Source organism: Shewanella sp. Sh95, from assembly GCF_001308045.1.
Classification (GTDB): domain Bacteria; phylum Pseudomonadota; class Gammaproteobacteria; order Enterobacterales; family Shewanellaceae; genus Shewanella; species Shewanella xiamenensis.
The window spans coordinates 1-54,990 of sequence record NZ_LGYY01000168.1; the positions used below are offsets into that span (position 1 = coordinate 1).

The 54,990-nt window shown below is 47.7% G+C and carries 51 protein-coding genes; 26 read left to right on the forward strand and 25 right to left on the reverse strand.

The features are described from left to right. Positions 1-65: 65 nt before the first annotated feature. A complete protein-coding gene (locus AEA42_RS12220; RefSeq protein WP_231640387.1) occupies positions 66-1,208 on the reverse strand; it encodes a restriction endonuclease in 1,143 nt (380 codons plus the stop codon). A 297-nt stretch (positions 1,209-1,505) separates the two neighbouring features. Continuing rightward, entirely contained in the window at positions 1,506-2,621 is a 1,116-nt protein-coding gene (locus tag AEA42_RS12225; RefSeq protein WP_055647867.1) for a Fic family protein, read from the reverse strand. A gap of 304 nt (positions 2,622-2,925) precedes the next feature. Between AEA42_RS12225 and AEA42_RS22670 the strand changes: the two genes are divergently transcribed. After that, positions 2,926-3,774, forward strand: a complete 849-nt coding sequence (locus AEA42_RS22670) for a sulfotransferase family protein (protein WP_055647868.1) — start codon at positions 2,926-2,928, stop codon at positions 3,772-3,774. A 22-nt stretch (positions 3,775-3,796) separates the two neighbouring features. Here the strand turns inward: AEA42_RS22670 and AEA42_RS12235 are convergent, their stop codons facing one another. The 4 genes from AEA42_RS12235 to AEA42_RS12250 form a co-directional block, all read right to left on the reverse strand. After that, a complete protein-coding gene (locus AEA42_RS12235; protein ID WP_055647869.1) occupies positions 3,797-5,221 on the reverse strand; it encodes an MFS transporter in 1,425 nt (474 codons plus the stop codon). 107 nt (positions 5,222-5,328) lie between these two features. Further along, entirely contained in the window at positions 5,329-6,393 is a 1,065-nt protein-coding gene (locus AEA42_RS12240) for an aminoglycoside phosphotransferase family protein (protein WP_055647870.1), read from the reverse strand. Next, on the reverse strand, positions 6,377-7,258 hold the full coding sequence (locus AEA42_RS12245) for an NTP transferase domain-containing protein (RefSeq protein ID WP_055647871.1): 882 nt from the start codon (positions 7,256-7,258) through the stop codon (positions 6,377-6,379). Before AEA42_RS12245 ends, AEA42_RS12240 begins: the two co-directional genes overlap by 17 nt. Before the next feature lie 157 nt (positions 7,259-7,415). Further along, entirely contained in the window at positions 7,416-8,912 is a 1,497-nt protein-coding gene (locus AEA42_RS12250; protein WP_055647872.1) for a hypothetical protein, read from the reverse strand. A gap of 374 nt (positions 8,913-9,286) precedes the next feature. Here AEA42_RS12250 and gmk point away from each other — a divergent pair, with 374 nt between their 5' ends. From gmk to AEA42_RS12295, 9 genes are all read left to right on the forward strand, one after another. Beyond that, positions 9,287-9,910 carry a guanylate kinase gene (gene gmk / locus AEA42_RS12255; protein WP_037426419.1) on the forward strand — a complete coding sequence of 208 codons (624 nt, stop codon included), beginning with the start codon at positions 9,287-9,289 and terminating at the stop codon, positions 9,908-9,910. Between the two features lie 58 nt (positions 9,911-9,968). Next, positions 9,969-10,247 (forward strand): DNA-directed RNA polymerase subunit omega, encoded by a 279-nt coding sequence (gene rpoZ / locus AEA42_RS12260; protein ID WP_007651394.1) that lies wholly within the window; start codon positions 9,969-9,971, stop codon positions 10,245-10,247. Between the two features lie 43 nt (positions 10,248-10,290). Next, positions 10,291-12,393, forward strand: coding sequence for a bifunctional GTP diphosphokinase/guanosine-3',5'-bis pyrophosphate 3'-pyrophosphohydrolase (spoT, locus tag AEA42_RS12265; RefSeq protein WP_037413695.1), 2,103 nt, complete (start codon positions 10,291-10,293; stop codon positions 12,391-12,393). Between the two features lie 22 nt (positions 12,394-12,415). After that, positions 12,416-12,799, forward strand: coding sequence for a RidA family protein (locus tag AEA42_RS12270; RefSeq protein WP_011070722.1), 384 nt, complete (start codon positions 12,416-12,418; stop codon positions 12,797-12,799). Between the two features lie 232 nt (positions 12,800-13,031). Next, positions 13,032-14,696, forward strand: a complete 1,665-nt coding sequence (locus AEA42_RS12275) for an AMP-binding protein (RefSeq protein WP_055647873.1) — start codon at positions 13,032-13,034, stop codon at positions 14,694-14,696. A gap of 158 nt (positions 14,697-14,854) precedes the next feature. Beyond that, a complete protein-coding gene (locus tag AEA42_RS12280) occupies positions 14,855-15,805 on the forward strand; it encodes a calcium/sodium antiporter (RefSeq protein ID WP_055647874.1) in 951 nt (316 codons plus the stop codon). Between the two features lie 183 nt (positions 15,806-15,988). Then, positions 15,989-16,693, forward strand: a complete 705-nt coding sequence (locus AEA42_RS12285) for a hypothetical protein (RefSeq protein WP_055647875.1) — start codon at positions 15,989-15,991, stop codon at positions 16,691-16,693. 84 nt (positions 16,694-16,777) lie between these two features. Beyond that, positions 16,778-17,857, forward strand: a complete 1,080-nt coding sequence (locus AEA42_RS12290; protein WP_055647896.1) for a sensor histidine kinase — start codon at positions 16,778-16,780, stop codon at positions 17,855-17,857. Beyond that, positions 17,857-18,453: a response regulator transcription factor gene (locus tag AEA42_RS12295; RefSeq protein WP_055647876.1), complete on the forward strand. Its 597-nt coding sequence runs from the start codon at positions 17,857-17,859 to the stop codon at positions 18,451-18,453. The genes AEA42_RS12290 and AEA42_RS12295 overlap by 1 nt, the downstream gene beginning before the upstream one ends. A 5-nt stretch (positions 18,454-18,458) precedes the next feature. On the opposite strand, the gene AEA42_RS12300 is transcribed toward AEA42_RS12295, so the two are convergent. After that, complete coding sequence (locus tag AEA42_RS12300) at positions 18,459-19,574, reverse strand: DUF1963 domain-containing protein (protein ID WP_055647877.1); 1,116 nt, start codon at positions 19,572-19,574, stop codon at positions 18,459-18,461. Between the two features lie 217 nt (positions 19,575-19,791). Between AEA42_RS12300 and AEA42_RS12305 the strand changes: the two genes are divergently transcribed. From AEA42_RS12305 to AEA42_RS12315, 3 genes are all read left to right on the forward strand, one after another. Beyond that, positions 19,792-21,318 (forward strand): YifB family Mg chelatase-like AAA ATPase, encoded by a 1,527-nt coding sequence (locus AEA42_RS12305; RefSeq protein WP_055647878.1) that lies wholly within the window; start codon positions 19,792-19,794, stop codon positions 21,316-21,318. Between the two features lie 100 nt (positions 21,319-21,418). Beyond that, positions 21,419-22,321, forward strand: coding sequence for an acyltransferase (locus AEA42_RS12310; protein ID WP_037413712.1), 903 nt, complete (start codon positions 21,419-21,421; stop codon positions 22,319-22,321). Positions 22,322-22,328: 7 nt separating this feature from the next. Continuing rightward, positions 22,329-23,270, forward strand: coding sequence for an acyltransferase (locus AEA42_RS12315; RefSeq protein ID WP_037431237.1), 942 nt, complete (start codon positions 22,329-22,331; stop codon positions 23,268-23,270). A 68-nt stretch (positions 23,271-23,338) separates the two neighbouring features. Here AEA42_RS12315 and AEA42_RS12320 read toward each other — a convergent pair whose 3' ends face one another. Further along, entirely contained in the window at positions 23,339-23,803 is a 465-nt protein-coding gene (locus tag AEA42_RS12320) for a DUF523 domain-containing protein (protein ID WP_055647879.1), read from the reverse strand. Positions 23,804-24,150: 347 nt separating this feature from the next. Between AEA42_RS12320 and AEA42_RS12325 the strand changes: the two genes are divergently transcribed. The 6 genes from AEA42_RS12325 (at position 24,151) to AEA42_RS12350 (ending at position 36,074) form a co-directional block, all read left to right on the forward strand. Continuing rightward, on the forward strand, positions 24,151-24,939 hold the full coding sequence (locus AEA42_RS12325) for a GntR family transcriptional regulator (RefSeq protein WP_055647880.1): 789 nt from the start codon (positions 24,151-24,153) through the stop codon (positions 24,937-24,939). Positions 24,940-25,003: 64 nt separating this feature from the next. Beyond that, entirely contained in the window at positions 25,004-25,882 is an 879-nt protein-coding gene (prpB, locus tag AEA42_RS12330; RefSeq protein WP_037431229.1) for a methylisocitrate lyase, read from the forward strand. 235 nt (positions 25,883-26,117) lie between these two features. Next, on the forward strand, positions 26,118-27,245 hold the full coding sequence (gene prpC, locus AEA42_RS12335) for a 2-methylcitrate synthase (protein WP_055647881.1): 1,128 nt from the start codon (positions 26,118-26,120) through the stop codon (positions 27,243-27,245). Between the two features lie 80 nt (positions 27,246-27,325). Further along, a complete protein-coding gene (acnD, locus tag AEA42_RS12340; protein ID WP_055647882.1) occupies positions 27,326-29,929 on the forward strand; it encodes a Fe/S-dependent 2-methylisocitrate dehydratase AcnD in 2,604 nt (867 codons plus the stop codon). A gap of 86 nt (positions 29,930-30,015) precedes the next feature. Beyond that, complete coding sequence (gene prpF / locus AEA42_RS12345) at positions 30,016-31,209, forward strand: 2-methylaconitate cis-trans isomerase PrpF (RefSeq protein WP_055647883.1); 1,194 nt, start codon at positions 30,016-30,018, stop codon at positions 31,207-31,209. A gap of 326 nt (positions 31,210-31,535) precedes the next feature. Further along, positions 31,536-36,074: an EAL domain-containing protein gene (locus tag AEA42_RS12350; protein WP_055647884.1), complete on the forward strand. Its 4,539-nt coding sequence runs from the start codon at positions 31,536-31,538 to the stop codon at positions 36,072-36,074. Positions 36,075-36,114: 40 nt separating this feature from the next. On the opposite strand, the gene AEA42_RS12355 is transcribed toward AEA42_RS12350, so the two are convergent. Both AEA42_RS12355 and AEA42_RS12360 read right to left on the reverse strand, forming a co-directional pair. After that, positions 36,115-37,206: a branched-chain amino acid aminotransferase gene (locus AEA42_RS12355; protein ID WP_037413731.1), complete on the reverse strand. Its 1,092-nt coding sequence runs from the start codon at positions 37,204-37,206 to the stop codon at positions 36,115-36,117. Between the two features lie 154 nt (positions 37,207-37,360). After that, positions 37,361-38,182, reverse strand: a complete 822-nt coding sequence (locus AEA42_RS12360) for a DUF1223 domain-containing protein (protein ID WP_055647885.1) — start codon at positions 38,180-38,182, stop codon at positions 37,361-37,363. A 71-nt stretch (positions 38,183-38,253) separates the two neighbouring features. Here AEA42_RS12360 and AEA42_RS12365 point away from each other — a divergent pair, with 71 nt between their 5' ends. Then, a complete protein-coding gene (locus AEA42_RS12365; RefSeq protein WP_055647897.1) occupies positions 38,254-38,520 on the forward strand; it encodes a Rho-binding antiterminator in 267 nt (88 codons plus the stop codon). A 17-nt stretch (positions 38,521-38,537) separates the two neighbouring features. Continuing rightward, a complete protein-coding gene (locus AEA42_RS12370) occupies positions 38,538-38,873 on the forward strand; it encodes a hypothetical protein (RefSeq protein WP_055647886.1) in 336 nt (111 codons plus the stop codon). Between the two features lie 136 nt (positions 38,874-39,009). On the opposite strand, the gene AEA42_RS12375 is transcribed toward AEA42_RS12370, so the two are convergent. Beyond that, the gene (locus AEA42_RS12375; RefSeq protein ID WP_055647887.1) at positions 39,010-39,366 is read right to left on the reverse strand and encodes a RidA family protein; all 357 of its coding nucleotides are present in this window, start codon (positions 39,364-39,366) and stop codon (positions 39,010-39,012) included. 56 nt (positions 39,367-39,422) lie between these two features. After that, a complete protein-coding gene (locus tag AEA42_RS12380) occupies positions 39,423-40,943 on the reverse strand; it encodes a Na+/H+ antiporter NhaC family protein (protein ID WP_055647888.1) in 1,521 nt (506 codons plus the stop codon). A 179-nt stretch (positions 40,944-41,122) separates the two neighbouring features. Here AEA42_RS12380 and AEA42_RS12385 point away from each other — a divergent pair, with 179 nt between their 5' ends. Continuing rightward, positions 41,123-41,344, forward strand: coding sequence for a cell division protein ZapB (locus tag AEA42_RS12385; protein ID WP_037413745.1), 222 nt, complete (start codon positions 41,123-41,125; stop codon positions 41,342-41,344). Here the strand turns inward: AEA42_RS12385 and AEA42_RS12390 are convergent. From AEA42_RS12390 to AEA42_RS12420, 7 genes are all read right to left on the reverse strand, one after another. After that, positions 41,341-41,553: a DUF1107 domain-containing protein gene (locus tag AEA42_RS12390; RefSeq protein WP_011070699.1), complete on the reverse strand. Its 213-nt coding sequence runs from the start codon at positions 41,551-41,553 to the stop codon at positions 41,341-41,343. The two genes, AEA42_RS12385 and AEA42_RS12390, sit on opposite strands and share 4 nt — an antisense overlap. Before the next feature lie 453 nt (positions 41,554-42,006). After that, a complete protein-coding gene (locus AEA42_RS12395; protein WP_037413747.1) occupies positions 42,007-42,615 on the reverse strand; it encodes a thiol:disulfide interchange protein DsbA/DsbL in 609 nt (202 codons plus the stop codon). A 128-nt stretch (positions 42,616-42,743) separates the two neighbouring features. Next, positions 42,744-43,781, reverse strand: coding sequence for a serine/threonine protein kinase (locus tag AEA42_RS12400; RefSeq protein WP_055647889.1), 1,038 nt, complete (start codon positions 43,779-43,781; stop codon positions 42,744-42,746). 29 nt (positions 43,782-43,810) lie between these two features. Further along, positions 43,811-44,104: a DUF3630 family protein gene (locus tag AEA42_RS12405; RefSeq protein WP_144375669.1), complete on the reverse strand. Its 294-nt coding sequence runs from the start codon at positions 44,102-44,104 to the stop codon at positions 43,811-43,813. 11 nt (positions 44,105-44,115) lie between these two features. Next, on the reverse strand, positions 44,116-45,570 hold the full coding sequence (locus AEA42_RS12410; protein WP_055647891.1) for a protein adenylyltransferase SelO: 1,455 nt from the start codon (positions 45,568-45,570) through the stop codon (positions 44,116-44,118). Positions 45,571-45,581: 11 nt separating this feature from the next. Then, positions 45,582-45,893, reverse strand: coding sequence for a hypothetical protein (locus AEA42_RS12415; protein ID WP_055647898.1), 312 nt, complete (start codon positions 45,891-45,893; stop codon positions 45,582-45,584). 228 nt (positions 45,894-46,121) lie between these two features. Continuing rightward, positions 46,122-46,940 (reverse strand): hypothetical protein, encoded by an 819-nt coding sequence (locus tag AEA42_RS12420; protein ID WP_055647892.1) that lies wholly within the window; start codon positions 46,938-46,940, stop codon positions 46,122-46,124. 253 nt (positions 46,941-47,193) lie between these two features. On the opposite strand from AEA42_RS12420, the gene AEA42_RS12425 reads away from it, so the two are divergent. The 4 genes from AEA42_RS12425 to AEA42_RS12440 all read left to right on the forward strand — a co-directional run bounded on the left by AEA42_RS12425 (position 47,194) and on the right by AEA42_RS12440 (position 49,764). Then, complete coding sequence (locus AEA42_RS12425) at positions 47,194-47,553, forward strand: DsrE family protein (protein WP_037413757.1); 360 nt, start codon at positions 47,194-47,196, stop codon at positions 47,551-47,553. A gap of 104 nt (positions 47,554-47,657) precedes the next feature. Next, the gene (locus AEA42_RS12430; protein ID WP_037413759.1) at positions 47,658-48,059 is read left to right on the forward strand and encodes a nitrous oxide-stimulated promoter family protein; all 402 of its coding nucleotides are present in this window, start codon (positions 47,658-47,660) and stop codon (positions 48,057-48,059) included. Positions 48,060-48,113: 54 nt separating this feature from the next. Then, positions 48,114-49,046 (forward strand): hypothetical protein, encoded by a 933-nt coding sequence (locus AEA42_RS12435; RefSeq protein WP_037413761.1) that lies wholly within the window; start codon positions 48,114-48,116, stop codon positions 49,044-49,046. A gap of 136 nt (positions 49,047-49,182) precedes the next feature. Beyond that, positions 49,183-49,764: a lipid-binding SYLF domain-containing protein gene (locus AEA42_RS12440; RefSeq protein WP_037413762.1), complete on the forward strand. Its 582-nt coding sequence runs from the start codon at positions 49,183-49,185 to the stop codon at positions 49,762-49,764. A gap of 72 nt (positions 49,765-49,836) precedes the next feature. On the opposite strand, the gene AEA42_RS12445 is transcribed toward AEA42_RS12440, so the two are convergent. The 6 genes from AEA42_RS12445 to AEA42_RS12470 all read right to left on the reverse strand — a co-directional run bounded on the left by AEA42_RS12445 (position 49,837) and on the right by AEA42_RS12470 (position 54,838). Further along, positions 49,837-50,394 (reverse strand): hypothetical protein, encoded by a 558-nt coding sequence (locus tag AEA42_RS12445; RefSeq protein WP_050991370.1) that lies wholly within the window; start codon positions 50,392-50,394, stop codon positions 49,837-49,839. 129 nt (positions 50,395-50,523) lie between these two features. Beyond that, entirely contained in the window at positions 50,524-51,561 is a 1,038-nt protein-coding gene (locus tag AEA42_RS12450; protein WP_037429246.1) for an acyltransferase, read from the reverse strand. A gap of 1 nt (position 51,562) precedes the next feature. Continuing rightward, complete coding sequence (locus AEA42_RS12455) at positions 51,563-52,960, reverse strand: hypothetical protein (RefSeq protein WP_055647893.1); 1,398 nt, start codon at positions 52,958-52,960, stop codon at positions 51,563-51,565. Positions 52,961-53,131: 171 nt separating this feature from the next. After that, the gene (locus tag AEA42_RS12460; protein ID WP_055647894.1) at positions 53,132-53,482 is read right to left on the reverse strand and encodes a YkvA family protein; all 351 of its coding nucleotides are present in this window, start codon (positions 53,480-53,482) and stop codon (positions 53,132-53,134) included. Positions 53,483-53,513: 31 nt separating this feature from the next. Next, positions 53,514-54,272 (reverse strand): AraC family transcriptional regulator, encoded by a 759-nt coding sequence (locus AEA42_RS12465; RefSeq protein ID WP_037413785.1) that lies wholly within the window; start codon positions 54,270-54,272, stop codon positions 53,514-53,516. Positions 54,273-54,289: 17 nt separating this feature from the next. Further along, positions 54,290-54,838: a YbhB/YbcL family Raf kinase inhibitor-like protein gene (locus tag AEA42_RS12470; protein WP_055647895.1), complete on the reverse strand. Its 549-nt coding sequence runs from the start codon at positions 54,836-54,838 to the stop codon at positions 54,290-54,292. Positions 54,839-54,990 lie beyond the last annotated feature (152 nt).

Sequence of the window (54,990 nt, forward strand, 5' to 3'; positions counted from 1 at the left end):
CGCTTTATCACGGATAAATTATCGACCGAAAAAGTGTTTAGATTTCAAGCAACCAGCGATTGTCTTTAAAGAAATGGTATTGGCTGCTTGATATTGGCGAGTGTCGCACTTCGCAGTTGAATTCGGGCATACACACCGAGCCAACCACGCTTTAAGCGAGCTACTGTACGAGCAATATGATTACCGCCCGTTGGCGTATTGAGTGACTCACATTTTGCCTGCCCTAGCACAATCAACTCCACTTTGGAGAATCCACTGCCCAACGTCACCTTACCGATAAAATCGGCACCACCGTCACCCGAGCCTTGAGTCACCCAGCCTTTTTGATAAATTCCAAGCTCCCTATCGATTACGCGCTCTGCAATAACCTCTGCAAGCGCCTCAAATCTATGCTTCTTGTTGGCATAGTAATCATAAATTTGATTTAAAATTTTATCGGACTCAGATCCCGGAATAGGCTTTTGATTTACCGTTTTCTCTAGACTCAGTTTGGAAACTCGGCGGCGTAATTTATTAAGGGAATTACTGCCTTCATTTAGCCATTGTCGCCAGCTTTTAGGGGCGGCATTATTGGTTATCGCAAGCGAAAAGCCTTTCTTACGGCGGCTATTTATCCAATCCCATTCGAATACTTCATGCTCCGCAGCAATGCAAAGCACAGTAAAATCAAAGGCATAATTTGTAAAAGTGCGAGCTAATTTATTGTCCCACTGAGTCACTAATTCGACACTATTGATGATCCCCAATCCATAAAATTGCGGATAGCCTTTAGCGACGCCATTAACTATCGCCCGCTTAAAAAACAAGATAGGTGGAGTTAATAATCTCTCGTCCACACTGTGTGAATGGGCTAAACGAAACGCTTCAAGTAGTGCTTTATTTCCTGGTGCTGTGGCAGGATCTTTACCAGGTTCTTTGTTGTCACCAAAGTAGCGAATATGGCCATTATCAACGTCATAAAAATCTTCCCAGGGGGTTTCTACTGATCCTTTTTTATTTGGGCTACTGGAAATCAGTATTGCCGGGCGCACAAGTTGACCCAAGCTCGTTTTGATTTTGGCGCAGGGATTGATTCCCTTTTCAAGTTGCAGGTTGTTGGCATCAATGGATTTGGTTAGAAAGTGGAAATTGAGGTGGCCATCTTCATACATGTTTTTACCACATGCTGGCTTTTTATATCTCAGTACATCACCAATCTGAATTTCCATTATTCGTCACCAATCCTTATCTAAGCAGCTTGGTGCAATATAACATACTGATATTTAATTAAAAGAAATGTGGATACCAATTGTGAGTATGCGCTTATTCAACTGCTAATTTGTAACCTCATTCAAGGCTCACACTGAAGTTGACGCGATACGAGGGCTTCATAGCGGAAAATGGTATCGATAAGCAGGCCCTCTGCGCCATGGATGGCGCGGTGGAGCCCTCATGGAAGAGTTTACGGCGTGCCTGCGGGCGATACCATTTTGTGGCCACTGTTGAGACTTAAAGCTAAGCACTCACTACTGCCCACTCGGCAATAAGTACCTCGTACTTCGGCCGCCGGCGTCAGCTTTCACTAAAAAGCCTTGCTCGACCATTTGCGCAAGGTGACGGGTGGCGGTGGCGCGACTCACCTTAGCGACTTTTTGGTACTGGCTACTATTCATCCCTAATTCAAAATCGCCATCTAACATCCGATTGAGCACTTTGGCTTGCTCTTGACTCAATAAGGATTGATCGACATTTTGCCAATACTGCGTTTTTAGCAGAGTCTTGTTCACATCAGCCATCGCATTGAGCAAACAATCATTGAGGGTTTCAAAAAACCATACTAACCAAGGAGTAATATCGACATCGCCCCTTTGGGTGGACTCTAAAATGTCATAGTAGGCTTGGCGACGGGCAAGAATACTGACCGACATAGCGTAAAAACGAATTGAGCGTTTTTCTGCTTGCGCCAAAGCTAAATCGGTCAATAAACGCGTGATGCGCCCATTACCATCATCAAGCGGATGCAGAGTCACAAACCAAAGGTGAGTTATCGCCGCGCGGATAAGCGGATCTAAACCCAGATCTTGCCTTGATGCATTAAACCATTCAATAAACTGTGAGAGTTCAGCGTCCAAAGTCGCTCGAGAGGGTGTCTCAAAATGTACCGTTGGTTTATCAATCCGGCCTGAGACAACCTGCATAGGCGTATCGCCACGTAGCACTCCACCAATAACGGGGTTTAACAGCGTATAACCCTGGGGAAATAACTGTTTATGCCAACCTAATATCCGCTCAAGGGTTAACTCTGTATCTAAATTTTTTAAGGCATCGAGCATAATGTCGGCCAAACCATCGGTTTGTGCCGTGGTCGGATACGGTTTGTCTTCGGACACACCGAGTTTTTTAGCCAAGGATGAGCGCACCGAAGCCGCATTGAGCTTTTCACCTTCAATGGCACTGGAGTGGATAATGTTAGCGAGTAAGGTGTCGAGTGCTGCCGCTGAGGTTAACTGGCTGTCGTCGTGACTTAGCATTTGCTTGCCGAGCAGTTGGCCCTGATTGAAATATACCTGACGCAGCAAGGCATCAATGCTGCTGGTATTCCAATGAAATTTAGGCCAATCGGCTTGCTGCCAAATCCACATATCCTACCCCATGAGTCAAATAACAAGCCTATTCTACTCACACAATGAGTCAATTAACAAACCTATTCGCCTCACAAAATGAGGCAAATAATACAAGTAATTGCCTCACCTTGCCCAACTGCTTCTAGCATAAAGGAATTTATCCTGTTGATTACCTCTACAACGCAATACCGACGCAACGCCAGCTTTGCGCTGCCAAAACCTGTGCACTGCGATATACTGCCAACGTTGATAAAACGCTAATGTTAAACCCCAATTTACCTACCCATCGCGACCACGCTGACAAGAATGCCGAGCCTAATCCATGCCTGATAACCCAACTATTGCCACCCTTCCCGATTCTCAAAGGCATAACCATAGTGAAGATGTGCAGCTCAATCAGCCACAGTGCGATTCGACTAAACCAAATGAAATCAGGCCAAGCTTACTCGCGCCGAATGCAACCAAGCCAAGTGCAACCAAGCCGAGTGCAATCGAGCCAAATGCGATTAAGCATGAGTCGGTTGTTGCCGAGCAAAAACAGAAGGTTATTTTTATCGGCTTGCCCCGCACGGGGACGACGAGCGTAAGCGTGGCGCTATTGGAGCAAGGCTTAAAAGTGGCACATATGGCGTTTACTAAAGCAGCCTTTATGCAGGCTGATGCGATTTCCGATGCGCCTTGTTTTAGTGATTTCAAGCAGTTGGATGAATTATTCCCCGAGGCCAAGTTTGTTTATCTTGACCGCGAGTTAGACTCTTGGGTGCCGTCGATGCAGATGTTACTCAGCCGAATGCTGCCACATTTGGATGCCAAAACTGGCCGATTCCACCCAATCATGAAGCGCAGCTTTCGCCATAGCTTTGGCGTAGGAATGGTAGAAAATCCGCAGGATGAACAACATCTTATCGATTGTTATCAGCGTCATAAAGCTGAGGTGGTTAACTACTTTGCGGGCAGACACGACTTACTCAGTATCGATGTGAGCCAACAAGGTGCCCTCGGTCAGCTATTGGCTTTTATGGGCCTAGCCGCTACCGAAAATCAGCAGAACTTTCCTATGCTCAATGTCGGCCGCAATGTGGCTAGTTGGGATGAATATAAACACCCGAATAAGATCAGCGCCAATGCCTCGGGGCCTGAAAAACGTAAGTTCTTTGATTATAAAATCTAGGTTCTAGGTTCTAGGTTCTAGGTTAATCATTATTTTTCCGACGCTTAACCACAGTTAGCCAGTCGAGACTCACGCCCGAAATCGCATTAAAACCGCGAATACGGAAGATAAGTTGCAGTAACTGCGGCCGAGGCCTGACTTTGGGTTCGACCGAGCGTGGAATAAACCACAGTGTCACAAATGCGCGCAGTATGGTCGATACTAAAAACACTACAAAAATCGGGCTACTGAGCCAAGCATTCCAGCCTGACCAGACTAAAAAATCCGCCGCATGGGAGGCTATCGTGCCACCGACCATTGCCCCCACAAATACGAATCCCGCACTGAGTGACGCTTGCAACGCTGCATAGGTAGCAAAGTCACTGCGAAAGGGACGAATATCATAAAGGTAATTGGCGGTACTTAAGGTAAAGCCGCTCCACGCCAGCCCAGAAAATGCCTGAATAAGGATAATATACAGATAGTTATCGGAAAACAGCCATAACAATGGCAAGCTTGGGATCATGCAGCTGGTAATAATCATCACCAAACGATTGCCGAATTGATCGCTAAATCGCCCCCAAAACTTTAGCGTCACAAATTGAGTCGCTATCGAGGCCACACTCGCGAGCACAAATTCGATGTAGCTAAAGTGCAGGTTTTCTAGCATATACACAGCGAAAAATGGCGCCGATATGGCGACCATCGCCTGCATACTGGCCACAAACAAGCTGTACTGGCGAAAGGTTTTATCCTTCCATGCGCCGCGAAAATTGCGAATGGTTTGGATAAACACGCCGCGCTGCTTGGCTTCACGCGGATCAGGATCGTGCATTTGCAGTAATAACCAAGCCGAGACAAAACGCCCCATGGCGGCAATCGAAAACAGCAGCGTAAAACCCAACCACGCCATTTGCTGCGAATCGGTCAAGGTCAGAATACCACCGCCAATAAAGAACACGCTTAAGGATGCGCCCATGGTTAAGCGGGTACGCGCCGCGAAAAAAGCGCCACGGCGACGTTCAGGCACGATTGACCCCATCCACGCACGCCAATGGGGTTGGATAAGATTAATAAAACCGTGATACCCCACGGCGAGCGCGATAAATATCCATACTGCGTGCTCAGGCCGAAAGGCCGCTAACGCGCCCATTCCTAATACCAACACAGCCTGTAAAGCAGCACAGTAAACAATAAAACTACGACGGGAAAAGTGACTCGCTAACCAGACGGAAACTAACTGCGACATCGCCCCGAAGAGCTGCGGTAATCCAGTAACAAAACCCATTTGCGCAAGACTAGCACCGAGAAAAATCGCGTAAGCATTAAAAAAGTTATCGCTGGTTGCCGTCATCATCGACGAGGCAACGGCTTCCTGCTGCGAGCGGCGTAGAGTACACCTTAACCAGAGATTTCTGGCGCTACGGCGCGCACAAGTTAATGCAGTGGGTACTTCGTGGTTGCCCATTCCAAGCCAAATCCATATGAGACTAAGGGTTTTTAATGGTGCAATTATGTCGTATATAAGCAAAAAACAAAACGCCCCGTTTGGGGCGTTTGCTAAAAGAAAGCAGACTAGAAACAGGCTTTAAGTTCAGCCTCTTGGTCGAGCAGGCTTTGATACAAGGTAAACTGATTCGCCGCTCTATCCAGATTATGACCCTCACGGTGCACGTGGAAATACACGTCGCCATTGAGATAATCCGTTAAAAAACGCACGCCGATCATCAGGCAAATGACTCGCGCCCCAAGCCAAAGGCTGCGCTTTTCGACCTCTGTTAATACCTCGGAGAGCTCACTTAAATAGCCACGGCAAATGGCGGCAAAGATCGACTGGCGCACTTTAACATTTTCAAGGGCAGTAGAATCTTCTTCCTCGGGCGAACAGAAAGTACGCACCATATCGCCAAAGTCATACATTAGATGACCTTTCATGCAGGTGTCTAAATCGATAATCGCCATGCTCGACATGTCGCGCTTATCAAACAGCATATTGTTGATTTTAGTGTCGTTATGGCAGATCCGCAGCGGTAACTGCGGCGAGATTTCAGCCAGTTCATCCAATAAACTCTGCTGCGACAGCGCGTAATCAACCCATTGACGGCACGACTCTAAGCGTTTGGCTTTATCCTGCTGCACCGCTTGGCGCAGCATTTCCATCCGCCCAGGCAAGTGATGAAACTGCGGGATCACATCTTCAAGCTCAGTGGCGTCAAAATCACTTAATGCACAGGCAAAGTGACCAAAGGCCTTGGCGGCCATTTCGGCTTGCGCTTCAGACTTCACCACTTCGATACTTAAACTATGGGGTAAATAACTGATCGCACGCCAAAATCCCTGCTCACCTAAGTCGATAGCAAGTTCACCCTCTTGGGTAAGACAAGGGCTAACCACTTGCAGACCATATTGCTGCTGCAATGCCTTGGCGCATAAGTGATGGCTGATCTTATCGGCATTACTCACCAGCGCCTGCGGCGTCTTAAACACTTGGGTGTTAATACGTTGCAGCACCAATTCACCCGTAGGCCAACGCACTAATAAGGTGTCGTTAATATGACCATTCCCTAACGCTGAGATTTTTGCCTCGTCGGCTTCAATTCCAAAATGAGGCAACACTGACTGCCTAATGAGTTTTATCACCCAATAACTCCATTAATTTTTGCTTTACCCAGACAGTATCCTGCGGATAGGTCACACCGAGCCAAGGTTCGCTGGCCACATCAACATAGACGGGCACACCTTGCTCAATTGCCGCCTGAACCACAGCAGGCAAATAGCATTCCGATTTCGGCAATTGGCCCTGTTGTTCAATAAATGCGGTTAATAGCTGTTTAATAACATCAAATATGCTTGGCGAGAAGCCCCAGCAGGTCATGGATACCAGCGACTGTGGAGGAAGCTTTGCCAATCCATTTGGTCCTTCGCCCACAAAACCATCTTCTTGTGCTTGAATATTTAACCACTCGGCAACCGAGCGTAACTGCCCATGCTCAACTTGGCATAAGCCACGGTTTACTCCACCATGTTCAGATAACGTTAGCTCGATAGGATAAGCCACCATCATCCAATCCTTAGGTCTGGCGGTTAAGCCTTGTGCTAACGAGGCAAAGGCGCTGTCACCGTAAAAGTCATCGGCATTGATCACTGCCATTGGTCCTGTTACCCAATCGCGGGCACACCAGAGCGCATGTGCTGTCCCCCAAGGCTTTAAACGATGGCTAAAATCAGCAAGCTTTGCGTCTTGTGGTAAATCACTTAATGACTGGTAGCAAAAGTGATATTCAAAGTTTGCGGGTAAAAACTGCGTCAATATCCCGGAGAGCTCCGCCTCAAGCTCAGGGCGGATCACTAATACGGCGCGCTGAAATCCACTGCGAATAGCCGATAAAATAGATAACACCAACATGGGTTCGCCAGCAGGCCCAAGGGAGGCTAACTGCTTATCGCCGCCAAAACGACTTCCAAGGCCCGCCGCCATAATGACTAAGGTCAAATCTGTATTCATGTGGGATTGAGTTTTCAGTTCGTATTAAAGAAATTTTCCCGAACCTCGCCGTCATCGGCTATGCGAGCGCATGTAACACAAGATCGGAGAAAAAGAGGAGCAAAAGTGTAATCTACCCCTCTAATCCTGACTAGCATTTAAGCTTATTTTTATCTATTTAACGGGCTAAATAAGTTCCAAAGGCACGATTTGGCTCTAAAACCGCTTGGCTGCCTTTGAGGCTGAACTTATAACCACACAAACCAATGCTACCACGGCGGGCTAAATCGGTAATGATATTAGCGGTATCGAGCGGCGTGAAACGCGCTTCAGTGGCAGAGTCGGCAAGCAAATCCACAGTGATAGTGCGATACTCAGTGCCATTATTAAACACTAATGCACTACAACTCTTATCACCCTTCGCCGTAGCAATAGACCATAGGTTTTGCGGCTTGTCGCGTTCACCCAACCAACGAATAATTAATACATCTTGCTCTAATGCCACCGAAAAACCGTCGGGCAGATCTAAGGTCACACGATCGCTTGCTGCAATAGGTGCTGAAGGCACCGCTGGCACGACCGATTCGTCTACCTGCGACTCATCAGAACTAGGCCATAATCCCCATACCAGCAAGACTAACAACACAGCGCCCGCACCGCCGCCGACAGGCAACCAGTAACGGCGCTCCAGCTTAGGTAATTTAGGCAACTTAACATAACGACGATAAGGGGCAAAAAACTCCGCAACGCCCCTAAACAATTCGGTCATAGAACCGGATTCTTTAGCTTCGGCGCGGCGACGACGCACTTCTTCAGCATGCTCGGTGTCATTAAAAACATCGGCATTGTCATCGGGATCAAAGCGCCACACCGGCTCATCACTGTGCTCAGCAGGATCGAGCGGCGCACGCTTAAATTCTTCTCCCTGCAAATCCACTTGAGCTAAATCTACCTCGGCGAGGTCGATTCGCGTTTGCTCTACTCGGCTCGGATTAGCGGGACGAAAATCGGCATGCCCCTCAATTACAGCATCAGGCACCACAAAATCCGCTGGATTGGCAGTCATCTTGGTTAAGGCATCAAAGCGCAGCTCATCTTGGCGCAAAACCTCAAGTTCTGGCTCAGCAACAGCAGACGAAATAGTTGGCTCTGTCTGGGAATAAGCTTCTGCCGGAGTCGCAACAGGAATATTTGCTGATACATCAGGCACCGCATTTTGCGCAGCAGCCGCCTTTGGCGTGATCACAGGTTCAACTCGGCGACGGGGGATCGCCTGCGAGATAGGCGCATCGAGTGCTGGTCCATAATAACCAAAACGGTAATCCACTATAGTTGGCGACTTCAAACGGGTTCCCCAAAAAGTCGCGCCAGCCCCCAACACTAACCCTAATATCGCCAATACTGGTGGCGGAGCCACAATATACAGCGCCAGTAAAATCAGCAGCGGCAACATAAACACCACCACTAAAGCCTTAGGCTTGGCCGCATCATTTAAACGACGCAGCGCCGTGAGGGCAAGTAAAGGCAGGCCTACTAACGCTAAAAGATACATGAGAAAGTTCGCCCCAAATGCGGCGACAGCCAGTGATATGCCTAAATAGACACCAACACTGATAACAACAAAGCGGGGGCGGGAATCACGCCCGTGAAGGCAGAAAAGAGATTTTAACAGCACGACCCTTCCTTTATAGTGAAATAATTCAAGCGCACACGACCTTCTATGTCGTATAAGCATGAGCGTAACGAATTTAGCCGCACTTGTCAGTGCAATAAAGACGCTAGATAAGCAAAAATGCTGATTATATCCATCTAAAGCTAAATCAGGCTTAATTCTCAGGCTCAGCAAGGCTTAGGGACGCAGAGATTTTCAGTATCCGATCTTTGAGTCACAGTAAACCGTAAAAATGCACCAACGTCAGCGTTAACTGTCGCAAAACATAAATAGACAACAATTGCTGGCTAACAAGCCCTAGCGTTTTTAAGGTCAAAATCTGTATAATACTCGGCTTTCTGGGCCCTTCTTGCGTTAACCAACTGGATATTTAGCTCATGACCGCACGCGGAAATTTATTTATTGTGTCAGCGCCAAGTGGTGCGGGTAAATCCTCGCTAATTTCGGCATTGTTAAAAGACAAACCTGCCGATATGCAGGTTTCAGTATCGCACACCACCCGCGCGCCGCGCCCAGGTGAAGTTGATGGTCAACACTACCATTTTGTTAATGTTGAAGAATTTAAAGCACTGATCGCGCAAAATGCCTTTTTTGAGTGGGCCGAAGTGTTTGGCAATTACTACGGCACATCGCGCCATGTGATTGAGCACACCTTAACTCAAGGTATTGATGTGTTTCTCGATATCGACTGGCAAGGTGCCCAACAAGTCAAAGCTTTGATGCCAGAAGCCGTGGGCGTATTTATTCTGCCACCCTCAAGGGATGAGCTAGAGCGTCGCCTGACTGGCCGCGGTCAAGACAGCCAGGATGTGATCGCCAGCCGTATGGCACAGGCGGTTTCTGAAATGTCGCACTATAAAGAATATGATTTTATTATCGTCAATGACGATTTTGACACAGCACTGGCGGATCTGCGGGCGATCATTCGCAGCCAACGCTTAACGGGTGCTAGTCAGATCCACGCGCAAAATGATATGCTTAACGATCTGTTGGCAGGCTAACTGCCATAGTGTACAATTTTGCGTCATTTTTTCCCTAGATAAACTGGAGTTTCAACACATGGCTCGCGTAACTGTAGAAGACGCCGTAGAACAAATCGGCAACCGTTTTGATATGATCCTGGTTGCGGCGCGTCGTGCTCGCCAAATCGCCGTGCAGGGTAAAGACCCTATGGTTGAAGAGATGAACGACAAACCAACGGTTATCGCCCTGCGTGAAATCGAACTAGGTTTAGTGAATGCTCACACTTTAGATGCTGATGAGCGTCAAACTGTGCGTGAGCGTGAAGCTGCTGAAATCGCAGCTGTTGCCGCCATCGCTGAAGGCCGTTCACTATAAGTCTAATTGAGTCACACCTGTTTGGGTAAAGGAGAGCTGCCACTTGTATCTGTTTGAAGGTCTAAAGGAGTCTGCTTCCGGTTACTTAGAACCTGAACAGGTAGAATTGCTCAAGCAGGCTTACCAAGTTGCGCGTGATGCCCATGAAGGGCAAATGCGCACTAGCGGCGAACCTTATATTACCCATCCGGTTGCGGTTGCCCGCATCCTCGCCGAAATGCGTCTCGACCATGAGACGCTGATGGCGGCATTGCTGCATGACACCATCGAAGATACCTATGTCACCAAAGAAGATTTAGCCGAGCGATTTGGCGAATCGGTGGCTGAATTGGTTGAAGGGGTGTCTAAGCTCGACAAGCTGAAATTTCGCGATAAGAAAGAAGCTCAAGCAGAAAACTTTCGCAAAATGATGATGGCGATGACGCAGGATATCCGCGTTATTCTCATCAAGCTTGCCGACCGCACCCACAACATGCGCACCTTAGGCGCGCTGCGTCCTGACAAACGCCGTCGTATTGCCCGCGAAACCTTAGAGATTTACGCCCCCATTGCCAACCGACTCGGTATTCACAATATCAAGACTGAGTTAGAGGATTTGGGTTTTCAAGCCTATTATCCCATGCGCTATCGGGTACTAAGGGAAGTGGTAAAAGCGGCTCGAGGCAACCGTAAAGAGCTCATTCAAGGTATTGAGGCCGCGGTACTCACCCGCTTAAACGATGCGGGTATTAAGGGCAAAGTCAAAGGGCGCGAGAAAAACCTCTACTCCATCTATAACAAGATGCAGAGTAAAGAGCTGCAATTTCAAGAAGTCATGGATATCTATGCCTTCCGCGTGATTGTCGACTCCATCGATACGTGTTATCGCGTGCTCGGTGCGATGCATGGCCTGTATAAACCACGTCCAGGTCGCTTTAAAGATTATATTGCTATCCCAAAAGCCAACGGCTATCAGTCGCTACATACCTCGTTATTCGGTCCCCACGGCGTACCCGTCGAGATCCAAATTCGTACCGAAGATATGGATCAAATGGCCGACAAAGGGGTTGCGGCTCACTGGGCTTACAAAGGCGGTGCCGATGGTCAAGGCACCACCACGCAAGTGCGTGCCCGTAAGTGGATGCAAAGCTTGCTGGAACTGCAACAGAGCGCCAGCACCTCCTTCGAATTCGTAGAAAACGTTAAAACCGAACTCTTCCCCGAAGAGATTTACGTGTTTACCCCCGAAGGTCGCATTTTAGAATTACCGGTTAACGCCACCGCCGTCGACTTTGCCTATGAAGTCCACACCGATGTGGGTAATACCTGTGTCGGCGCCCGTGTTAACCGCCAAGCTTATCCGTTAAGCCAGCCATTAATCTCCGGCCAAACCGTTGAGATCATTACCGCTAAAGGCGCGCGTCCGAATGCCGCTTGGCTTAACTTTGTGGTCACGGGTAAAGCCCGCGCCAAAATCCGCCAAGTGCTCAAGAGCCTAAAAGCAGACGATGCCATTGCCCTTGGCCGCCGTTTGCTTAACCATGCGCTGGGTAAAACCAAGCTCGATAGCATCCCTGCCGAGCAGATTGATAAAGTCGTGCGCGATACTAAGCACGCCAATTTAAATTCCTTACTCGCCGACATCGGTCTTGGCAATGCCATGAGCATAGTCATCGCTCAACGTTTGATTGGCGATAATTTAGAGAATCAAGAGAGCCGCGATTCTCACCTGATGCCAATCCGCGGCGCCGAAGGCATGTTAGTGACCTTCGCCAACTGCTGCCGCCCCATCCCAGGTGATGCGGTGATAGCCCACGTGAGCCAAGGTAAAGGCTTAGTCGTCCACATGGAAAACTGCGCTAACATTCGCGGTTACCAAGGCGAGCCCGATAAATACATTCCCGTACAGTGGGATAATGTCGAAGGCGTCGAGTATCAAGCCAATCTGCGGGTGGAAATTGTTAACCACCAAGGCGCGCTGGCGAAGATCACCTCGATTATCGCCGCCGAGGGCTCGAACATTCACAACCTTAGCACCGAAGAGCGCGATGGCCGCGTTTACTTGATTAACCTGCGAATTTCGGTGAAAGACAGGATCCATTTAGCTAACGTGATGCGCCGTATCAGGGTACTGCCCGAGGTGTTGCGTACATCCCGTAATCGTTGATCATTATTTTAGAGAGAGCGTCATGGCAGAAAAAATCATTATCGCGACCGAAAACGCCCCAGCGGCAATTGGCACTTATTCTCAAGCGGTTAAAGTCGGCAACACAGTATATTTATCCGGCCAAATCCCACTGGTGCCAAGCACAATGCAAATCGTGAGCGATGATTTTGAGGCGCAAGTTGTGCAAGTGTTTGAAAACTTAACGGCCGTTTGTACCGCAGCCGGCGGCACAATCAACGATATCGTTAAGCTTAATATCTTCCTAACGGACTTAAGCCACTTCGCCAAAGTGAATGAAATCATGAGCCGTTACTTCAGCCAACCTTACCCAGCTCGCGCCGCTATCGGTGTGAAGCAGTTACCCAAAGATTCGCAAGTCGAAATGGATGGCGTGATGGAGCTGTAAGCTTCAACCGATATGAAAGGCGCTTAGGCGCCTTTTTTATTGCCTAATGCGCCCCGCGACTCCTGCTCTGACCTGTTATTAAGTTCATTTTCATTTCATACTCGCCCATTAGGCTGTTTTGCAGATTTAGTGATTTTACAATCTTGCAAACTATTTGCGCGGCCTCACAAAACTCGCCATACTGGGCACCTATGTTGGGGTGAAAATAACAATAAAGAACAGGGAATTGCCTATGGATAAAGCGATTAAGACGCCAATTGAAATGCTGGCGCACTGGGCGAATACGCGTGGGGATGAGATTTATTTGCGCCAGCCAATCAAGGGGCAATACCTTGATTTCACTTGGAATGAAGTACAAGAAAAAGTCCAACAACTTGCTGGCGCGTTGCGTCATTTAGGCTTAGAGCCGGGCGATAAGATTGCCGTTCTGTCTAAAAACTGTGCCGAATGGTTTATCACCGACCTCGCCCTGATGCACGGCGGCTATATCAGCGTTCCTATTTATCCGACTGCGAATCCAGATACCATTCGCTATGTATTGCAGCATAGTGGGGCTAAAGCGATTGTCCTCGGTAAGCTCGATCATTGGGCCGATCAAGAAGCCGGTGTCGGCGGCGAATTGCTGCGTCTCGCCATGCCCTACGACACCATGCCAGCTCAATATCAATGGGAACAATTGCTCAATATGGGCAACCCATTGATTGAAGCGCCATTACCCGAACCCGATCAGATAATGACGCTGATTTATACCTCGGGCTCAACGGGTCAACCTAAAGGTGCGATTCAAACCTATGCTAGCTATGGTTGGACTTGCCAAGCGGTGGTGCGCGATCTACGTACAGATGGTAAAGATAGATTATTGTCCTACTTACCGTTAGCCCATATTACCGAGCGCGTGGCGATTGAAGGCTCATCCTTTTATTCCGGCAGCACAGTCGCCTTCGTCGAAAGCTTAGACTCCTTCGTTGCGGATGTGCAGCGCGCTAAACCAACGGTGTTTTTCTCCGTTCCACGCCTGTGGAGCCTGTTCCAAAAGAACATTATCGACAAGATTGGTGTTGGCAAACTCAATCTATTGCTAAAAATTCCACTGATTAGCAGCCTAGTAAAACACAAGATCCATAAGGGCTTAGGACTCAACCATTGCCGTTTACTCGGCTCTGGCTCAGCGCCTATTCCACCCTCACTCATCCACTGGTATCACAGTATTGGGCTGGATATTTGTGAGGCTTGGGGCATGACAGAAAACTGTGCTTACTCCATCATCAACTACCCTTTCGATGCGCGTAAAATCGGCACTGTGGGTAAACCCGTGCAGGATTGCCAAATCCGCCAAGGTGAAGATGGCGAGCTACTCATTAAGAGCCCAGGCCTAATGACCGCCTATTATCTGCAACCTGAAGCCACCGCGGCGGCCTTCGATGCTGATGGTTTCTTCCATACCGGCGATCTCTGCGCCATCGATGCCGATGGTTGTGTGACTATCACCGGCCGCGTGAAAGACAACTTTAAAACCGCTAAAGGCAAATATGTGGCACCAGTGCCCATTGAGCGCAAGCTTGCACAAGATCCTCATGTGGAGCTGATTTGTGTTATTGGATCTGGTTTGCCGCACCCTGTAGCCCTAGTGCAACTCTCTGAGGGAGCTAACCTACAAGCCCGTGAAGAAGTACGCGCTTCCCTTAAAGCGACACTCGATAGTGTGAATCCACATTTAGAATCCCACGAACATGTGGATGCCATTGTGGTGGTGAGTGAACCTTGGACCATCGAAAACGATGTATTAACCCCCACACTGAAGATCAAGCGCCACGTGCTTGAGAAAGCCTTTAGCGAAAGGGTGGACGGGATCCGTGGTGCTCAAGTACGCTGGGAAGATGAGTTAGTCGCAAAATAACGTCAAAACGCATCGTTATGATTAAAGCACGCTCTTCGGCGTGCTTTTTTATGACATATTCTGTCAAAGCAAATTAAAAACACGTATCATGTACGCCTATCAGCGTAAGGTGATGCACCTTAAATTAATTCACTCAATCAGGTTTAACAGAGTCCAAAATGCTTATTGCACTTTCAATTATCGGCGGCTTTATTATTTTAACCTTAGGCGCAGAGGCCTTAGTCCGTGGCGCAAGCTCCATTGCACTTCGTCTTGGGATTACGCCGCTGGTGATCGGCTTAACGATTGTGGCTTTCGGTACCAGCGCACCAGAGCTTGCGGTAAGCGTAAAGTCAGCCTTGGCAGGCAATAGCGGCATTGCACTGGGTAACGTGATTGGCTCTAACATCGCCAACATTGGCTTAATTTTGGCAATTACTGCGCTTATTCGCCCGATCCAAGTTCAATCGCAGATGGTAAGACGGGATATTCCACTGATGATCCTCGCTTCTATGCTGTTTTGGGGATTATTGCTAGATGGCGAACTCAGCCTGACTGACGGCATCATTTTATTATCACTCCTTGTCGGCTACTTGGTTTTCAGCTATTTCAGCGCCAAAAATACTACTGATGCCGATGGTGAAGTTATTGAAGAAGGTCCTAAAAATCCATTGCTTTCAATCGCGTTTATTATTGTCGGCATCGGAATGTTAGTCGGCGGTGGCATTTTATTTGTGAATGGCGCTGTTGATTTAGCCAAAGTATTTGGTGTTAGTGAAGTCATTATCGGCCTGACTATTGTCGCTATTGGTACCAGTATGCCAGAGCTAGTGACCTCGGTTTTAGCGGCACTCAAAGGCGAAAGCGATATTGCTATTGGTAATATCGTTGGGTCAAATATATTTAATATATTAGGTATTCTTGGCGTGACCGCTGTCGTTTACCCTGTATCTGGGCTTGGTTTCCAACCCTTAGACTTTATTGTCATGCTGGCGTTAGCCGTAATCATTTTACCCTTTGCTTGGTCTGGCCTACGAATTGGTCGCCGCGAAGGTGCCACGCTGCTTATCGCTTACTTAGGCTACATGGTTTACCTCGTTAACCAAGCTAGCAGCCAAGCGGTAGTCTAACGATTTACACGTTCACCTTAGCTTACTAAAACACCGGAGCCACTCCGGTGTTTTACTTTTAGGGTTAAGACATGACATTTGTCATGCCTAATTGATGACCTTTGTGCCTGCACTCAGACCAAGGTATTTCTGATAATGAAGCCGTCCCCAAGCAATGGGTTATCACTTCAATAAGGAAATACCATGAAAACACTTTTACTGTTATCAAGCCTTACTCTCGCCTGCACGCCTGCGTTCGCGGCTTCGAACTCAAGCTCCAATATCGCTGAAGTAGACAAAGCGGCTAACACACTGAATATTGATAAATTGCAACAGCTCAGCACTGCCACTCAAGATTACGAGGCGGCTTATGCCAACTATCGTTTAGCCATCAGCGCCAATGTGATGGGACAAAAAACCATAGCAGATAATGCCTTAGCTTCGGCTCAAGCGAGCTTAGAAATCTTAACCAACAGTCAAGCCGATGCGGAATCCCTCGCGCTATTATCATCCGTGTATGGTATGCAAATCGCCTTGGATAACAGCAAAGGCGCTGAGCTTGGGATCAAATCCGCTAACGCCATTGCTCAGGCCGAACAGCTGGCACCGCTTAATCCGCGGGTCGCATTAGTGAAAGCGATTGCCGCCTATAATACGCCAGCAATGTTTGGGGGCAGCATGCAAGTTGCCAAGACGCTCGCCAGCAGCGCCATTGAGCGATTTAATCAACCTTGCGAGAACATTTGCTGGGGTGAGGCCGAAGCTTACACTTGGCGCGGACTGGCCAAACAAGAATTGGGGGATATCCAAGGCGCGATGGAAGATTGGCAACAGGCACTGCAAGTGGAAAAAGATTATGGTTGGGCTAAGTTTTTACTTCAGAAAAATCAGCAAATAAGTGCAAAATAACCCCAGAAAAGGCGAAAGGATTGGCTAATGTTTACGGCCAATCCTACTCTCAGCAGCCGCAAAATGGATCTTAGGCGAAGCGATATGACAAATAACCCCCTACAACTTGAACGAAAGCTCGCATGGGTGTACTTAATAAACCTCGCGTTTTATCTGATACCGCTGTTTATTACGCCTTATCCTAGCTGGCAAATTATCTTAATTTTAGCCGTGCTGGTTCCCTTTATTTACTGCTATTTTGGGACCTACCGCAGTAATTTCCGCAGCGCCCATCGGCCTATTATCGGCATGTTAGTACTTGCTATAGCCATTACCCCTATTAATCTAGGGTCCATCTCACTCTTTACCTTTGCCAGTTTCTTTATTGGTTTCTTTTATTCCTTTAGAGTTAGCTTGTTATGCTGGCTCGGGATACTAGTTACACTGTTCTTGCTCAACTACGTTAGTCAATTCAATAGCTACTATTTTCCAATGTACGGCTCAGCCTTAGTATTAGGGGTTGGTATGCTCGGTAAAGCAGAGCGAAGACGTTACCAGCATAGATTGAAGGAGCGACAAAGCGCCAAAGAGATCAGCACCTTAGCCACTATGGTTGAACGGGAGCGTATCGCCAGAGACTTGCACGATATTATGGGGCACAGTTTGTCATCGATTGCGCTAAAGGCTGAATTGGCCGAAAAACTACTGGCGAAACAAGAATATCAACTTGCAACGACTCAACTACAAGAGCTAGGACAAATTGCGCGGGAAAGCTTGAGCCAAATAAGGCATACCGTCTCAGACTATAAACACAAAGGCTTAGCAAGTTGCATCACCCAGCTATGTAATTCACTCAGGGATAAAGGCATCTACGTAGAGTTAATCGGTGAATTACCAAAACTACCCGCCAGAACAGAAAGCCAACTTGTGCTGATTTTAACTGAACTCGTGAATAATATTTTGCGCCACAGCAACGCGAGCCAATGCAGCATTCAATTTAGTGAGCAGGCAAATACCCTTAATGTCGAGGTTAAAGATAATGCCTTAGCAAGACCTTTTGTCGAAGGAAATGGGCTCACAGGTATCCGTGAACGTCTCGATAGCCTCGGAGGTCATTTCAGTTATAATCTTGAGCAGGGATATGCCTTTAGCGTTACTTTACCTTTGCAGGGAGCAACAGATTAATGAAGATTCTATTGGCAGAAGATCAAGCCATGGTGCGCGGCGCACTGGCGGCACTGTTAACCCTTGCTGGCGGTTTTGCCATTACCCAAGCCAGCGATGGCGACGAAGCATTAACCCTTCTCAAACAACAGCATTTTGACCTGTTACTGACGGATATTGAAATGCCGGGACGAACTGGTTTGGAACTAGCCGCTTGGCTAAAGGAGCAACATAGCCAAACCAAAGTGGTGGTGATCACAACTTTTGGCCGCGCAGGTTATATTAAACGCGCTATCGAAGCGGGTGTCGGTGGATTTTTGCTAAAAGATGCGCCCTCAGAAACCCTCGTCAGTTCAATTCAACAAGTGATGGCGGGCAAACGCGTTATCGATCCTGAGCTGGCAATGATGGTAATTGGCGATGTCGACCCCCTCAATGATAAAGAACGCCGCGCCCTTCGGTTTGCCAGCGAAGGCAAATCCACCGCCGAAATTGCCGAGATGCTGTTTATTGCCGAAGGCACGGTACGTAACTATTTATCCGAAGCCATCGCCAAACTCAATGCGAGCAACCGTATCGATGCCGCCCGCATTGCCAAACAAAAAGGCTGGTTATAGCTCAGCTAGTTGTCATAAATGCAGTAAATGCGCTCGAATTTTCCCGATGCAAGATCGTCTCGGTGGATAATAAAATTCAACCGCATAGAGTGCTCACTATAGATGACTTTAAGTAGCACCAGATAATCTTCGGCATTACCGCCTAACTCTGCCGCGGCGTGGAGTTCGGGGGCTTTATAGCGGCTATCTCCATGGTCATTAATGCTAGCGATACCATCGTAATACGGCAGCGGCTGCTCGGGGACGAGCAATGCCTGCAAGTTAGATGACTGCCACTCGGTATTAGCCCATTGCGATTGAGTGAGAATCTGGCCGGGAATTAACCCGTGTTTATTCATTTTCATCAGATCAAAGAAATAGAGCTGATCTTGCCACTCTGGTGCCAATTCATCTTCCGCAACCTCTAGGGCCTCCAGCACCATAGCTTGTTGCGGTTCAGGTAGCGCTTGTAAACGAGCCTTGGCTAACTTTACTAAATGCGGGTTGTCACTATTAATCATGTCAGGGGCTATCATCTTAATGCTAGCAATCCCCTGAAGTTGATAAGCCGCCTCATACTCATAGTTTGTACAGACAGCATCGTCGAACTTAAGTTCAGCAATCGTTCTCCCAGAGTTCAGTTGCTGATCTTCAACGACATAATAAACATGGCCGCGAAGCATTTCCGAGAATCGCCAGCGCTCTAAAAAGAATAACAATCGCCCTTCTCGGGGTAAATAAGATTGCAACGCCTTCAGTTCGCTACAATTGATTTGTGCGATAAATTGCATCGGCACACGGAAGGCTTGCGCAGCCTCGTCCCAATCCCAATCTTGCGACCACCCATAATGCTCCTCGATATACTCGCGAGTATGGTCGAATTCCTCAGCGTAAGCATCCAGCATCTCCTCCCTTCCGACCAAGGTCACCGGATAATCCATCCCTACAGGTAAATCCGGCAATCCACCCAGTCGGCTGTTACCTAACTGGCTATAGTCTTCGTTTGCACAGGGATAGAGATCGACACTACTGCGAATAAACGCCGAGAGCACGTTGGCAAGATGTGGGCCTTTAAACTGCGCCAGCTTTTGCTCTAGCAGCTGCTGACGAATGGGGGAATTTTCTGCTAATAACATATCCATATTGACCTCACGACTCCAATGTTTGCTTTTTATCATTTCTATCAACTATTTGCTATCGTCCAATATGGCAAATTGCCAAAGCTATTACAGGAACCGCAAACTCAGAGCAAATGACTTACTCATGAGGCAAGCAACAACCTAGGCGATAGAAAACTCCTTGCGTTAATTACTGCTACACTCAAATTCAGCGCAAAAAGATCAACAAAAGGATTTGTTTATGGCGATAGCCTGCGTGCATACCCGAGCCAGTTGTGGTGTTGAAGCTCCAGAAGTCACGGTTGAAGTCCATCTCAGTAATGGCCTACCGGCTTTTAATCTGGTGGGTTTGCCAGAAGCCTCTGTCAAAGAAGCCCGCGAGCGGGTACGCAGTGCCTTGATCAATGCGGGATTCGAGTTTCCGATGCGGCGAATAACCGTTAATCTCGCGCCTGCGGATTTACCCAAGCAAGGCGGCCGCTACGATTTACCTATCGCCATCGGTATTTTGGCTGCTTCAGAGCAAATCCCCCACACAAGCCTTAAGGATACCGAATTTGTCGGCGAACTTGCCCTCTCAGGGCAAATCCGCCACTGCCAAGGATTGCTACCAGCAATCATTGCGGCTAAACGCCATAATAATCAGTTAATTCTGCCACTCGATAATCGCCACGATGCCGAGTTAGTTGGCTATCCTAAGGTCTACTTTGGCTCCCATTTGCAAAGTTTAGCGGCGTTTCTCCATGGACAAGCGCCACTCCCCATGCTGGAGCAGCAGCTCGAATGGATCTCGGATGAGCCGGCGCAGTCCACGCCTTGCCTTAGCGAGGTGATAGGTCAATACCAAGCTAAACAAGCACTTGAAATCGCTGCCGCAGGCAACCATAACCTATTAATGCTAGGTCCGCCGGGTACTGGCAAAACCATGTTAGCCAGCCGCATGATGGCGCTATTACCTGCACTCAATTATGAAGAAGCCTTAGAAGTGGCTGCAATTCATTCCGTCGCGGGCATCAATATCAAACCGCAGGACTTTCTTAAGCGACCATTTCGCGCGCCGCACCATACTTGCTCCTCAATTTCCTTAGTCGGAGGTGGCAGTATTCCTAAGCCTGGCGAAATTTCATTGGCCCATCGCGGAGTATTATTTCTGGATGAAGTCGCTGAATTTCCAAGAAAAGTGCTCGACTGTTTGCGTGAACCGATGGAAACAGGTGAAGTGGTGATCTCCCGCGCGGCGGCAAAACTGACCTTTTTAAGCCGCTTTCAATTGATCGCCGCCATGAACCCCAGCCCGAGCGGCGATATCGACGGCCCCAATCGGGCTACACCCGATCAAATCCAGCGCTATCTCGCCAGGCTCTCTGGCCCGTTTATAGATAGATTTGATCTCACCATCGAAGTCCCCAAACTCCCCGCAGGCACCCTAACGCAACAGGCGGCACAAGGCGAAACCAGCCATCAAATCGCCAAACGAGTAAAATGCGCCCGCGATATTCAACTCGCCAGAGCGGGCGTGCTTAACAGCGAACTATCAGGTAAACAACTTAAGCAATTTAGTGGTATCAATGATGCTGACCTAGTTTTTTTAGAACAGAGTGTCGTCAAGTTAGGATTATCCGTGCGCAGCTTTCATCGTATTCAACGGGTTGCCCGCACCATTGCCGACCTTGAGCAGGCCCCCAATACCGAAAGACGCCACCTCGCCCAAGCCTTAGGATATCGGGCTATGGATAAATTATTGGCCCGTTTATCCCAACAGTATTGAGACTCGAAATATTAACAAATGCCCCGACCAGCCGCCCTAAGATTGAGCCAAACGCCGACACCGAGTAACATAGGCCTCCAATTTTTATCAGGGGGCGCCAATGGGGACGTTGTTTTCACAATTAAAAGGCTGCATAGCTTTCTTAGGTTATGTCGTGAATACGCTGTTTTGGGTTGTACCCATTGTTCTGGGCAGCTTCATTAAACTTATTCCTTTGCCTGTGTTGAGAACGGCGACGAGCTATTTTCTCGACTTTTGCGCCAGCGCTTGGATAAGCGTCAATGGGGTGATTGAACGTGTGCTGCACCCAGTGCAAATTGAGCTCTCGGGCGATAGCCAATTTTCTACCAAAGAATGGTATATGGTGATCGCTAATCATCAGTCTTGGGTGGATATTTTGATCCTGCAGCGCGTATTTAATCGCCGAATCCCGTTTTTGAAATTCTTCCTGAAACAAGAACTGATTTATGTGCCCGTGTTAGGGCTAGCATGGTGGGCATTAGATTTTCCTTTTATGCGCCGCTATAGCACAGCACAACTTAAAAAGAACCCAAAACTCAAGGGCAAAGATATCGAGATCACCCGTAAAGCCTGCGCAAAGTTTAAGACTAAGCCAGTGAGTGTGATGAACTTTGTCGAAGGAACACGCTTTACTAAGGCCAAACATAAAAAACAAAACTCACCGTTCCAACATCTGTTAAAACCTAAAGCGGGCGGCATGGCCTTTGCGCTATCCGCCATGGGAGAACAGATCCACAAGCTAGTCGATGTCACGATTTACTATCCAGATAGCGTTCCAAGCTATTGGGACTACCTGACAGGCAAGCTGCCAAAGGTTAAAGTACACATAACAGTGAAGGATATTTCGCCGGATATGCGTGGCGATTATATGAATGATCGCGAGTTTAAAATTAGCTTCCAAGAACAATTGAATGAACTTTGGCTCGCTAAAGATCAAGTGATCAGCCAATTGGCAGGGCAAGCGGACCAAGAAGTAAGGTAAAACCTCTATGTTGAATTTTCTCCCCGGCCCAGTGCTGTTTATTCTCAGTCTGAGCCTGCTGATCATTAACACCGCCCTTTGGGGAACCTTGGTTTGCCTTGGTGGTTTAGTGAAAATGTTGATGCCAGCTCAAGGCGCACGCAATGCAGTGACCGGACTGATGAATCGTTTTATGTGGGCATGGGCAACCTGCAATGGTGGCATTTTGTATTTGATTGCCAAAATAGAGTGGGATGTTGAAGGACTTGAAGGGCTCAATAAAAACAGCTGGTACTTGCTAATCAGTAACCACCTCAGTGGCTTTGATATTGCCGCGCAGACTTACCTGCTGCGTAACCATATCCCCATGTTGAAATTCTTCCTCAAAAAAGAGCTGATCTATGTCCCCATTATGGGCCTAGGTTGCTGGGCGCTCGATATGCCTTTTATGGACAGAACCAGCCCGGCAAAACTCAAAAAAAATCCGAAACTTAAAGGTAAAGATTTAGCCACCACTCGCCGAGCCTGTGAAAAGTTTAAAAATATGCCCACATCAATTATCAACTACGTTGAGGGCAGCCGCTTTACCGAAGATAAGCGTCAGCGCCAAGATTCACCTTACCGTCATTTACTCCGGCCTAAAGCAGGTGGTATTGCCTTTACACTTTCCGCTATGGGTGAGCAATTTACTAACCTACTGGATGTGACGGTAGTGTATCCGGATGCGCCAGACGATGTGTTATTTGGCGTAATGAACGGCAAAGTACGCAAGATTATTGTACGGGTGCGAGCCTTGCCAGTACCGCAGGTCGACGCTACTCGCTACTTTTCAGAATCGGAATATCGGGTCGAGTTTCAGCGTTGGTTAAACCAAGTTTGGGCGGAAAAAGATGATCAAATTGCTGCACTCTTGCAGCAACATCAGCAGCTAACGGATAGTGCCACCAGCACCCACACACAGCTTCACTAATACAGATTAACGAATACAGCTTCACTAACGTAAGTGAGTCGATAGCGGGTTGGGCTTACCTAGCCCGCTTATTCCACTTCTAGCTGTGCCAGCCTCATTGCCGCTTCTGCTAATTCCGTTTCATTAAACACACTCATACCTGCCGCCAGCAGAAGTTCGGCCGTCATTCCCCGCCCTGCAATTAAATGCTTACTGAAACTGCCATCATAAATGTGCTGATTACCACAGGAAGGACTACGCGCCTTTAAAATCGCTATTTTAATGCCTTGCTCCTGAGCCAAAGCAAGCGCCTTTTGTGCTCCCAACCTAAAAGCCGCTGTGACATCTTCACCCTGCGCTGTTAGCACTAGATCGCCAACACGCTCGGCCGCAGGCCTTGGTGTGGGTAATCCGCCCGCGCATTCAGGACAAAACGCTACTATGCGGCCTTCTCGCTGCCATCGCTGCATCCACTCGTCTTGCTGCAGATTATGACCGCCGTCATAACGCACCGCCTGCCCAAGCAAACAACTACTAATGAGGATTTTCTCCATCTTGCCCCCCTAATGCCTAAACCCCAAGAGCCTTAACCCTGTGAGTGCCGACCAATACTTCCTCTGCATTGTACTCAATAAGTCGCAATGGGGTAAAAGCTGTGCTTGATCGCACCATCTGACATCACTCAACACCAAATTGTCGACAATTACCAATTACAAAATAGAGAAGATAAAATTATAAAAATCAACTTAAATAAAGAATAATAAATAAATACAATGACTAATGATTAATGCGCCAGAAGTATAGACTTACGTCTAAGTAAACATATTGTTGACAATGGCATTTAACGGGACTATTTTTTACCCATTGTCGACAATCCAGCAATCAACGAGTGATGCGCAGTATGTTGAAGCAAGAGACCATATTCCCCATAGATGACACCCCAAGTTCAGCGGCCCATGCCTCGACGAGCCCAACGAATAAGGTGAAATCCCTCGCCAGCGAAAAATCGTCGACCACTTTAGCCGATCAAATTTTGGTGCAAATACAAACCAGCATCATCAAGGGTGAACTGCCTGCAGGCAGTAAGATCAACGAGCAAGCCCTCGCCGAAAAATATGGCATCAGCCGAGGCCCGACCCGTGAAGCGCTGCAAACCTTAGAAAGACAACGTCTCGTTGTCCGCGCGCCCCATGTAGGTGCCCGTGTTGCTCAACTGACTGTGAGCGAGTTAAACGATTTATATCAATTACGTAGCGTGCTCGAAGGTATGGCCTGCGAACTCGCCGCTAGCCGCATTACCCCAGAACAGCTGGCGAAGTTGCAAGACCTGCTCGCCGTTCAAGAAACCGCGCTGGCTAATGGCGATACCTATTTCCAAGAGGAAGGCGATGTCGACTTCCACTATCAAATCATCCAAGCAAGCGGCAATAAGCATCTGCAAGAAACCTTAATTGGCGGGCTCTACCACCTGCTGCGGATGTATCGCTATCAGTGCACCAATAAGAATCGACCAGTAAAAGCCATTGCCGAACATAGACGTATCGTCGAGGCCATCGCCCAGCGTGATGGCGAACTCGCCAGCCTGTTGATGCGTCGCCATATAGAGCAAGGCCGTAAAAATACCGAATTACGCTTGATTGAATTGCAAGCTAACGCCGCCGCGAAAGAAACCTTAGCCAATATCAGCTAAGTCGCAGCCCATAAGCATCGAATACTGATCATTCAGTACTTTTTAATTGGATAAGGACAAGACCATGACCCAAAGCGCAGGATTACGTTTTCGCCAAGCTCTTGCTAACTCAAAACCCTTACAAATCGTTGGCACCACCAATGCGTATTTCGCCTTGATGGCGGAGCAAACCGGTTTCCAAGCCCTGTATCTGTCGGGCGCAGGCGTAGCGAACGCCTCCTACGGTTTGCCGGATTTAGGCATGACCTCGATGAACGATGTGCTAATCGATGCAGGTCGTATCACCTCAGCAACTCAACTGCCACTGCTGGTCGATATCGACACAGGTTGGGGTGGCGCCTTCAACATCGCCCGCACCATTAAAGAGTTTGAGAAAATCGGTGTAGCTGCCGTGCACATGGAAGACCAAGTGTCGCAAAAGCGTTGTGGCCACAGACCCAACAAAGCGGTCGTCAGTACCGAGGAAATGGTTGACCGTATCAAGGCCGCCGTCGATGCCCGCACCGACCCTAACTTTGTGATCATGGCGCGCACCGATGCGGTTGCCGTTGAAGGTTTAGAAGCGGGTATCGAACGTGCAAAAGCCTATATCGCCGCGGGTGCCGATATGATTTTCGCCGAAGCCTTAACTGAGCTGGACCAATACCGTCACTTCAAAGCCCAAGTTAACGCACCAATTCTGGCGAACATGACCGAATTTGGCCAAACCCAATTGTTCAACAAAGAAGAACTCGCCGAAGCGGGCGCCGACATGGTGCTTTACCCACTCGGCACTTTCCGCGCCGCTAACCAAGCCGCACTGAAAGTGATGCAAGCGCTGATGAATGATGGTCATCAACGCAATGTCTTAGACACTATGCAGACCCGTACGGATTTGTATAAGTACTTGGGCTACCACGCCTTTGAAGACAAGTTAGATCAATTATTTAGCCAAGATAAGTAAAAGATAAGTACAGACCATGGACGTCAGTAGAAGCTTAGGCTTCGCGTTGTTACTGATACCCAGATGCGAGAGCCGTGACCTCAAATAACGGCTCCTGCATCACCGATATGCTGCAACCCTACATAAGGCTAAAACTCTGTATTTAGTCAACATTTATGCAGCTTTAACCAAAAAGGTAGACGGCTAATATTGAGCCTGTCTGCAATAACCATAGCGTTAACGGAAGGGAAGAATTATGTCAGACGCAAAAAAATTAAGTGGTGCTGGATTACGTGGCCAGAGCGCGGGTGAGACTGCACTAAGTACTGTAGGTGTATCGGGTAGCGGCCTGACCTACCGCGGTTACGATGTAAAAGATCTGGCCGAAAACGCCACCTTCGAAGAAGTCGCCTACCTGATCCTTTACGGTGAGCTGCCAACCACAGCACAACTCGAAGCCTATAAGACCAAACTTAAGGGCATGCGCGGCCTGCCACAGGCATTAAAAGAAGTGTTAGAGCGCATTCCTGCCGACGCCCATCCAATGGATGTGATGCGTACCGGTTGTTCTATGTTGGGTAACCTCGAAGCCGAGCACAGCTTTAGCGAACAAAGCCAAATCGCTGATCGTTTACTGGCGGCCTTCCCATCGATCATTTGCTACTGGTATCGCTTTAGCCACGATGGCGTACGCATCGACACCGAAACCACCGATGAGCAAATCGGCGCCCATTTCTTACACCTGCTGCACGGCAAAGCTCCATCGGCGCTGCACGCTAAGGTAATGGACGTATCGTTAATTCTGTATGCAGAGCATGAGTTTAACGCTTCAACCTTTACCGCCCGTGTGTGTGCATCGACCCTGTCGGACATGCATTCTTGCGTGACAGGCGCTATCGGTTCACTACGTGGCCCACTGCATGGCGGCGCCAACGAAGCGGCGATGGAACTCATTCAAGATATGAAAGACGAAGCCGATGCCCGCGATGTGCTCATGGGTAAACTCGAGCGCAAAGAAAAGATTATGGGCTTTGGTCACGCCATCTACCGAGATTCAGATCCTCGTAACGCCATCATCAAAGAATGGTCAGAAAAACTGGCCGCAGATTATGGCGATGATCGCCTCTACCGCGTATCGGTCGCCTGTGAAGCCCTGATGTGGGAACAGAAAAAACTCTTCTGTAACGCCGACTTCTTCCATGCCAGTGCTTACCACTTCATGGGCATTCCAACCAAGCTGTTTACCCCGATCTTCGTTTGTTCACGGGTAACGGGTTGGGCAGCACATGTGATGGAGCAGCGTTCAAACAACCGCATTATTCGTCCAAGTGCCGACTATGTGGGTGTATCACCACGCAAAGTGGTACCCATTGCCAACCGTTAAGCAAAACTGACCACACTTAGCGCGAGACTTCACTCAAGGTGCGTCTCGCGCCGACTTCATTTTCCGAAATGGATGATGTTATGAGCACTGTTATGAACACCCAATATCGCAAGCCTTTACCCGGCACAGCACTCGACTATTTCGATACCCGCGAAGCCATTGAAGCCATTGCCCCCGGCGCCTATGCGAAATTGCCTTACACCTCGCGCGTGTTAGCGGAAAACTTAGTGCGTCGCTGCGAGCCAGAAGCACTCACAGACTCGCTAAAACAAATTATTGAATCAAAACAGGAACTGGATTTCCCATGGTTCCCAGCCCGCGTGGTGTGCCACGATATTTTAGGGCAAACCGCGCTGGTAGACCTTGCCGGTTTACGTGATGCGATTGCTGCTAAAGGTGGCGATCCTGCCCAGGTTAACCCTGTGGTCCCGACCCAGCTGATTGTTGACCACTCACTGGCAGTGGAATTCGGTGGTTTCGATAAAGATGCCTTCGCCAAAAACCGCGCCATCGAAGACAGACGCAACGAAGACAGATTTCACTTTATCAACTGGACGCAAAAAGCCTTTAAAAACATCGATGTGATCCCGCAGGGTAACGGCATCATGCACCAAATCAACCTGGAGCGTATGTCACCCGTGGTGCATGCCCGTGATGGCGTGGCATTCCCCGATACCTTAGTGGGCACCGACAGTCACACGCCACACGTGGATGCGCTGGGCGTTATCGCTATCGGTGTGGGTGGACTTGAGGCCGAAAGCGTGATGCTGGGCCGCGCCTCCTATATGCGTCTGCCCGACATTATCGGCGTTGAACTCACAGGCAAACCTCAGCCGGGTATCACCGCTACCGATATCGTTTTAGCCTTGACCGAATTCCTGCGTAAGGAAAAAGTGGTTTCCTCTTACCTTGAGTTCTTCGGCGAAGGCGCAGAGGCTTTAACACTTGGCGATCGCGCGACTATCTCTAACATGACGCCAGAATTTGGTGCCACCGCCGCCATGTTCTATATCGACCAACAAACGCTAGACTACCTAACCCTCACGGGTCGTAGCCATGAGCAAGTTAAATTGGTTGAGACCTATGCCAAGACCACAGGTTTGTGGAGCGATGATCTCAAGCAGGCCGAGTACCCACGTACCCTGCATTTTGATCTATCATCGGTAGTGCGTACCATTGCTGGCCCATCGAATCCCCATGCTCGCGTTCCGACTTCAGAGTTGGCCGCGCGCGGCATCAGCGGCGTGGTTGAAAACGAGCCAGGCTTAATGCCAGATGGTGCAGTGATTATTGCGGCTATTACAAGCTGCACCAACACCAGTAACCCACGCAACGTGATTGCGGCTGGCCTGCTGGCACGTAACGCCAATGCCAAAGGCTTAAGTCGCAAACCTTGGGTTAAAACCTCACTCGCCCCCGGCTCTAAGGCGGTACAACTCTATTTAGAAGAAGCCAACTTGCTGCCAGAGCTAGAGTCATTAGGCTTCGGTATTGTCGGTTTTGCCTGCACCACCTGTAACGGTATGAGCGGCGCACTCGACCCGGTGATTCAGCAGGAAGTGATCGACCGCGATCTGTACGCCACCGCCGTATTATCCGGTAACCGTAACTTCGACGGTCGTATCCATCCTTACGCTAAGCAAGCCTTCCTCGCATCGCCACCGTTAGTGGTGGCCTATGCAATTGCGGGTACCATTCGTTTCGATATCGAGAAGGATGTGTTAGGCCACGATAAAGACGGCAAGCCAGTGCGCTTAATCGATATTTGGCCAACGGATACCGAAATCGATGCAGTGATTGCGGCAAGCGTGAAGCCAGAGCAGTTCCGCAAAGTCTACGAGCCAATGTTCGACCTGAGCGTCGACTATGGCGATAAGGTCAGCCCACTGTACAACTGGCGTCCACAATCAACCTATATCCGCCGCCCACCTTACTGGGAAGGTGCATTAGCGGGCGAGCGCACCCTCAAGGGCATGCGTCCACTCGCGGTATTAGGCGACAACATCACCACTGACCATTTATCGCCATCGAACGCGATTATGATGGACAGCGCGGCGGGCGAATACCTACATAAAATGGGCCTGCCAGAGGAAGACTTTAACTCCTACGCGACCCACAGGGGCGACCATTTAACCGCCCAGCGCGCGACCTTCGCCAACCCTAAACTCAAAAACGAGATGGCAATTGTCGATGGCAAAGTTAAGCAAGGCTCACTGGCGCGTATCGAGCCAGAAGGCCAAGTGACCCGCATGTGGGAAGCCATTGAAACCTATATGGATCGCAAACAACCGCTGATTATTATCGCTGGTGCCGACTATGGTCAGGGATCATCCCGTGACTGGGCGGCCAAGGGCGTGCGCTTAGCGGGCGTTGAGGCGATTGTCGCCGAAGGCTTTGAGCGTATTCACCGCACAAACTTAGTCGGTATGGGCGTGTTACCGCTGGAGTTCAAATCGGGCGAGAATCGCGCGACCTATGGCATCGATGGCACCGAGGTGTTTGATGTTGTTGGTGATATCGCGCCACGTGCAGACTTGACCGTTATCATCACCCGTAAAAACGGTGAGCGCGTCGAAGTGCCTGTGACCTGTCGTTTAGATACCGCTGAAGAAGTGTCTATCTACTCTGCTGGCGGCGTACTGCAACGGTTTGCGCAGGACTTTTTAGAGTCAAATCTGAAGTAAGATTCGCGCTAAAAGGCGGCAATGCCGACAAGCTTGCCGCCTATATCGACACGAACCTTTTCGCTATTCCCCTTGGAGTTAATAGCATGAGTAATAAACTTTTCCCGCCCCAGATTAAAGTGGCTGCAACCTATATGCGTGGTGGCACTAGCAAAGGGGTATTTTTCCGTCTGCAAGATTTACCCGAAGCAGCCCAAGTGCCAGGCCCTCACCGTGATGCACTACTGCTGCGCGTCATTGGCAGTCCCGACCCCTATGGTAAACAGATTGATGGTATGGGCGGCGCAACTTCCAGCACCAGCAAGACGGTTATTCTGTCTAAAAGCAGCCAAGCCGACCACGATGTTGACTATCTGTTTGGCCAAGTGTCTATCGACAAACCCTTTGTGGATTGGAGCGGTAACTGCGGCAACTTGACCGCCGCCGTCGGCGCCTTTGCCATCAGCAATGGGCTGATTGATGCTGCGCGCATCCCGCAAAACGGTATCTGCACCGTGCGTATTTGGCAGGCCAATATTGCAAAAACCATTATTGCCCATGTGCCGATTACCGATGGCATGGTGCAAGAGACAGGCGATTTTGAGCTCGATGGCGTGACCTTCCCCGCCGCCGAAGTGCAGATCGAATTTATGAACCCCGCCGCTGACGAAGACGGCGATGGTGGCAGCATGTTCCCAACGGGTAACTTAGTGGATGTGCTCGAAGTACCGGGCGTTGGCAGCTTTAATGCGACCATGATTAATGCGGGCATCCCGACCATCTTTATCAATGCCGAAGACTTAGGCTACACGGGCACTGAGCTGCAGGACGATATCAACAGCGATAACGCGGCTCTTGCCACATTTGAGACCATCCGTGCTTACGGCGCCGTACGTATGGGACTTATCACACATATTGATGAAGCGGCCGCACGCCAACATACCCCAAAAATCGCCTTTGTTGCTAAACCGAAGAGCTATGTGTCATCCAGCGGTAAAACCGTAGCGGCACAGGAAATCGATCTTCTGGTTCGCGCCCTTTCCATGGGCAAACTGCACCATGCAATGATGGGCACAGCAGCCGTAGCCATTGGCACCGCGGCGGCGATTCCCGGTACTTTAGTGAATCTCGCGGCAGGCGGGGGTGAGAAAGAGGCAGTACGTTTTGGCCACCCTTCAGGCACCCTTCGCGTTGGCGCACAGGCCATGCAACAAAACGGCGAATGGACAGTGACTAAAGCCATTATGAGTCGCAGCGCCCGAGTTCTGATGGAGGGTTTTGTACGCGTGCCCACCGTATAAACCCTAACAACTGATTCGCACCTCCAAGTTGATTGATATCACCCTATCAATAGAGTTCAACCAAAGGCCTTGCTTCTCCCCCTTCCGGCAAGGTCTTTTTTTATTGATCTTCCCTGCGAGCTGCAATATGTTGGCATTCGGTAAAAAATGCTAAACTTGCGTTGGTCACAGCTGATATTGATAAAAACACCTTACGCTATATAAATCTGTGAATAAATTAACCATTATTTTAATTTTAAAACTGAGATCGCGTCAGTCTCATTCTTAACGCGACATTCCTAAAGTAACGTTAATAATACCTCCCCAAATTGGGGAAAAAGTAGGGAATGATAGGGGTAGCTTTGAGTCAACCAATCCTTAGACTAATCGTTAGCGTGCTCTGCATTCTCAGTTTTGTTGCGGTGCTTCCCGCAGGCTTGGCATTACCGCTTAATGCGGCAAATACACTGCTTAAATTTGAGCATATCCGCAGCGAAGAAGGGTTAAACCAAAACACAATCACCAGCCTATTTATGGACAGTGCTGGCATGCTGTGGATTGGCACTCAAGATGGGCTCCATAGCTATAACGGTTACAACTTCAATCTTTTTATCCACTCCCCTAATGATCCTCAAAGTATTTCAGAAAGTTATATCTCGGATATTATCCAAGATGCCCAAGGTTATCTTTGGATAGGTACTTTTAGCCAAGGTATAAATCGGCTCAATTTAAAAACAGGCACCTTTGAACGCATTGGCATAGAACAGGGTCTCACCGATCCCAGGGTCACTAAACTCAATATTGTCGGCAATACGCTGTGGATTGGCACTCAAAGTGGCTTGTTTTCTTTTTCCACAAGAACAAAACGCTTAAGCCAAGTTTCACTAGGAACCAGCATTGAACCCTATATCACCAGTCTTGCCAATGTTGATAACACCTATTTACTCGCAGGAACCAGGGATAATGGTACCTTTGCAGTAAGTGCAAATACGATTACGCGGCTGAATGTGCCGCAGGACGTGATTGCTTATCAGATTAAAGCCAATTCAAGTCGAGCAATTAGCTTAGCGCTTGGTAATCAGCTCTGGCACTATGATCTGACCACTCAACAAGGGACTATCATCTGGCAAGCAGAAAATAATGTTCCCTATATCAAAGATTTTGTTCAAACATCCCAAGGACAATTCTGGGTCGTCGGACCTGAAGCTGGTTTAATACAATTAGAAAGAGAGGCGGATCAATTCGTTGCCACTTATCATAAATTTGATCCCAAACGCACCAACAGTATCAGTGAAAACAATATCTTATCCCTGCTAGAAGATCCTTTTGGCAATCTATGGCTCGGCGCGAGTTATTCTGGATTGAATAAGATCAACACTCGCCGTCAATATTTTCAGCATCTGTTTGAATATACGACCGAATTACCTCAACAGAGCAATAATGTCCGTAGCCTTTACCGCAGCCAAGATCAGGCACTGTGGATAGGAACAGAAGGCGCGGGCCTTAAGCGGTTAGCACGAAATAGTAAAACATATGAAAACTACAGCACTTTTTTTGCCAAGGCATTAGGGTTAGAGACTCAATACTTAAACCTCACTCTGCGCTCGATTATTCAAGATAAGCAAGGCGTCCTCTGGTTTGCCAGTAATTATGGACTAGGGCGTCTGGCTCCAAACGGTGAATTTAGCCTACTTAATGTTGCAGATAGCAAAGACACCTCAGCAGAAGCGAACTATATCCGCAGTCTAGAGTTAGATGATCAAAATAGGCTCTGGGTAGCGACATCCCATGCGCTATATCGGAAATCCACTTTAAATGATGAATTTACGCCTGTTTCGCTAACAGGCATTGAAAATTTTCACCCTACACAAAACCTGTTACTCACCCTTAGGGCCAATAATAATATTCTGTGGATTGGTTCGCTCAATGGACTAGTAAAATTAGATATGCAAACAGGGCATGGCGACGTTTTTTACCATGACCCCCATGACAAAAACAGCATTATCAATAACCGCATTAGGGATATCTTAGTCGCAAGTAATGGTGATGTTTGGTTTGCGACCCACGGTGGCATTAGTCGGCTATCGTATCAAACCTTATTGCCCATTTTTAGTGATTATACCCGTGAACAAGGTCTACCCAGCGATACGATTTACGCTCTGCTGGAGGACGATGAGCATCATATTTGGTTCAGTAGCAATGCCGGTATTGGAAAATTAAACCCTACCAATAACAAAATTATTAATTTCAACGAACAGGAAGGCTTACAGGCACTGGAATTTAACGGTGGTGTAAAACTTAAAGACAGTGATGGTGATCTCTGGTTTGGCGGAATTAATGGCATCAATCGCTTTAACCCTAAAATCCTACCTGACAAAAGGGGTGAAGCGAAGGTAGCACTCACCGCATATAAAATTGCCGGCCAAAAACAGACGATTTTAGATCTGAGTCATCCGCCGAAAATCGTAATGAACTACGCCGATCAATTAGTGAGCTTTGAAATCACCTCACTGGATTTTAGCTATACAGGAAAAAACCGCTTTAGTTATTTCCTCGAAGGATTTGATAACCATTGGCACGATTTACCGACAGGCAATGAAATCACCTTCACTAATATCGATCCAGGCAACTACGTGCTCCATGTGCGCCACTCACTTGAATACAACCGTCAAGGTGACTATACGCTTTTGGTCGATTTAACCGTCAATGCACCTTTTTATCGCACCGAATTGGCCTATGCGCTTTATATTCTACTGACACTGACTCTACTGATATGGATAGTAAAATGGCGCAAACAAAAACGTCGCCAACAACAAGAGTTTGAAACTAGCATTCGTGCATCTGAAGAACGGCTTAAACTGGCGCTTTGGGCTTCGGGCGACGGGATGTGGGACTGGAATATCCAAGAACAACAGGTTTACCGGACGCATACAGATATACCTGTCCCTCAATGGAACCGTCACCATCTACTGCACGACAATGCTCATCCTGAAGATAGGGAAAGATTTAGGCACGAGTTAGCCGAACACCTACAAGGACGCACTCCCTTCTTTGAAGTGGAATACCGCATTGAGCATTCGTCCAACAAATGGGTTTGGATCCTTGAGCGAGGTAAAGTTGTTGAAGCTAATGGGCAGGGCCATCCCATTCGTATGACGGGCACAACTCGGGATATTACCTCGCGCAAGCTGATCGAAAACGAGCTGGTACTCTCCTCACAAGTGCTAAATAGCATGAATGAAGCCGTCGTGGTGGCAGGATTAGACTATCGAATCCGTTCGGTAAACCCCGCTTTTAGCAATATCACTGGTTATTCAGAGCGGCAGATTAGTGATAAATACTTAATTCACTTAGCCTACAGTAGAAAACAACGGGATCTGTTTAATAGCATTGAACAGCAACTACTACGCCATAAACATTGGGCGGGAGAAATTTGGATCCGCAATAAGGCCCGTAGAGCAATTTTGGTGTGGCTCGAGATAAATCAAGTAATTGACGTAAAAGGTGAAACTAGCCACTTTGTGGCGGTATTTACTGATATTACAGAGCGCAAAAAGGCCGAGGAGGATTTACGTTTCCTCGCTAGCTTTGACACGCTCACAGGGCTGCCTAATCGAACCTTATTCCAAGACCGGCTTAATCACGCGATATCTCAAGCACATAGATCGAATAATATTGTCGCCCTACTGTTTTTAGACCTCGACCGTTTTAAGCACATTAACGACTCTATGGGGCACCACATTGGCGATCTATTACTCAAAGCAGTGGCCCATAGGCTGCAAAATGCCGTCCGCGAAGGAGATACCGTAGCCCGCTTGGGTGGTGATGAATTTACCATTATTCTAGAAGGTGTGGCGAAAACTAAAGCAGCGACGTTAATTTCGGAAAAAGTGCTCAAAGCCTTTCAAGCGCCCTTCTTATTAGAGGACAAATCCCTCACTATCTCCACTTCGATAGGTATCAGTCTCTATCCTAATGATGCTGTAGATGTGGATTCGTTAATTAAATTTGCCGATACCGCCATGTACCATGCTAAGGCTCTCGGGCGAAATAACTTTCAGTTTTATACCAATAAACTCAATGAGATGGCGACTCGCCATATGCTGCTCGAAACGGGGTTAAAACAGGCCATCTCACGCAATGAGTTAAGCTTGGTGTATCAACCTAAGTTTTGCCTACGCAATGGATCTCTGACAGGGCTTGAAGCACTACTGCGCTGGCAGCATTCAGAATTAGGCCCCATTTCTCCCGCCGAGTTTATTCCCCTCGCGGAAGAAACAGGCATGATCAATCAAATAGGCCATTGGGTGATTAACCACGCTTGCCAACAACTGGCCGAATGGAATGAGTTAGGTTTTAGCGATATCACCATGGCCGTTAACTTGTCTGCTAGACAGTTAAAGGCCGATATTATCTCAACCATTGAAGTAGCCCTTGCGGTATCAGGACTTCCCGCCCAGGCTCTTGAGTTGGAGCTAACTGAATCGATGATCATGGGCAACCCACAGGAGTCAGTTAATATCCTCTCAAAACTCAAAGCATTAGGCTTAACCATCGCTGTCGACGATTTTGGTACTGGCTATTCAAGCTTGAGTTACCTCAAACGTTTCCCTATCGATACCTTAAAAATTGACCGCGAGTTTGTGCGCGACATAACCAACGACCCCGATGATGCGGCCATTACCAGCGCGATTATTGCTCTCGCCCACAGCCTAGAGTTGAATGTGGTGGCAGAAGGAGTTGAAACTCAAGAACAACTTAACTTCTTGGCGCTGCAAGGCTGTGATCAAGTCCAAGGCTTTCTGCTGAGTAAACCGCTGAGCGCCAAAGATTGCCAAACACTTTTAATACAACAGATACAAAAGCGGCAAGACGAAAAAGAATAAGGCTCCATAATGGAGCCTTATCGTATTGATTTAGAAGCTATTAAGGTGCGATACGCTCAACGCGTCTCACCCAGCCATCAGGGCCTTGAATATGGCCTTTCTGGATATCGGTATACAGCTTGTAGATGCGTTGAATATGCTCACCTACTTCACCGTTGCCCACAGTCACCACTCGGCCATCTTCAAAAATATAGGAACCGACAGCAGACACTACGGCAGCCGTCCCAAAACCACCCGCTTCGATAATCTCACCGGATTCGATATCGGCGATAAACTTATCCAGCATGACCGTCTCTTGACGCACTTCGCAGCCGAGCAATTCACCCAGCTCCATAATAGATTGTGAGGTAATCGATTTTAAAATGGTATCAGTGAAGGTTGGGATGATCACTGTGCCATCTTTCAGAATGTGGAAGTGGTTCATCGCGCCCGCTTCTTCAATCTGTTGGTTGTTCGCATCTAAATACAGTACCTGCGAAGCACCAAACTGTGCGGCAGCTTTACCCGCACGCAATGAGGCAGCATAGTTACCCGCTGCTTTAGAGGCGCCAGTACCACCCGATACGGCGCGATGGTAAGTCTTGCTGATCAGTAGACGAATGCCTTTATTCACACCCGCCGCGTAGTAAGCACCACTTGGGCTTAACACCACGCAGAATGTGTAGCGCGAACTTGGGCTTACAGACAGACGGTCTTCGGTCGCAAAAATAAAGGGGCGAATGTATAAACAGGCACCTTCTTGCATCGGGAACCAAAGACGGTCTACGTCGATCAAGGCGTTGATCGCATCGATTTGCATCTGCTCATCAATATTAGGAATGCAGACAATATCCGCAGAGCGATTCATACGCTCGGCGTTTTTGTTGATGCGGAACGTGTAAATTTCGCCATCTTGATGCATAAAGGCTTTTGCGCCTTCGAAGATTGACTGACCATAATGCAGGGCCATCGCACCCGGCGCCATTTCAAACGGGCCATAGGGCACAATACGAGGATCGCGCCACTCACCATCGCGATAATCCATTAAAAACATATGATCGGTTCTGAGGCTACCGAAGCCCACATTTCCTTCGGGCTTGAATTGCTCAGTACGGCGTTCGGACGCAGGTTTTAAATCGTATTTTATTTCCATCGCATACCACCTTGATTACTGAACAAGCAGACTAGGTAGCGACAGGAATAAAGTCAATAGGTGAGATTCATCTAAAAGTCTTAGCCGATAAAATAACCCTGCAAAAATGTCTTATTAGCTTGCCGTAATCTTGAATAGGTTGATTCTACTTCCCTTATTGACTTTGGATTTCCCCCTGCTTCGCCTCAAGCCAACCACCGACGGCTTGTATGGGCTCTTCATTTAGCGTTAACCACACCACCCAAGCTAACTGCGGCGCCTTCTGCGCCGTAGCCGGAATGCTATTGAGGTATTGCTCAAAATACAGTGCTGAATCTGATGCAGCAAACTCCGTCGCACGGACACTCACAGGGATTGATTGCATGCTAAATACAACAAAGTCATGGGTTAACTGCTTATGGCGATTCTCACCGCGTTTAATTTCACTAGTTAACCCTGAGCCGACGAGTGCTAACTGTAAACGTGCTTGACTCAGATCTTTATGCTGCCCCCAAGGTTGCTGTGGCACAAAACTCGCCTCAAGCTGCTGGTTGGCGATACGCACTTTAAGCACACCCACCTCAGGTTGAGGCACGGCAAAAATCTCGGTTAATTCACCCGAAAACCAGCCACGCCACTCCTTAGCATTAATCACAAACTGTGGCGTATACACTTGCCGTGTATGCTTTTGGTTTAAATGTTGATATTGGCGCTCACTAAATGCTTTTTGACCAAAAATATCCCGCCAACCAAGGTAATCCCAATAGGTCACATGAAAGGCTAGCGGAAAATATTTCTGCCATAAATCGGTCTTATTAAACTGCCCAGATAACCAAGCTTCGGCGGGCGGACAACTACTGCATCCCTGCGAGGTGTAAAGTTCGATAATATAAGGACGGGTCACGGCACTCTGCGCTTGAAAAGGGGCCAATGTCTGAGCAAATACAGGTTGCCACCACTGCAACCACAAAAGACCAACGAGTAAGATGCATTTCATATTCAATCCTCCTATCACTGTGTGATGAGACCTTGAATTGCATCTAAATCATTCAACTGAGAAAAAAGATGATGTCTGACTATAAAATGATCCCCTGTGCCCATTATGACTACCTTGAGCTGGCTTGCCTTCGGAGCTATTGGCTCAAGATTGAGTTACAGGACGGCAGCCAGTGCCAAGCACGGGCAATTACGACTCAGACCCATGCCGATAAGACTGAATGGCTGGTCGTTGAACATCAAGCGGGCCAGCAAATACTGAGACTAGATAGCATTATCGCCATCACGCCCACAGATCCCCATGCCAGTTTTGGCCGTGTTATGATTGCGAGCCAATAACAAAGGAGCAAAAATAAATGGCAAGGATGATTCTGCTGTTGGAGTTAGGCGATTGGACTGGTGGTCACCACGGCCAATCCCCCTACTTGGTGGAGTTTGATAGCAAGCGACTCGATTCCCCCTTTGACGTTAGCGAAGGTTGGGGACACGGATTGGGTGGCAGCCGTTATTCGTTGGCACGGTTTGTTGAAACTGAACATTATACTCAACTCAAGCTCCACGCATCTTGGGCTGCGGCCATCATAGCGCAAGCTTTACCAACACTGAATATTGAAGCCATCTCCCAAGGGTTGCAGGCACATTATGCCTCGCACAGCCCAAATATTCCGGCAAATCTGGCTCGCTATTTCTAACTGAAGATCTTGTTCTAATTGAAAATCGCGTTGTTGCGACGGATATGACACCAGAATCTCTGGCAGCAATTACCTGATGACGAATAAAGCCAAGTATTAACTTGGCCTTACGACCGACTTAGCTGTCGATCGCGGTTTACGCCTTGGCTACAGCCGCAATCACAGAGACTTCAACCAAATATTCAGGCTCGGCAATCGCCGCCTGTACACAGGCACGGGCTGGTGCATAACCTTGTGGTACCCAAGCGTCCCAAACGGCATTCATGGCATCGTAGTCATTCATATCCTTTAGATAGATAGTGGCTGACAACAAGTGCTCACGGGAACTGCCCGCCTGCGCTAACAGGGTATCAACTTCCTCTAGCATAGTCGTCGTTTGTTCGGTGATGTTTTGATACTTATCCTTCGCCACTTGGCCACATAAGTACACTGTACCTTGGTGGATCACTATGCTGCTCATACGTGTACCAACATCTAAACGGGTAATGCTCATAGGGATAATCTCTTAAATCAGATAGTTAATTCTGTGACCATTTTACCCCGAAAGGCTTAGTTTGTCTGCGAACGAGCGCCCACCCAGGGTGGATAAAAGCGCGTCATTAGCATGAGCAAACCTAGCGCCGTAAATATCACGCCACACCATACAAAAACTGTTGCCACAGATAAATTGACTAACTGAAATCCCACTAATGCCGCAACAGCAGCAATTAATGCGAAGGGCAGTTGAGTCACCACATGGTGATGGGGTAAACAGCCTGAACTGGTCGCACTCAGCACGCTGGTATCGGAAATTGGCGAACAATGATCGCCAAACACCGAGCCTGCCATCACCGCACTTAATACTGGTAACAGCAAGCTGGCATCCATGTTATGGGCGATTTCTCCGCCGATGGGGATCATAATCGCAAAGGTTCCCCAGCTTGAGCCAGTGGCAAAGGCCATGATAGCGCAAAGCAGGAACATCCCCGCCACCAGCAAACTGGGGGATAAATACCATTTTGCCCAATCGGCCAATAAACTCGCCACGCCCAGATCTTGGATTACAGCACCTATCATCCAAGTGCAGAGTAAAATCGCGATAGCAAAGGCGATCATCCGCACCCCATGGGCTAAATCGCCCAGCAGTTTCCCAATGCTTCGGCCCGACAGCAGCAACAACACTAGAGTCACTAACGTCGATAACAAACACGCATCACGCATCGCAGCGCCAATATCAGCTTTGGCTAACCAGGCCGAAATATCCCATGACGGCACCTGCTGCGCGCCAGACCAGAGAGTTAAACCGACAGAGGCGCACAGTAAGGTCAGCATCGGAATGGACAACAGCCAAGGATTCCCTTGGGTGCTAGGCGATACAATTTCAACATGATCAGCATCCAGCGGCTCAGCTCCCAACGCAGCCCTATCCACAGGATGAAATCCGACCCCAAACCAGGCCACAATCAACGACAAACCTAAAGTCGTAATCGCATAAAAATTGGATAAGGCCACCTCGATAAAGGCTTCAAGGGCTGAAACGGGTAAAAAGCTGAGTCCCGCCAGTAGCGCCATCACATAGGGCCCCCAGCTAGAAAAAGGCAAGAGTGAACAAAGCGGCGACGCATTAGAGTCTACTAAATAAGCCAGTTGCGTCTGACGAATACCATAACGCTGGCTCAACGGTTGGCACACATGGCCCACGGCAAGGCAGCTAAAAATACCATCAATAAACACTAACCAACCCAGCAATACGACACCAATACGCGCTTGTCGGCCCGTACGAATACGCTGATATAACCAATCACCGAACTGCCCTACCGCACCACTTCGGGCAAGTAGCTGTGTCATGCTACCCAGTAATAACATGGCCATTAGCACGTTTAAATGCCACCATTGCCATGCATCTTGGCTATAAAACTGCTTAACGCCTATCTCCACAAGATAACTTAAGCTTTGCAGTATATTGAAGTGGGCAATAATCAAGGCGCCCGAGAGGATACCAACACCTAGGGCAACTAAGGTACGTCGCAACCATAGGGCTAACACTAAGGTTAATAACAGGGGAATTATGGCGAGCAGGCTTGATGTCATGGGCCATTCCGATAATAAATAAAACCAAGAATACTAACGAGTTAATAACAAATGCAAAAAAACTTAAATTAGCACTCCGTTATCGGGCATTTTTTAGCCAAACGGCAAAGACTGCTATTCCTTATGCTCTTGGCACTGCTAGAATCACAGTCCCATCCAGAAACTATAGGACTCTCCAGATGAGCCTTGAATTACTGTCCAAACTGGAAACCAAGATCCAGGCTACACTCGAAACTATCGAGCTTCTAAAAATGGAGCTAGAGGAAGAGAAGCAAAAGACGTCAACCTTGAGTGAGCAAAACCAACAATTAAGTGAGCAAAACCAACAATTGCAGCAAGAACTGAGTTCTTGGAACGAGAAAGTTACCGGACTTGTTGGCTTGCTCAATAGTGAAATCTAAGCTGTTTTAGTTTGATGATTCTGCGCTTCAATCAATTCGTTCAGCTCTAAGATAGCCTGCTTTACTTTTGGCAGGCTTTTTCTCGGTAATAAAAATCTTCCTTTTTCAAATTCCAATCGACCTAAGTCTTTTACCCATATCACGCCAGTGAGAAAAATACGCGCATGCTTAACAATAAGCTTAGGTGCGTAGACAGGGAAAACTCTCATATAACCCCCTACAGGCATTTTTGTTGTTATTGACCACAGTCATTTGACAGAAAGATGTCCAATTGAGTTTCATCGATAAAGAATTATTTTCAAAACTTACAATAAATACAAAATAACAAATTGATTTAATTTATAAAAATAAAGCAATGATAAACACAAACCCAAGTGTCAATATTTTGACTATTGACATTATTTTGACGCTTATCTAAAATCATCCGTGTTACTCAGGGTAAAAATGAGCCATATGGCTCAAGTCCGTACTCTCCATTATCGGAAGTACGGTTTTTTTTTGCCTAAATCCTAATACGCATTCTCCGCAAAACTGGTTCAACGTATTCTGGACAATTTGATGCGGCCAATAAAAAAGGAGCGCTCGGCTCCTTTTTATTACTTTTTCATTATCAATGAGTTAGATTGCAATCAGATGACTAAATCACCGCAATCCTAAGATAATCACTTTCTCGCTAAGTAATAAGCAATGTCTAATAGCTCGTCATAGGACTTAATCGCACCCGTTTCAACACGGTATTTGCCATTCACCACGAGCGCAGGCACGCCAGAAAGTTTCGCGTTTTCAGTATCGCGCTTCATTTTCGCCATTTGGGCTTTGACCATAAATGAATCTGCTGCGGCATCAAAAGCTTTACCATCAACGCCATTAGCCACAAATAAGGCACGCACATCGTCACGGCTAGTAAAGTGTTGTTTCTTGTCATGGATGGCAGCAAATAAAGCCGCATCGATTTTTTCATCGACATTGAGCTGATGAGCAACCGCAAAAGCGCGTGACATCTCTACGCCCATTTCTTTGCCGATAAAATCAACGTGGGCTTGGTTAAATTCCACACCTGCTGGCTTTTCAGCCAAAATTTTAGGCACAACCGTTTTCGAAAAGTTGTAGCAATGTGGGCAATAGAAAGAGAAAAACTCGGTGATTTCAGGTTTAGCTGTCGCGGGACCATCATTAATCACAGTGTAATGTACGCCTTCTTTGTATTCCGCTGCCGAAACCGCTAATGGAGCCAATAACAGCGCTGCCGCCATAAGTAATGCTTTTTTCATGAATTTTCCTTACATCAATTATCTAAAATAGCTGGAGCCTAACATATTTCATTTTTTGAGTGTAACTCAAGCTGAGAGTTCAATCCGTTAGGCAAGAGAGCCACGTAAATCCCACCCTGTTCACACATTTAATAAGGGATCAAACTTAGCGGTGGTTCATTAAGTGCCGCGAGTTGCTCCTTAAATGCCAAAATCTGCTGCTCCCAATACTTTTCATCCCCAAACCATGGGAAATGCATTGGGAAAGCCGGATCTTGCCAACGCCTGCCAATCCAAGCGTTATAGTGCACCATCCGTAATGCGCGTAGGGGTTCAATCAACGCCAGTTGCCGCGGATCGAATTCACAAAATTCCTCATAGGCTTCGAGCAATACCTCGAGTTGCAGTTGCTGCTGCGCCCTATCCCCCGTTAGCATCATCCATAAATCTTGAATGGCAGGCCCCATACGGGCATCGTCTAAATCCACAAAACCCGGCCCATCGGGTGTCCAAAGAATATTCCCTGGGTGTAAATCGCCATGCAAGCGAATCGGTTTGAAACATTGCTGCGACCAAACGGTGTTGACCTTCGCCAGCACTTGTTCGACCACAGTGAAAAAGGCGACCCGTAGAGAAGTCGGCACTAATTCTGATTGTTTCAACCACGCCAAAGGCTCATCGCCTAAGATTTGCGGATTGAGCGGTTCGCGGGCATGAAAAACCGACTGCGCGCCGTACTGATGTATACGACCGATAAAACGGCCAACAAATTCCAACTGTTCTAAATTATCGACCTCAAAGGCTCGACCACCGATGGAAGGAAACAGTGCAAACCGAAAACCTTGGAAATGGTGCAAGGTACGCCCTTGCACTAAGGCTGGCACCGCCATCGGGATTTCCTGCTCGGCAAGCGCGAGGGCAAAATCGTGCTCCTCCTGAATTTGCGCATCGGTCCAACGATTTGGACGATAAAACTTCACTACATAGCGCTGCCCTTCATCACTGCGAAATTGATACACGCGGTTTTCGTAGCTATTGAGTGCAAGTAGGCCCGTTTCAGGGTAAATGCCAAGACTTTCGATAGCATCTAAAATCAAATCCGGTGTTAGAGCTTGAAAAGCAAAAGCCGCTCCCGAATCAGCATTATCGATAGCACTTTGGTGTTGATTTAACGTATCTAGGCTCATTGGAACTCTCTCATTAAATGGTGGCGCGCTCATAAGTGGCGGCTTAACAGCGTGGCAAGGTATTCTAGCACCTCAACATCAGCCTCACGCTCCACACTCAGCCAACAGATATTGCCGTAAAACTCATAATTGAGCCAAAGTGGTGTACCTTCAAACTCCAATAACCATTGATGACGATCGGCTCCCCATTGACGCTCGCGCACGCGGCAATCTAAAGCATGGGCTAACGGCTCGGCAAAGGCCTCGAAATGATCAAAATCGATATCACCGCTCACACTTAAGCTTAACGCGGCACTATCTAACTGAATGGCGTTTAATTTCATCTTTACTTCCATCAACTACTGCACGACATAATCAGCCCTTGCCCCCAATCCGGAGGACGCTTGGCCAGATCGTCATGCTCAGCTTGCTCGCTAAACGGTTGACGCAACACTTGGTGCAAACGCTGTAGCGGCGCAAGATCCCCTTCTTCAACGGCGATAATCGCTTCTTGGGCCAAATAGTTGCGCAAAATATACTTGGGATTGATGTTATTACGCGCCTGCTGCCACGCCTCAACATCAGTAACCTTACCAAGCCGCACCTGATATGCCTGATACCAAGTATCGAACTCGTTGAGATCAATAAAATCATCCCGCAAAGGCGAGTGCACACTGCTAGGATCAAGCTGACCAAATCGACGCCAAGTGTTGCTGTAATCCAGCTGATTTTTCTCCATCAACACGGTAAAGCGGCCAATGAGTTCTAAGTCCTGTTGATCCTGCTCGGCTGTCGAATCCGCTCGCTCAGCGAGTCCTAACTTAGCGCGCATCAGCATCAAATAATGCTGCACTAGAGCATGTTGATATTGATTCAAAGCGGCAATTAAATCATCGGACGGGATCACAGGCGTCAACGCCTGCGCTAAACGTTGCAGGTTCCACAGCCCAATGCCGGGCTGCTGCCCAAAGGCATAACGCCCCTCTGGATCGGAATGATTGCAAATAAAGTCTTCTTGGAAGGTATCGAGGAAGGCAAACGGGCCAAAATCGAAACTATCACCAAGAATCGACATATTATCGGTGTTCATCACCCCGTGGGCAAAACCGATAGCCTGCCAATGGGCGATGAGCTTAGCGGTATCTTGCACCACCTGTAAAAACCAAGCTTTATAACCCGCCAGATCGCAACTCAGATGCGGATAATGCTGCTTCAAGGTAAAGTTGAGCAATTGCGTCAGCTTATCGGCTTGACCACGCTCGCTATGGCAGAAAAATTCGAAATGACCGAAACGGATATGGCTGCGCGCCAAACGCACAGTAATGGCTGCGGTTTCTTGGCTCTCGCGCCAAACGGGCATATCAGAGCCGATCACCGCCAAGGCACGGGTCGTTGGCACACCTAAATGGTGCAATGCCTCAGAAACGAGAAACTCCCGCACCGCAGAGCGCATTACGGCTCTGCCATCACCATGACGAGAATAAGGGGTCGGCCCGCCGCCTTTGAGTGCCACATCCCATGCACCATTAGGGCCGATTGCTTCACCGAGAATAATCGAGCGCCCATCGCCTAATCTAGGGGTATAGCCACCAAACTGGTGCCCGCTATAAACCTGCGCATAATAGCTTGCACCTTCAACAGCCGCGTTACCCGATAAGCCCTGTAATAACTCATCTGTTGGCTGATTTAAGCCAATTAATGACGCGGCATCGTCACTCCAAGCGAGCCAATGGGGGTTACTAATGCCCTGCGGATAGACTTGGGAATAAAACTCAGGCAATTGGGTGAAAAAATCCTGTTTGAACTTCATCAATACATTCCCTATTGAGTGAGCAGCTTGCACACCAGCACGGACTTATCGTTCAACTCACACTGCTGGCCACATTGATATACGCCGGCGCCGCTGGTCTCGAAGCCACTCATACCTGACCCCGTTAAACGCTGTAATCCATGGGCTTTGCGCTGGCATTGTTCGAGAGTGTCGTAATAACCATTGATATCATCAGGTTGTAACGGCGTCGTTGGCAGCGAGATCGCCTTAGGATAATAAAATAGCGTCCATTCCGGGGTTTTAGTGCAACCTGTCAGCCCAAGGCTCAAGCTGGCAAATAAGACAACCAAGGATAATTTCATTTTGACGATTTGATTCAAGAAACTCGCAACACACTTCATAAAAATAGCTCATAAAAAAAGCGAACCTTAGTTCGCCTTTTGCGCGGTAAGTCTCCGGATTCTACACGGCTTTTAGCCGTTAAATAACCGCTTTTAGGTTATGGGCATTTGAGGCGCTAGAATTAACCAGTTTATGCCAGAGTCTTTAACCTTACGCCATGACAACATAGTCATTCTTACTATCAACTTTTATGCAGTTGCAGCTTTTGCCTGCGCCTTCTCAATACGGCTGATCCGGCCTTCGAATCCAGTGACAGTACCGTCGGTTAAGCCAAGCGAGACAGCCTGCTGACATAGCGCGATAGCTTCGTTAAAGGCTTGAGTATCATTTAATAATGTTGCAAGTTGCATAAAGCCAGTGGTTTTAAGCTCAACCTGTTTTGGCTTGGTGGCATTCGCTCGGTGGAATAATGCCAGATAAAGCTCACACAGTGCTGCACCATAGGCTAAATAGTCAGTCGATTTTCGCTGCTTATAACACTCTGTAATCACATCCTGTAACGCGTTATAGCGCGCAAGTTCGGTCTCTGCACTTTGATAACCTTCGAACGCACGCTGCAATGTCACATTCGCCCATGAGCCTGGTGATGCAAGGCCTTCGGCCTCGGAGGATACTGGTTTAATTTCAGCCTCTCTCTCAATTTTTTCAGAGGCGTCGGCCAAGATAATCACAGGGTCTTCATTGGGCACAGCGGGAATATCAACATCGATAATATCTTCACTTATTGCAACGATTTCGGCGCGGCTAGGCTGATGCTCCTCTTCCCTTGGCATTAATTCAATCTCAGGCGCTTTCACAGTAGCAGAAGCGTCTTCAGGCGTATTATTCACTGGAGGAGTAACTTCGGGCGTAGATTCAGCCACTTCTGGGAAAGAATTAGTATCCTTTGTCATTTCAGTTGTTTTTTTTGTCATCATTGCCTCTTGCTCTTCCTTCGCCAAGCGCTGGGCACGACGAAATAAAAACACTCCGATAGCGATCAGTATTAAAACGACAATGACCTTCATTCTTCTTCACCTTTTATGGCTGCTTCCTGTTAGAAGCTATTGCAGTTGGCTTGCCAGAACGACTCAGTAGTCTGCGACTGACAAGGAGTTTTGTCCAAAAGTTGAGCAGTGATTAACCGCTATTAAAGTCCATAGTGTCTGGGTAAATCAAGTATTTATGCCGTTTTATCCGATCTTGCACGCAAATCGATATAAGCAATTCGGCTAGACTGCTAAGGTTTATGACCGTTTGCAAAAAATTAAGGAAAGCCTAATGCAAAAAATTCTTATTGTTGCCCACGCGAGCCCATACGGCACAGAAAAACTGTTTAACAGCCTGCGCATTGCTTTAGCCCTCAAGGATCAAACCGAGCAAGATGTTGATCTCAAAATCTTTTTGATGTCAGATGCGGTATTTGGGGCACTCAAACAGCAGACAACGCCTGATTTAAGCTATAACTTGCAGCAAATGTTTGAGATCCTTAGTGCTCAGCAAGTCCCGATTTTACTGTGTAAAACCTGCGCTCAAGCGCGAGGAGTGAATACGGATATGCTGCTCGAAGGCGCTGAAATTGGCACCTTACAGGATCTCACCCGCTGGACTCTGGCCGCCGATAAGGTAATGCACATTTAAAGTCTTATTTTGTGCGCATCTTCATAAATTGACACTTACGTTTTGAACAAGCCCGTGCCGCTGCTTATGATGGGATTATCCGAGTAACAGACTAAGGTATTCCCATGGACTCAGCGGCCCTACTCACAGGCAAACTGCGCTACGAGCATCAAACCATTAGCGCGATGGCGAAGATCTATTGCAAAGCTAAGCACCAAGGCCAAACGGCATCCGGCCTGTGTGAAGAATGTTTAGCACTGCTAGAGTATGCAGCCGTTCGCCTCGACCGTTGTCCCTATGGGCAAGATAAGCCCACCTGCAATAAGTGCCCAGTGCATTGCTACAAGCCCGCCCAAAAGGCGCAGGTCAAAGAGATCATGATTTTCGCGGGGCCGAGAATGCTGTTACCGCATCCCATTCGTGCAATCAAACACTTACTGGCCGAGCGTCATCCCGTACCTGCGTCAGTCCCCGAAGCCGCATCTAATCGTCATCAACGCATCGCCATTTCACAGAAAAATACCTAGGAATGCTTTTTCGCCTCGAATTTCCCTGATATAACAGGTCGTCGAGGTGACAAAATGAACGAATTTAATACATTTTTTGCTCAAGCCTATTGGTGGTTATCCCTATTTGGTGGCTTACATTGCCTCGCGTTAGCTATTTATATTCGTTACTTTTATCATTCGGACAATAATCAAAAGCTATTGGCGGCTTTTCTAAGTCTCATCGCACTGTATTTTCTGACGGGAATGCTTAACCGTGATAACACGCCAATTCCTATCCACATATTATTTAATTTGCTTGCCCCGATTTATTTTTTACTCATGCCACTGCTTTACCTCTATTGCAAACGCAGTTTAGAGCAACATACTGAGCCTATTGGTTTTTCATGGCATTATTGGCCGGCGATTATCACACTACTGCTTGCAGTTATAGATATTACTTTGCGGCTCAACTTACATAAAAACGCCATTTGGTTTCAGGCTGAATTCTTTAATAATCCGCTGACGATCGATTTCAGCCACTGGAGTTTAGCAATGCCGTTGTTGCTGTTTACTCAAACAGCTGCCTATTTTGTCGCTCTGTGGCATCTACTTAAACAATATAAAGTCAGTCAACCGCCATTGAGCGATGCACCACAGGACACCTTGAAACTCATCCGGTTCCGCTGGTTATTTGGCCTAACCTTAGCGATGTTATTTAACTGGCTACTGCGTGTATTTGTGGTTGTGCTGCCTTTTTATCTAGGCGACTCGCTTTCAGCCTTATCCCACGCCTTACCCCGCTTAAGCTTACTATTAAGTTTTTACTTACTTGCCGCCTATGGTCTAAAGCAGATCACTCGCACAGCGTATTTGAAAGGCCATTTATCAGTGCCTAAACCCAAAGTTGAATCTTCATCTTCAGGAGTGCTCACCCCAGAGGAGTTTGAATTTATTCAGCAACTGCAGCAAGAATCGAACGATAGCAAGGAAAAATCGACTACCACGCCCAATCCACCTCAGAACTAAACCATCGCTTAGCAATCAAAACTGGCAGCATGTCTTATTGAAAAACTGAATCCGAGCTGACATTAACGCAGCTTTAGGCTGTCATTTGTGGCAACAAAGGGTAGTCTGATGGAACCAAGACTTAAGGAGGAACGCCATGAAATCAATTTTATCTTTTGTTGTCGCATCGACTTGCTTGATTGCTAGCTTACTGGCACCAGCTGCGCAAGCAGATGATAGTTACACTGAGGCTTTAAAAAATTTTCACCAAGCCAAGGAAACCCGCAAATTTTTTGATACCGCCTATGGCTACGCCCTCTTTCCAACAGTTGGCAAAGGTGGGATTGGTATTGGCGCCGCCTACGGCAAAGGTCGCGTCTTTCAAGCGGGGCAATATATGGGAGACTCCAGCCTGACCCAACTTTCCATCGGTTTTCAGCTAGGAGGACAAGCCTATAGTGAAATCATCTTCTTTAAAGATGCCAAATCCTACAATGAGTTCACCAGTGGCAGTTTTGAGTTTGATGCCCAAGCCTCCGCCGTTGCCATTAATATGGGTGCTAACGCCAAAGCGGGCACCACAGGCAACTCGGCAGGTGCAGGTCAAGCCGGTGGTAATCAATCGGCTACCGCAGCCTATATCAATGGCATGGCAGTCTTTACCGTTGCCAAGGGTGGACTAATGTTTGAAGCCGCACTGGCGGGACAATCTTTTACCTTCGAGCCTAGGGCTAACTAAGATTACAAGACCGCTTCCAGAAAACCTCTGAACTCGAAAAGCTCAGAGGTTTTGTTTTAATTACGCTTTAACCTACTCATGTCCCCAAGGAACTGGCGGGAAAGGCTGCGGTTGGGTTAGATCAAAATCCACTTGAAAATGACGGGCTTCCCGAGTGAGTAAATAACTGAAGGTGTTTGGCGTAACTTCTATATGCCACACATTGGTGACAGACTGGGTTAGGCCATTTTGCATAAAGTTATCAATCGATGCCTGATCGATGGGAAATGATTGCTTTTGACTGGTTCCCATACTGGCGGTATCGCCACCATACATAGTGACTTTATCTTCAGTCCCATCTTGATGGCGGTGATCGTGCTTTAGCCTTAACCCCTGTTCCGTTTTAGTGATCACCCAAGTACGGGAGTGGTCGTCTCCCACATGGAATGGGATTTTCAGCTCAGTATCGCTGCATTCGCGCACATGCATCACCAGCGCTTTATCACGAAAAGCCGCATCGGCGCTGTCCTTTGAGACGACTTTACCCGCAAACGCTTTACCGCAATGGGCGGCTAATTGATTGAAGAAAGTCTCTTGTTCTATGGCAAGTGCAGGTTTGGGAGTCGCATTGGCAAATACTGGCGTTGCCATCCATAGGCCGACAATTCCAAGACGTGCTAAGGTGATAGTTTGCATTATGTTTTCCATGGGAAATTCAATGCAAAACACGCTAACACAGGGGAATAAATTTAAACTTAATTCCCCTGTACTTGTGAAGGATTACCAACCGATGTAAAGACGAGAACGGTTACCTAAACGTTTTTTGATAAAGCGTGCCGTGATAATACTGCCCACCATTAGGAAGAGAAAAATCGCTGCCGAGAACAGAATACTCGTGATAGCAGACCCAGGCGGAAAACGGAAACGGAATATCGTTGCAGTGGTATTAAACAACATATCGAACAGCGGATGGATAAAGAAAATCGCAAAACTCATTTCGGCGATTTCGATAAGCCAAGGTAAGCGACTACGTTTTGACAACCAATCACAGAAGTTAAGCACCAACACACACAGGCTCAGTTTTTGGATAAACTGCCAGTCGATGCCGTTATATTCAAACGGTGCTTTATGATAGTTACCCACATGCTGCACTATATAACTCTGTTCAACCAAGCTCACGACAAGGAAAATTCCTGCTAGCGCACTTAAAATGGAACCATAGCGCGACACAAGATGTTCATCTTGGGAATATAAAATACCAATCAAATAGAAAGGCATAAAATAAACGACTGAATGAATAAAGTTAACGTTGCCTATGGGTCTGTGGAGCAAAATTGCCACCACACAACTCAGTACAAATAGCGTCCAACGCATTTGCTGTGAGCAGCGAATAAACCATAAAAATACTGGCGACAATAAAAACACTGCCATGATAAAAGGGATATACCAATGCGGGTACAAGATGTAACCATTTCGTACGGTATAAAAAATACTGAGCAACAACTGTTCAAGTGGCTGATGCTCCATAAAAATCCAGCGTAAACTTAAGCAGAATAAGCCAACAGCGGAAACCACTAAGAAGGGATAAAGCACATTTTGCACTTTATTCTTCATGAACTTACCGTAATCGAAATCCTTATAAAAAATCCGATGAAAAAAATAACCAGAGATAAACACGAACAACGCCGTGCCTCCCCTGAGTAAATTTTCCAGCAATAACGGAAACCCTTCCCCAGAGTTGTAAATACTATGCCCAAGCACGATAAAAATAATCGCAATGCCGCGCATGTAGGTAAATTCGAGCTGATTTTTTCTCATATTAATTCATCGCACAGTAGAGGGTTCTTCCCTCAACAACACTTGCAGAAACCCTTATTGTTCCGTGGATTTCCGGCTCATTAAACACCAGATACTGACCTTCGCGTTGGAAGGTAAACCCCAAAGGTAACAGAGTTGCGGCTTCAATGCCCTCACAATAATTTTGCAAAGGCACATCCAACAAGGGGCTACCACTGACATTTAAGTTACTAAATTGCACACTCATCCCTAAATAAGCCTGAGTCATTTCCTCTTGATAAGGCACGACATAAAACCCGGAACGAACTTCCCCCACATCCATAAAACTACTGCTATCGCTCACGCTCGGCATGACCAATAGTGGCACCTTGGGGTCCTGCACATCTCGCAACAGCTGAGCCAATTTTTGGTCAGTCGACGGATAGTAAGCCAGCATATCTTGCAGACGTTTCTTCTGTGCACTATTTTGCCCAACCGGTGGAGTAATCGGCTTAATGCGACCCAGTAGTAAATCCACAGGCAACATGCCCGACATCACTGACTCTTTCCACACATAGGCATCTTGAGTGCTGTCTAACAGTATTCCCGCAAGTGCGCCGATATTCTCAGCTTCGGCCGTCCAACCGCCAAGCATTTGCTGCTGTTGATAATAATCCTGCACATATTGCAGCAGTATCTGTTGATAACCGAGATAGGTTTGGTTTTGGCTCAGGAAGCGCGCGCCCGCAATCAACTCAACGTATTTTGCACTGCCTTCGACTAAATCACTCACATAACTGACTTTATCTTCGTTAGGCGCCGTTTGACGCCATGCCTGCAACCAGTAAGCCGCATGGCCTAAGTACAATGCTTGTTGCTCGGGCTGTTTTAAGGCTGACATGAGCGAGTTGAATAACTGAAGACGGTAATAGCGCGCATCAAAATTAAGCGGGTAGACCTCCCCTTCATAGCGGCGAGCGTCCTCTAATACACGCCACTCGGATTGAGCGTAAAAATGAAACGCCTCATGCACGCTATTGCCAGCCCAAATCACGAAAGGCAAATCGGCAGTTTTTGTCGTACTATCAAATTGAATCGTGGGAGACTCGAGCTGGATCAGCACACCAGCCACCCCTTGATACTGAGGAAAACCAAAATTAACTGATAGACCAGAGTGAAGGTTAACTGACTCTAACACACTGTTGTCTTTAATAATCTCACCACCGGGCTGACGTAACCAAACACTGCCCGCATAGCTGAATAGGTGGACTTTATCGTCGAGACGAAATCCCGGCCACAGAGTTTCACTCTGACGACTAGTTTGAGCCATAAAATCGAGGTACAGACGAGCGAGTTGTTCTGGCGAGGCCTTATCGGCGAACACGGGAGTGGTGGCAGAGACTCCTATCAACCACAGGATCACCACCATAATATTTTTCATTTATTTGCCTAAACACACACAATGGGTTCACAAAACAGCGCTAGCATATAGCGCAATTGCGTAATAGTGAAACGTTTAACAGAAAATTTTTTTATCCTCAAAAAACTAAGCCAACTCATCTTCATTAACCACTAATAAAATCATATTTTTAAGGTTTAATGCTCAGATATATCAAGATTTAGGCGTTATCGGCTCATCGCCAAACCACAACGCTAACTTAGCCGCAGCCAGTGATTTAACCTCATCATCAATATAAAGCGTTACCATAGTCAACGCCGCCGCTAACGCCCCTAAATCATCAGTAAAACCGACTAACGGCGTTAAATCGGGAATCGCATCTAAAGGCGAGATAAAATACGCCAAGGCCCCAAAAATTACCGACTTGGCCCACGTAGGTGTATTAGGCTTTTGCGCAGCATAGTAAAGCCACAAAGCACGCTCAACCACCTCACGCCCAGCCTGGCGACCAAACATTTTGATTTTGTTCCAAAAACCAGTTTCAGTAAATTGCTCTTCTGCCATGTCTACTTCCTAATTTAACGATATTGACGACTCACAGTGTACGGCGATATGCAGCGGGTGTCAGGCCGAAAGTTTGTTTAAAGCGTGCCGAAAATTTTTCTGCTGACAAGTACCCGCAAGACAATGCGACTTGTAAAACTGAATCGCTAGAGTTTTGCAACAGTGCTAAACCCTGGCACAAGCGCACTTCGGCAAGTAATTGCCTAAAGCTAGTGTCTTCCTGCGCCAGTTTACGTCTTAAACTGGCACTGCTCATATGCAACTTGTCGGCGATTTCCTCTTGCTGCCATGGGGCAGAAGGATGTTGACTCAGTATTGCCAATACAGCTTGGGTGACACTCGATTGCTTATGCCCATAAAGCCAATTCACACTACTTTGCTGCGGCAAACTTAACAATAATGCGGCTAAATAATGCATCTGCACCGATGTGGGCAGCGCCAAGGTCAGGCTATGCAGTAACGCATTCCAGGCAAAATCGACCGAGCGTGAGATCGTTTGTGTAGGCTTTGGCATCATCCTATCGGTTGCCGCCAACGTAACGCCTGAGGGCAACTCATAGGGCAAGACGAGTTGCACCGCTCGGTAACGTCCGCTCATCGGCCGATTGACGAAACTGATATGGCTTCCGGCGGGTAACAATAATAGCTGTTCCGCATTCACGGCGAGGGTATCATCTTGCCAAAGCAACGACTTTTCCCCTTGGATCACTCTAATAATCGAGGGCTGATGCACAGGCACCCGTGAGAGTGACTGCGCCTGTTTCGAGTCGTATTCAAACATGCGGATCATACATCAGCCCTGTAATATCAGCGGTGATACACTGCGGTCAGCTTAGCGTGCCCTAAAGCTTGTGCATTGAGCATAAAGCCTAACAGCGCGGGTGAGGCATCCTTAGGTAACTCTAATGGCGACGGTAGCGCCCACACTGTAAATTCATATCGATGCATTCCGTGCCCCTGTGGCGGACAGGCACCACCAAAGTCGGTGGTGCCAAAATCATTCTTTAGCGCAATCGCCCCTTTAGGTAATGCATTGGCTTTAGAACCCGCACCTTGCGCTAATTGCTGTTGATCGCCACCAATATTATAAACTGCCCAATGCCACCAGCCGCTGCCCGTGGGTGCATCGGGATCATACGCCGTCACCGCATAGGCTTTCGTGCCTTCAGGGGCATCGCGCCAAGCAAGTTGGGGCGAAATATTTGCGCCTGTACAGCCAAACCCATTAAAAACAAATTGATTAGATAATTGCTGACCTTCGCCAATATCTTTGCTCGATATGGTCATGGCCTGCACCGACCCTAATACTGCGGTAAATAATCCAATTCCGACTATCCACTTATGTAAATGCTTCATCACAATCTCCAATTGATACGTAACACTGAAGGATCCCCTCATAAATCAGCCATAGCATAGCCATATTTGAGCAACTGATTGGCGAATAATACCCAGGCCGCCAGCAATTCTTTCTCCGTGATTTGATAATCAGGCCGCCTGAGTACCTCCAA

Excerpts from the sequence above, each read along its gene's own strand:
- AEA42_RS12220 (WP_231640387.1), bottom strand. The coding sequence starts at position 1,208 with ATGGAAATTCAGATTGGTGATGTACTGAGATATAAAAAGCCAGCATGT.
- AEA42_RS12225 (WP_055647867.1), bottom strand. The coding sequence starts at position 2,621 with ATGTGGATTTGGCAGCAAGCCGATTGGCCTAAATTTCATTGGAATACC.
- AEA42_RS22670 (WP_055647868.1), top strand. The coding sequence starts at position 2,926 with ATGCCTGATAACCCAACTATTGCCACCCTTCCCGATTCTCAAAGGCAT.
- AEA42_RS12235 (WP_055647869.1), bottom strand. The coding sequence starts at position 5,221 with ATGGGCAACCACGAAGTACCCACTGCATTAACTTGTGCGCGCCGTAGC.
- AEA42_RS12245 (WP_055647871.1), bottom strand. The coding sequence starts at position 7,258 with ATGAATACAGATTTGACCTTAGTCATTATGGCGGCGGGCCTTGGAAGT.
- gmk (WP_037426419.1), top strand. The coding sequence starts at position 9,287 with ATGACCGCACGCGGAAATTTATTTATTGTGTCAGCGCCAAGTGGTGCG.
- rpoZ (WP_007651394.1), top strand. The coding sequence starts at position 9,969 with ATGGCTCGCGTAACTGTAGAAGACGCCGTAGAACAAATCGGCAACCGT.
- AEA42_RS12270 (WP_011070722.1), top strand. The coding sequence starts at position 12,416 with ATGGCAGAAAAAATCATTATCGCGACCGAAAACGCCCCAGCGGCAATT.
- AEA42_RS12275 (WP_055647873.1), top strand. The coding sequence starts at position 13,032 with ATGGATAAAGCGATTAAGACGCCAATTGAAATGCTGGCGCACTGGGCG.
- AEA42_RS12280 (WP_055647874.1), top strand. The coding sequence starts at position 14,855 with ATGCTTATTGCACTTTCAATTATCGGCGGCTTTATTATTTTAACCTTA.
- AEA42_RS12285 (WP_055647875.1), top strand. The coding sequence starts at position 15,989 with ATGAAAACACTTTTACTGTTATCAAGCCTTACTCTCGCCTGCACGCCT.
- AEA42_RS12290 (WP_055647896.1), top strand. The coding sequence starts at position 16,778 with ATGACAAATAACCCCCTACAACTTGAACGAAAGCTCGCATGGGTGTAC.
- AEA42_RS12295 (WP_055647876.1), top strand. The coding sequence starts at position 17,857 with ATGAAGATTCTATTGGCAGAAGATCAAGCCATGGTGCGCGGCGCACTG.
- AEA42_RS12300 (WP_055647877.1), bottom strand. The coding sequence starts at position 19,574 with ATGGATATGTTATTAGCAGAAAATTCCCCCATTCGTCAGCAGCTGCTA.
- AEA42_RS12305 (WP_055647878.1), top strand. The coding sequence starts at position 19,792 with ATGGCGATAGCCTGCGTGCATACCCGAGCCAGTTGTGGTGTTGAAGCT.
- AEA42_RS12310 (WP_037413712.1), top strand. The coding sequence starts at position 21,419 with ATGGGGACGTTGTTTTCACAATTAAAAGGCTGCATAGCTTTCTTAGGT.
- AEA42_RS12315 (WP_037431237.1), top strand. The coding sequence starts at position 22,329 with ATGTTGAATTTTCTCCCCGGCCCAGTGCTGTTTATTCTCAGTCTGAGC.
- AEA42_RS12320 (WP_055647879.1), bottom strand. The coding sequence starts at position 23,803 with ATGGAGAAAATCCTCATTAGTAGTTGTTTGCTTGGGCAGGCGGTGCGT.
- AEA42_RS12325 (WP_055647880.1), top strand. The coding sequence starts at position 24,151 with ATGTTGAAGCAAGAGACCATATTCCCCATAGATGACACCCCAAGTTCA.
- prpB (WP_037431229.1), top strand. The coding sequence starts at position 25,004 with ATGACCCAAAGCGCAGGATTACGTTTTCGCCAAGCTCTTGCTAACTCA.
- prpC (WP_055647881.1), top strand. The coding sequence starts at position 26,118 with ATGTCAGACGCAAAAAAATTAAGTGGTGCTGGATTACGTGGCCAGAGC.
- acnD (WP_055647882.1), top strand. The coding sequence starts at position 27,326 with ATGAGCACTGTTATGAACACCCAATATCGCAAGCCTTTACCCGGCACA.
- prpF (WP_055647883.1), top strand. The coding sequence starts at position 30,016 with ATGAGTAATAAACTTTTCCCGCCCCAGATTAAAGTGGCTGCAACCTAT.
- AEA42_RS12350 (WP_055647884.1), top strand. The coding sequence starts at position 31,536 with ATGATAGGGGTAGCTTTGAGTCAACCAATCCTTAGACTAATCGTTAGC.
- AEA42_RS12355 (WP_037413731.1), bottom strand. The coding sequence starts at position 37,206 with ATGGAAATAAAATACGATTTAAAACCTGCGTCCGAACGCCGTACTGAG.
- AEA42_RS12360 (WP_055647885.1), bottom strand. The coding sequence starts at position 38,182 with ATGAAATGCATCTTACTCGTTGGTCTTTTGTGGTTGCAGTGGTGGCAA.
- AEA42_RS12365 (WP_055647897.1), top strand. The coding sequence starts at position 38,254 with ATGTCTGACTATAAAATGATCCCCTGTGCCCATTATGACTACCTTGAG.
- AEA42_RS12370 (WP_055647886.1), top strand. The coding sequence starts at position 38,538 with ATGGCAAGGATGATTCTGCTGTTGGAGTTAGGCGATTGGACTGGTGGT.
- AEA42_RS12375 (WP_055647887.1), bottom strand. The coding sequence starts at position 39,366 with ATGAGCATTACCCGTTTAGATGTTGGTACACGTATGAGCAGCATAGTG.
- AEA42_RS12380 (WP_055647888.1), bottom strand. The coding sequence starts at position 40,943 with ATGACATCAAGCCTGCTCGCCATAATTCCCCTGTTATTAACCTTAGTG.
- AEA42_RS12385 (WP_037413745.1), top strand. The coding sequence starts at position 41,123 with ATGAGCCTTGAATTACTGTCCAAACTGGAAACCAAGATCCAGGCTACA.
- AEA42_RS12390 (WP_011070699.1), bottom strand. The coding sequence starts at position 41,553 with ATGAGAGTTTTCCCTGTCTACGCACCTAAGCTTATTGTTAAGCATGCG.
- AEA42_RS12395 (WP_037413747.1), bottom strand. The coding sequence starts at position 42,615 with ATGAAAAAAGCATTACTTATGGCGGCAGCGCTGTTATTGGCTCCATTA.
- AEA42_RS12400 (WP_055647889.1), bottom strand. The coding sequence starts at position 43,781 with ATGAGCCTAGATACGTTAAATCAACACCAAAGTGCTATCGATAATGCT.
- AEA42_RS12405 (WP_144375669.1), bottom strand. The coding sequence starts at position 44,104 with ATGAAATTAAACGCCATTCAGTTAGATAGTGCCGCGTTAAGCTTAAGT.
- AEA42_RS12410 (WP_055647891.1), bottom strand. The coding sequence starts at position 45,570 with ATGAAGTTCAAACAGGATTTTTTCACCCAATTGCCTGAGTTTTATTCC.
- AEA42_RS12415 (WP_055647898.1), bottom strand. The coding sequence starts at position 45,893 with ATGAAATTATCCTTGGTTGTCTTATTTGCCAGCTTGAGCCTTGGGCTG.
- AEA42_RS12420 (WP_055647892.1), bottom strand. The coding sequence starts at position 46,940 with ATGAAGGTCATTGTCGTTTTAATACTGATCGCTATCGGAGTGTTTTTA.
- AEA42_RS12425 (WP_037413757.1), top strand. The coding sequence starts at position 47,194 with ATGCAAAAAATTCTTATTGTTGCCCACGCGAGCCCATACGGCACAGAA.
- AEA42_RS12430 (WP_037413759.1), top strand. The coding sequence starts at position 47,658 with ATGGACTCAGCGGCCCTACTCACAGGCAAACTGCGCTACGAGCATCAA.
- AEA42_RS12435 (WP_037413761.1), top strand. The coding sequence starts at position 48,114 with ATGAACGAATTTAATACATTTTTTGCTCAAGCCTATTGGTGGTTATCC.
- AEA42_RS12440 (WP_037413762.1), top strand. The coding sequence starts at position 49,183 with ATGAAATCAATTTTATCTTTTGTTGTCGCATCGACTTGCTTGATTGCT.
- AEA42_RS12445 (WP_050991370.1), bottom strand. The coding sequence starts at position 50,394 with ATGGCAACGCCAGTATTTGCCAATGCGACTCCCAAACCTGCACTTGCC.
- AEA42_RS12450 (WP_037429246.1), bottom strand. The coding sequence starts at position 51,561 with ATGAGAAAAAATCAGCTCGAATTTACCTACATGCGCGGCATTGCGATT.
- AEA42_RS12455 (WP_055647893.1), bottom strand. The coding sequence starts at position 52,960 with ATGAAAAATATTATGGTGGTGATCCTGTGGTTGATAGGAGTCTCTGCC.
- AEA42_RS12460 (WP_055647894.1), bottom strand. The coding sequence starts at position 53,482 with ATGGCAGAAGAGCAATTTACTGAAACTGGTTTTTGGAACAAAATCAAA.
- AEA42_RS12465 (WP_037413785.1), bottom strand. The coding sequence starts at position 54,272 with ATGATCCGCATGTTTGAATACGACTCGAAACAGGCGCAGTCACTCTCA.
- AEA42_RS12470 (WP_055647895.1), bottom strand. The coding sequence starts at position 54,838 with ATGAAGCATTTACATAAGTGGATAGTCGGAATTGGATTATTTACCGCA.